Here is a 57,671-nt window from a genome sequence, read left to right on the forward strand (position 1 = left end):
TTATAGTTGATAAACATTCATGCTTTCACTTTATTTAGCAAATACATATATACATATTCACTACTAAGCATATAAATGTAATATAGCGAATAAGTATAGTAGTATCTATTGAGATACAACACTTTAAGTATCTATAATATTAACTATCGGGATATTTAAAGACATTGCCTTCATGTATGTGTAGAATGTTCCGCCTTTATGTTCTCCGTTATAATAGGCAATTACACCACATGAGTTATTAACCATATAATCGTTTCTACGAAGTAAACACCCCTTGTAATATTGTTCACTGAGTATAATAATCCGGTCTGCATGTGATAGTAGATAATTATACTTTGCTTTCTGCTTGTCACTCCACTTTTCAGATTGATTACGAAATGGAACGACAGCAGTCAGATGAATGTATGGCAAGCGTGATTTTAAGGAAAGAACCATGTCAGCCACCATCATATCAAAACCTAACGCCATTCCACAGATACAATTGTGAATGCCTCTTTTGTAATGCTCGATGATTGCAGCTTGCAATGACTGTTTCAATTCATTCTGTTTATCCATAGAGATAAAGCGATGTCCTGTAAAGGCTACTGAATGAGCCTTGTCGAATAATATTTTTTCCATTTCCAATTATAGTTTATATGTAGTTTTAGCCAATGCGAAGAAGCCTAAGAACTGCGCACCATATTGTTCAAGCTTATTTGATAGAGCGGCACCACTTGCTCCGGACGTAAGGAGGTCATCAAATAGACAAAACCTTGCCTTATTGAAAAAGTCCTTGTCTATCTCCAGACTTTCCACGTTATCAGCCGCATTCTTTCTTTGCTTACGATGCTTGTGTATTTCCGGACGTTCACTTACCACTCTTACATGGTCATAGGCATTTATAGCCCCACTGAGTTCACATACTCTCTTACTGAAATTCTTATACCTGATTTCGTTCTTCTCTTTTGACGATGCAGGAACACAAACGAACACAATACCGGAAATATCATCCCCATACTTGTTTATTAGTTCGTCAGCCGTTTTCTGTGCGACATATTCGGTATTCTCACCACTTTTGAAACTCCATACGAGCTTTCTTACATTCTCTCCATCCAACCCTACATTTTTAATTCTGCATGGATAGTAAGATGCGAAACAAGTAACGACCTTGCCCCAAAACCTTCTTCTGACTTCATCAACCTTTGCCATAACTTTGAAATATTTAGTTTCAATTCCCTATGTTTAATCAGCTTCTGCTGCAAGGGAAATTTTTCGGCCACGCAAAGGAAGTGCAGCCCATAAAGCAAATATGGAGATGTAAATACGCTCCCATTTCTGGGAGGAAGATTTGCAAACAATGAGGTCTCAAGATTTGCTGTTGGACGGCTGCACTTTATACCTTTGCAGAAAAATGTTCTTGGCGGCAGGATGAATTACAACGTAATTAGTATAAGTGGCAGACTAATCAGGTATAAAGACAATTATAAAAGTATTGGGCGGGTGTAGCGTTTAGCGGAATAGATAGTTCAAACAAAAAGCAATGTGGCAGTAATGCATACACATTGGAAACAAGCGAAGAGCGATACTATCGCCGTGAGCTTTCCAACGTGCATAAATGCAGGCCTTATTGCGTTTGAACTTTTGGCAACATTCTTCGAAAGAATTGAGATGTATATCGCCTAACTATTTCGCCATTAAGCTACAGGTGTGGGACGTGTCTATAAATAAAGGAGTTTATACAATTATAAGAGGAAATGGTTAAGACTTCCATACATAGAAGTCAATCTAAGATGAAGCATTTGGCTATATATAAGCAAGGGGCTTGATGTTATACCTACTTATTTAAAACAGAAATTCCCGACTGCTTTGTTGCAATCGGGAAATATGTGTTTGGGCAATCGATTTTACTAATGAAAATCAGTAACGTCACAAATATCGAGTTTTTGTTTCTGACTTTAACAAGTAAATCAAGTTCATAAATTCTCCAGATAGTTGAGCGTCAAGAAACAATGATATAGACTGTCCCTTCTGAATGATTTTGACATAAACAATAAACTAAACCTATTGGCAGACTTAAATATGCGCTTATTTAATTCCGCCAACGGGTGACAAGTGTGAGGTTAGAGAGTGCAGACGGAATACCCTAATTTTAGAGGCACGAGAAAATTTGTGGAAGGCTGCCGGCAAACCCTCCGACCGAAAACATAAGTGATACTTGACGTTCTTCCTGTTCGTAGTATTTTTGCACGAATAAAACGACTTCTACCAAGATGCTCAAACTGGTAACAAGAATGTTTTTCGCAATCTACTTTGGAAAAACGACACGTCTCTTGCATTTAAAATCATCAATTCAAGCTTAAACTTAGGAGTAAATTAATGCAAATTGATACATATCTAAGGATAATAGTGTATAACACAATTATTTGTATTATATTTGTATGTATTATACAAGAATAAATGTCAAGCATATTAACACTTAGACATGGAAGGATTCGATAAATTGACAGATAAAGAAATTGTTAATGGAATAATTCATAACAATCCAGAAATAATAGAGTACTTTTTCTTTGAGAAGTGCTCTGGTCTTTTACTATACATTGTCGATTCTGTTTTTGGCGGAAAGATTGATAAACGAGAAGTCCTTAATGAGTTGTTTTCGTATTTAGTAACTGACAATTGGAAAAAACTCAGAAGTTTTAATTTTCAAAGTACCCTTTTGACTTGGTTAAGCGTTGTCTCAATACGCTTTTTTATAAAGAAACGAGATTCTCTGATAGAAAACGAATCTTCTGAGGCTCTAATAAAAGAAAGCCGACCGGAGTTCATCTCTCAGTTTTCCTGTATTGATAGGTTGAATTTGGAATTAGCGTTGAACAAAATGCCAAATCCCCGATACCGTAAAGCAATTATTCTCCTTGATATGCAAGACAAAGAATATGAAGAAGTGGCAGTGGAATTAGGGGTAAATGTATCAAATTTGTACAACCTTCATAGGCGGGCTTTAGCACAACTAAAGGTCATTTTAACAAATTAGCGTATGGAAGATAATCTTTTAGCATCTTATTTCGATGAGAAACTTACACCTTTGGAGTCTATAGTGTATAAAGATAGGTTTCAATTGATAAAGAATAGTGAACTTGGCAACATAATGAATGATATAAAGGAAATAAGAACTTGTATAGAAACGGTGAAACCAATAGAAATTCCAGCTTGTCAAGAGTATTTATTAGATCTTCATAAATGGAGAGAACTTAAAGGAAATCCTGATGATAACCCATTAAAAATTGTATGATTGAAAGTCTTATCACATCATCCCTGATTTATAATAATCATCCTGTCAGTGATTTAAACAAAAAACATAAGGAGCAATATCTTCAAGGACTTGGGGACATGTTATCTCATTTGGCAAAACAAAATCAAACAGCAAGATTTTGTTATGATTATATGTGCGAAGCTCTTTTGGGAAATAAATTCCCCGAAGGTTGGGCATGCTCCAATAAAATGAGAAATGCTCGAAAAGCCCAATCATTATGTAGAGAAGGATTAAGTTTTTTCCGTATGAATGAACCATTTTGGTGGGATTTCTATCACATCGCCAATCTTACTGGTATACTCACAAATGATTCTGAGGAAATAATCAAGGAAGCCATAACTCCAGCATCAAAGAAGAAACATTATATCGCATGTGATTTCTTTTTAAATGGTATTATTCCAAACAATACTCAATCAGAGTTTATCAGAAATCAGATAATCGATCAGCAATTCAACTCTCAACCTAAAAAAAGAATTCTTATTGTTGGCACAATGAGTGCCGGAAAGTCGACTATTATCAACACTCTTGTTGGTCATCGAATTGCCAAAGTTAAATCCACGGCATGTACATCGACTTTATGGTATTTATATAATCGTCCCATAGATGATGGAGTGTATTACTCTGATGGAGTTTATATAGAAAAAACGCAAGAAGTAGATTTATCGCAAACTGATAAGCATTTAATCTCTATCAAATTCTCTGGAACTCTTTCCGAAAGTCCACTCGTTCTAATAGATACCCCCGGACTTAATTATGCATACGATGAGACACATCGAATAATTACAGAATCTGCAATCAAGAATGGTACTTATGATTCTATTATTTGTGTAATCAATGCGCCATATATAGAGAATGAAGATGAAGCCTTCATGATAAATAAGGTTTTATCAATACCTAAGAAAAAAAAGATATTTATTTTGAATCAGCTTGATAGATTCGACCCTGAAGACGACTCTATAGAAATGATTATGAAACGATTCAAAGCCTCTCTAAAAAAAAGAGAAACAGATGCATTGGTCGTTCCGATATCAGCAAAGATGGCATGGCTTCTCAAAAAAGAGTGTTTTGAAAGCCTTACTCCTTTAGAGAAGGTGGAGTTAAAACAGTTCAAAGCACAAATGTCTACTACCTTTTTTGATATGGGAATGTATGGTACTGGTGTCTGTTCTGCTGATGAGGATTTCTTTGCTCGTTCCGGTTTGTCTAATTTAGAATCAATAATTGTTAGTCAATGAAACAAATAAAAATAAAATACAATCCCTATCTACTGAGTACAGAAATTCTCATAGATGGTAAAAAGCCCAAAGCCAATAGCAAGTTGAATTTTGGGAAACTTAGGATACAAGAGTGGTCATCTCGTCTGCCCGAAATACTCATTGAAGAATGTAGTGACCGAAACTATGAAATTGAGTTTATTGGCACAGAGACTGATTATAATGATTTGAAGTGTTCAATTGAGTCTTTCGGTCAGATTTCTTGTAACTTACTTCCTAAGTTCCAACAAAGTGTAAGCGATGTTGAAATTGAGGTAGACAAATTGTTTGATGAAATAAAAAAAGGACCAGTTGAACAGCTTCGTGACAAATCAATTTTAAATGCTTTTGAAAAAGCTAAAAATCAAGAATTTGAAATTAACGTAGTTGCCACTATGAGTTCTGGCAAGTCTACATTAATTAATGCCCTTCTTGATAAAAAATTGATGCCTGTTGCAAATATGGCAACTACTGCTACTATTGTTCGCATAATTGATACTGACCAAGATAATTTTGCAGCTATCGCATACGATTCAAAAGGTAACAAACTTAAAGAAGATCCCAACATTGTGTACCGAACCATGCGCGAATGGAATACGGACACCTCTATTTCTGCAATAGACATATATGGAAGAATCCCTTGCGTAGATAGTGTAGGTATGAGACTTGTTCTTGTTGACACTCCGGGACCTAATAACTCTCAGGATGCAAATCACCGTCACATGACGTACAAAATGCTTGAGGACTCGGATAAATCTCTCGTTTTATTCGTAATGAACGGGCGTCAGCTTAATGTTGATGATCAAAAGAACTTTATGGATTACGTATGTGAATGTATGGATAAAGGAGGTAAACAGTCTCGCGAGAGATACATTTTTGCCATTAATCAAATGGACAGTTTCAATCCAGAAGATGAAAATCCGGAAGATGCTTTGAAATCAGCTCGTGAAGTTCTAGAAGACTACCACATTCTCTCCCCTAATCTTTTTCCTGTCTCTGCACTTGCTGCGCTTGAATGCAGAAATAAGCCAGCTATTCCCAAAGTACTTCCTGTTTTTGGTCCCCTTGTTCAGGAATATCCTGAAATGCGATTCGACACATACTATTCCTATAATAATCTTCCTGTGTCTGCTAAACATGATATAGACAGTATGCTTGAGAAACTTTCCCCAGAAGAAGCTGTAGAAATCCACAGCGGTATAGTCTCTATTGAAGCAGCGATTGGCCTTTACATTGACAAATATGCCCGTGCACTGAAAGTAAAAGACCTTGTAGACTCATTTAATAACCGTTTAAATGAACTCCGTACAGTGGCATCCCTGCAAGAAAATATTCGCAAAAACAAAGAACTCAAAGTTAAGCTTGACCAAAAGATTGCAGATATTCAAAATCGTATCGAATCAGGAAAGTCCGCTCAAACATTGTCTCGTCTTATTGACAAAGAAGATCTCTCTAGTAATGTCAAAGACGACATCGATGATTACGTTGATGTAACTAAAACAAAAATAGAAAAGATCATTTTCCGTTTTAACAACAGCGATAAAGTTAAGAAAACGGAAGCCTTGTATAAAATCAAAGATGTTGAAAAAGAAAGCCTAGAAATCCTTAATCAATTAGATTCAAGAATTTCTACTATACTTGAATGTGGTTTTAAGACACTTTATAAGACAATTCTTGATGAATATAAAGGTCATTTGACTGATTTAGGTATTACCGCAAGTAATCAAGAGCTGTTCCTTCATCCTTTGGATTTTGTCGCTGAAGAACTTGATGATCTAAATCGATTGATGGACCAAAATAGCACCACAGTTGATGAAGGGCATAACGAAGAAAGAACTCGTACCGTCCGTGGAAAAAGAAAAACTAACTGGCTTTTTGCCCCATGGACTTGGGGCTCTGAACGGTATGAAACCCGTGAAGAATCTTATACTGTTCACATACCAAACAATATTGAATATGTGAATATGTCTAAAGTCATAGCAGATTATCTAGAGCCTTTACAGGAGCAACTCAGAGATGCAAAATCCGCAGCATATTCTCATGCCCAGTCAGAATCAAATAGGATTAAAAAACATCTTAAAGACTATCTTATTGAGATAGACAATGTGCTCTGCAAAAAGCTTGAAGAACTCAAGCTAAGTACTGAATCCTCCAATAGAACTCAGGCTGAAATAAATCGCCAAGTTTCCAACCTTAAATGGATGGAGGAAATTATTGAACGAGTTAATAAATTAATTTATTTCTAAATTAGTAAGACATGAAAGAACATTTCATAAAAGCAGTTGAAGACGGTAACGTGGGTAAAGTACGCATAGCCCTGTCAAACGAGCTTCTTCTTGATCCTCGTGGAAAAACATTCGCTGAAATGCTGATTTATGCAAAAGAAAAATTACCCAATCTCTTTGAAGAGAATAAAGAAGCTAATTATAATGTTCCTCCAAAGGAAGACTGGAATGAAGCCTTTCTATTTAAGGTTAAGAATGATCTTGACTCAAATTTTTCTGTTGAAAAACTTGCATTTTATCAAGCTGTTATAGAAGTTGTTGGTAAAGAAAAAGCGGAAACGTTGGAAAAGGAAGAACAACAATCTTCATCTAAACCAGCATCTGATACTATGCTAGTAACACGAAAAAAAAGTAAAGTAAAACCTACCTCTATTACAGTAACTACTGGTGGCGCTATTTTGACAGCTGCTGGCATTTGCTTTGGGAAAACACTACTTACGATCTTCGGTGGTACTGTTCTAATTGGAGGTGTTCTTCTAATTCTTAATGATATACGCAAATGAGTACGATTCACGATAAATTCAAGAAACGCCCAAGCGAAACGGTATTCACTCCAACGTCCAATATATCTGAGGATTCAGTTTTCTCTCACGAAAATGTGGCAGAACCGATTTCTATTAATTCTACAAATCCAACGGAAGCTAGTGAATACCCCTCTAAACATGAACTTTATTCGTCAAATGTAGCGGAAATTGAAGAATACCTCAGAACTGCAGGTAATGCTATGGCTATGGTAGACGATGTTGTGCTTAAAGAATATCTAACGCAACTTACAAATCTAAAGGTTCTTCCTTTTTCTGAAAAAGAAATTGGTAAAGGCATTATTCTTTTTAAAATCAAGAAGATGGTATATGAAAAAGATGAATTTGTTACCGAAAAATTCATCAGTGCCATTAGTGCTATGACCTATGCTGATTGTTCTATTTTCTTAATAGTAGATGGTTTTGTAGATCACACTGATTTCTATCTTGGTGTTCGGAACAATGATGAAAAAAAAGGGGATCGTTCTGTCGCCGAAACTTTCCGCTCCTCATTACAGGGGCAATTTCCAGGAATTATGCTGGAGGATTGTTCTATCGTGGAACAAGGTGAGAATTTCTCTGACCAAGAACGTCTTCTTCATAAATTACATAAAGCTACTTCTGTTAGTTCTTGCGTTGGTGTGCCTTCTTTTAAAGACGAAAATGGCACATATAACAACTCAAATTATGTCCAAGGCATTGAGAAATTAGCAATGGCTATGCAGGGACGGAGATATACCTCTATTATCTTGGCGGCTAACCTTACATCGGCAACTATATCTGAAATGAGGACTCAATATGAAACACTCTATACACAACTTTCAGCAGTAGCCACACAGCAATTAACGTATAGTACCAACGAATCATTAGCAAACGCAATCAGCCGAAGTAAAGGCTATAGCAATGGTGTAACTGATACTCATACCGAAGGCTCTTCTCACACTAAGAGCACTAATCATTCCAATTCGACTAATGAAAGTGTTTCGAATAAAAGTACACTTGCTAAAGCGTCAAGTATTATTGGTGGTGCTTTAGCAGCGGCTGGAGGTTTTGCTTTAATAGCAACAGGTATAGGAATCCCAGCCGGATTAGCTTTTGCCGGCGTTGGTGTTGGCTCTGGATTAGCTGCTGCAGGAGCAGCAGGTAAGACCACTACAAAGGGGACCACTGATACATATGGAGATAGTAAAAGTGACTCGACCAATGTAAACGATGCTCATGCTATTTCTCATATTGAGAATTTTAATGAAACAAATGGACGTACCGCAACAATACAGAGTGGAAAGAATTTTACTTTGACACTTCATAATAAGCATGTTGAAGAGTTGCAAAAAAGAATAGATAAGCAACTTGATAGGATTGCAATGTCGGAAAGTACTGGCTTATGGTCAACCTCTGCTTATTTCTTCTCATTTGACAATGATGTTGCATCGGCTGAAACTGGAGCATCAATATTCAAATCCATTATGCAAGGAGAAGAATCAGGAGTAGAATCCTCAGCTGTAAATACATGGTGTGGAGATGACAACTGTGGCAATTCTTATGCACTCCAGCAGTTGGCAAATTCTATTTGCAGTTTTCGTCATCCGCTTTTTGAGTATTCCAAGGATGAAATTAATATAACTTTTCCTGTGGAAAATTCATCTCTTGTCAACAGCAAGGAACTATCGATGATGTTAAGTTTACCTCGCAAATCAGTTCCCGGATTACCAGTAGTAGAACATGTTTCACTTGCTAAAGAAGTTGTAAGACATTATGGCAAAGAGATAAAACGTATTCTTCCGTTAGGAATTATATTTGACCAAGGTATTGAACGAATCAAGAATGAAGTTAATCTTGATGCTAAAAGTTTGACTCAACATATCTTCGTAACAGGTTCAACTGGATGTGGCAAAAGTGAAACCGTTTATAAACTGATTCACGAAGCCAAAAGAGCTGGAGCCAAATTTCTTATTATAGAGCCAGCAAAGGGAGAATATAAAGATGTGTTTGGCAATGTCAACATATTAGGGACAAATCCTATGTTAACTCCACTCTTTCGCATCAATCCTTTCCGCTTTCCAGAAGGTATTCATGTCCTCGAACATATAGACCGACTTACCGAAATATTCAATGTTTGTTGGCCTATGTATGCAGCGATGCCTGCCGTTCTCAAAAAAGCGATACTAAAATCTTACGAAAATTGCGGCTGGGACTTGTATCATTCTACCAACAGGTATTCAGACAATAATGATTTATTCCCGTCATTCGATGACCTTCTTGTTGAACTAGAGAAAGCCATTAATTCATCGGCCTATTCCGAGGAGGTGAAGGGCAACTATATAGGTTCTTTGGTTACCCGAGTTGAATCGTTAACAAATGGTATCAATGGGGAAATTTTCTCAGTCAAAGAACTTTCAGATGCTTTTCTATTTGATGATAATACTATTATTGACTTAAGTCGGATAGGATCGCAGGAAACAAAAGCGCTGATTATGGGTATTCTCATTATGAGGCTAAATGAATACAGAATGGTGTCTGCGAAAGATGCAAACTCTAATCTCAAACATATTACTGTACTTGAAGAAGCCCACAATATCCTCAAAAGGACTTCCACAGAGCAATCTATGGAAGGCTCTAATGTAATGGGAAAATCTGTTGAAATGATAACTAATGCCATCGCTGAAATGCGAACTTACGGTGAAGGTTTCATTATTGTAGATCAATCTCCAACTTCGGTTGATCCTGCAGCGATTAAAAATACCAATACTAAAATTATCATGCGCCTTCCTGATGGTGATGACCGTAGAATTTCCGGTAAAGCTGCTGCTATGAAGGATTATCAGATTGATGAAATAGCTAAACTTCCCACAGGAGTGGCTGTAGTTTATCAAAATGATTGGGTAAGTCCAGTTTTGTGTAAAGTTAAGCAATATGACGGTGAAAGAATAAAGTATGTTCAAAAGGAAGATTCTACTGATTACTTTGATAATGAAAATGCTTTATCACAGGTAATAAACTTTTTAATAAGAGGAAGAGTTCTTGCTTCAGAAAGAATTGAATTGATTGATGATCTCAAGAGTGTTGTGAAGACAATGCGACTTTCTAATCAAATGCGACTTACTCTTATTAATCTCATAAGCGGATACCAGAAGACATCCTCAATTACGCTTTGGAAAGATGAAAAATTTCCAGAACTGGCAAAAATTATCACACAACTTCTCGGTCTTAAGTCTGATGTGGAAAAAGCCGCAGCAGAAGCAAAAGACTTCAATAATCTCAACAACCAGTTAGATGTTCTTATCAAAAGTAAGGTTGATACTACCGAAAGTATAAACTTCAATCTTAGGCAATGTCTTATGGAAGATTGGGGAGAAGGAAACCCAACTCGTCGCCATATTGCTAATGTTTGGGAAAATGAGTTTCGTTCAATTTTAAAAAAGTAATAGTATGTCGTTAACTCCTGGACATTTTTTCTCATCATTTAATTCTGATATTAGAAATTACTAGTGATGCAATAAATTGCACCTGATTACACTTAAGTTATTATATATAAATACATTACAAGCGTTCTTTGATTTTTTGATTTGAAATGAGTGGATAATTTTGTGGTCTTAAAACCATGAAATTATGAATTTAGGCAAGTATATATTCTCGCAGGTTGTTGAATTTATCCCTAAATATGAGTTTGACAAACTAGTCAAGCTGTATAACGGAGACTTCCATGCTAGAAATTTGAGTTGTTACAACCAACTACTTCATCTCTTATTTGGCCAATTAACCGTTTGCAATTCATTGCGCGATATTTGCTTGTGCCTGAAAGCACACGAAAAAAGCCTCTATCACCTTGGATTTCGTCAAACGGTAAATGAATCTTCACTATCTCGTGCAAATGAGAGACGCGACTATCGCATTTATGAGGGATTAGGACACGTGCTTATTGATATTGTGCGTCCAATGTATTCAAGAGAACCAGTCTTAGGACTGTTTCTACCTGATTACGATATATTCGCATTGGATTCTACTACAATATCTTGTAGTATAAAGTTACTCACATGGGCTTTAGGCAAGTATTCTAAAGGTGCAGTCAAGATGCATACGCTTCTTGATTTGCGAGGTAGCATTCCTACTTTCATTCATATTACCCATGGCAAATGGCATGACAGCAATGCACTTGACATTATGGAACCAATACCATTTGCTATTTATGCGATGGATAAAGCCTATGTTGATTTTGCTGCTCTATTCCGTATGGATCAATGCAATGCCTATTTTGTCACTAGAGCGAAAGATAATATGCAGTTTGATATTCTTGAGAAGAATTACAATTTGGACGAGACGATAGGGCTTAGAGGCGATTATCTCATCAAACTTACAGGTTATAAATCTAGTCGTTTATATCCTCAAAGTCTCAGAATGGTAGAATACTACGATTCTGAAAATGATGAAGAACTTAGGTTTATTACCAATCATGTTGAAATCAGCGCCTTGGAAGTCGCTAATATCTATCGAAATCGGTGGCAAATCGAGGTGTTCTTCAAATGGATAAAACAAAATCTAACAGTCAAGACTTTGTGGGGATATACAGAGAACGCGGTCAAAACTCACTTATGGATGGCAATATGTACCTATCTTGTAGTTGCAAGAATTAAGGCGACATATAAAAGCCCATATACGATTACCGAGTGCGCCACATTACTCAGCGTTTCCGCACTAGAAAAAACAGACATGAAGGAGTTGCTAACTCTTGCTGAACCACTCAATCAAAACAAAAATGTCAAAGAACTCAATTTATTTGATTTTTAATTAAAATATTAACGCATCAGTACTAATTAGAAATAAAGAATTATGGAGTGGTGATTTATTCTGTTTAAAAGAACAAGCCACCTCCCCAGAGACTCGGGATTTCGGTATATCAAATTGTGTGAAAGCCGCCAAAGAAGTCTTTTCTCCTGAAATAATTAGAGATTGGGATTCTCTTTCATCCAAATCAAAAACTATGATGATTCAAGAATATGCAAATCAAGTAGCTAAAGCTTTTGAATTAAAGATTTACGGAGGCGTATTCTTTGAGGAAATGCAATCTTGTATATTAGGATATAATAATGGTGACGGCAGTATATATTTGAATGACAATTATATCAAAGACAATAGGATTTCTCCTATCGAACTTATAGACACCATCACTCATGAATTACGTCATCAATATCAGTATGAAACTATAAAGGGATTACACAGAGTTCCTGAAGACGTGCAAAAAGAATGGCAAACAGGACATGAAGAGTATACTCTAGGTGCACCATATGTGTATGATCCATGGGGATATATCTATAATCCTCTTGAGATTGATGCTAATTATGCAGGAAGTACTGTAATTCGAGAAATTAACAAAGATATGATAAATGGGAATTGGGCATAATATGAATTATACAGAGATAAAAACAGCATTGCTCAACGATGGGTACAAGGATACTCCTGAATTGGATAAAACAATCAGAAGACTTCTCTTTCTCGATGGTGAAGCTAAAGAAATGCTCCATGCTTGGATTAGTTATGGAATTTTTCCTTCTTTTATTTATCAAGGGATTGATAGTAATACTCTCCATATTAGTCTCGGAATGAAAGCACCAGCTATTATCTTAGCTTTTTATATGCTCCAAATTTAGCCGAAATCAAAAGAGTTATACCTGAGGCTTTTGAAAAGAAATATAGAATATAAACTACAAATTAATAGATAAATATATGGTAGATTTTCTAAATCCTGAAAGTGCAAAGCAGATGGCTGATCAGCTTTCCAATTTATGGAAACAGGCTGAGAAAATAGCACCGTCAGATATTAAAACATCCTTTGCCCCAATTGATCAACCGATTAACTCACTTGGGGAAAATACATTTTGCAACAGACTCCCTCGTACTGGTGAATGGTCAGGAGAGACAGGAAATTCTGATTGGTATCCTGATAGAGTAGATATTCCAACTAAAGCTAATGAAGAAGGGCAAACTTGGGGCGATATTTTGGATAAGCATGGAATTGATGGTATTCCATTCAAAGATGGAGAACCAGATTTTTCAGAAGTATCAAAAGGTACTGTTGAAATAGATGATTTCTCAACTAGAAGATTTGGTGCAGGCGGAAACTTTGATCAAGCTGACCAAAAATTAGCAGAACAAAGGGGTTGTACAGTAGAAGAAGTACAACAATGGAGAGCAGACAATGACTACACATGGCATGAGAAACAAGACTGCAAAACGATGGAAAAGGTTCCTCGTGAAATACATCATAATGTTCCACATACAGGAGGTATTTCCGTATTAAAAAGTAAACAATCTGAAACAAAATAATCATGGAAGATAAAGTATTTGGTAATCTGACATTCAACCACGGTTGGATCAAAAAAGAAGCTATTTCTCTTTGGGGTAAAAATTATAATCTTGACATCAGAACTTCAAGTTATCCCAATCAGGAACCTAATGAAAAGCAAAGAGAAGCCTACAAATGTTTCAAGAGTTCCATTTCTGCTATCGACGAGGAAACTCAAGTAAAACTGGCACAGTTTATATCTGATGACCCAGATTCAGAAATTTCCGGAAGCCTTGAATGGGTAATGAACGAATTTCCCGAACATGTTCAACCAGAGGAAATTCTCTTTTTTCAAGACGGAAGTTATGCTATAGAATGCTGTACTGATTGGAATGAAGATGGGATTTCTATTCTTATCAATAATAAAGAGGTCATGATTGGATATAGTGACGAGTTACTTGACCGAAAGATTTAAGTTTATACGATGATATAATTAATTAGCAAGCTTATTTATTACTATTATTATGTATTCAAATGATTCAATCACATTATCTTGTTCATAAAGCGTTTGGCGGAAAGACAAAAGGTAATGTGATTGACCCATTATAACATTGGCATGCAGAAACTTCGTTGCATAATAGAACGTATCACGTACCAGAATTTCCAAAACGAGTACTCGGTCATAAAGGTCAAAGTAAAAGGTTACAATGACCTTTTGACACTTGCGGGAAACCTGTTGGAAGTACCTGCAGCCAGTGTTTTATTATGTGAAGGTGACTGGAAGGTGGATATTGTTTAATAAGTAGATTATGAAACACTCTGAATTTAAGGCTATAGCCAGACAGCATCAAATAGATTTCAAGGTCAATGACCCGGAGATTAACATTGCTGCTGATAGATTCCCAATCCGTACTATTCGGAAGAATGGCAAGGAATATAAGATTGAGGTAAGGAGTTCCTTAACTTGGAAGGACTGCCGTGATGAGAATAACCTCTATCGAATTTTCTTTAGCGGATTCCGAAAAGAGATAACAGAAGAAGTAAACAAAGAAGCCTCTTTGACAAAAGGGCAAATGGTTACAAATCTTTTGCGTAGCGAACACATCCCATACAACGTATTCTTTCCTTTGCGATATGACTTGGATGGAACAGCCCGACTGTTCAATTGTATTCTCGGAGAAGAGCGAATCGCTGCCATCAGCAAGATAAATATTGAGTATAACCCGAAAGGTCTTGTCGATGGCACATCCTTTGACGTTTATATCGAATACATTCCAAAGGGAGCAAATCTCAATGAAAAAGGCGGTATTGGCATTGAAGTAAAATATACGGAAAAGGAATATCCCATCAAACGTGGCACAAAGGAATGGGAAGAAACACACAACGCTTCCGGTATTCATCTTGCCGGCAATTACAGTAACCCAAGTAATGCTTGCGGCTGGTTCAAACCGGAGTTTATAGCAGATGTCCCCTTTGAAGACAAGGAGAGAATGGTGCCCCATGTAGTAGCCAACCGTTATCGCCAGATATGGCGCAACCATATTCTTGGCGCATCCATGGTACTTGGATTGAGTGAAAAACCAGATGATAAACTTTCTGAGTTTACAAGCCTCACGGTTTACCCAAGAGACAACGGGCATTTCTCGGAAGTCTGGAACGAATATGAATCCAAACTAACACCGGACGGATTGAAAACATTCAAGCACATCACATACGAAGAACTGTTCCCTTTGATGCAGAAGTGTCTGAGTGAAATCGAAATTCCCCATCTCAACGAGTGGATGGATTACCTTAACAGACGATATATCATAAGATGAAAATCTTGCATCTTTCAGATACTCATAGTTGCCATCATCGGCTATATGACCTTCCCGAAGCGGACATTCTGGTTCATTCGGGCGATTTCACCATGGCAGGAAGCGAGAATGAAGCCCTTGACTTCTTGAATTGGTTTTGCGACCTCCTATATCCGCACAAGATATTCATTTGTGGCAACCATGATGAATGTCTGTATGAAGCTAACATCAATGGTCTTGATAACAATGTCCATTACCTATGCAATTCCGGGATAGAAATTGAAGGTTTGAAGTTCTACGGTGTGCCTATGTTTATGAGTGACTGCATCAGTGACCGACAAAGCCGGAACTATGCCGGAATTCCGCTCGATACAGATGTATTGATAACACATAGCCCTGCATACGGTATATTGGATTTTGACGATAATATCAACTACGGTTCGGAAGAATTGTTGCAACGGATAAGACAGGTTCACCCACGGCTACACCTGTTTGGGCATATCCATATACAGCATGGAATTACCCATAATAACGCTATCACGTTTTCCAATGGTGCCATTATGAACGTAGATTATTCTCAACTCAATGATGCTAATCTGATAGAGATATAACTCCCAAAATACTCCAAGTAACTCCGACCTACGCCTCTCGGCGAAAGTCGGAGTGTGACAGATATAAAAGAAATTTATGCTGACGCCCTTGCCTCCAAGAAGCGGTGAGCATTATCATTGACTAATTTGACAATCCGGTCGTGGTATTCTGTATTGGAATTTATTGCTGTCCGATGAAACTTTTTAAGCTGAAATAATAAAGGGCTGTTTCCATTTTGTGGATTCAGCCCTTTATGGTTATTTTGTAAGTTACCACACCAACAACATAACCATGGGTAAAAGTACACATTTTAGCGGACAGCCGCTCTATAGTCAAGTCATAAATCTGCTTGATCGTAGTAAAATTCTTCAAATTAGCCAGCAGCATGATGGTGAGCGCTACGTCAAGAGCTTTAACTGCTGGTCTCACCTAGTAGTGATGCTCTATGCAGTCATTATGCGTTTTGACTCCTTACGAGAGATATCCACCTCTATGTTAGCCGAGGCTCGCAAACTAGTTCATTTGCGTCTAGTCACTATGCCCCGAAGAAGTACGCTGGCTGACGCCAATAAAAGACGTCCTGAAGCCATCTTTGAGGAGATATATCGCTCTTTATATACTACTTACCACTCTCGACTTTGCTCGGACAGCCGAAGCCGTAAGACCCCTAAGTGGATGAAGCGGCTACAGATTATAGATTCAACCACCATTTCCTTGTTCTCTAATCTGATATTCAAAGGTGTAGGTCGTCATCCTAAAATAGGCAAGAAGAAAGGGGGAATAAAGGTTCACACGGTCATACATGCCAACGAAGGCATACCTTCTGATATTAAATTTACATCTGCAGCAACAAACGACTCTTTTATGCTTCGTCCAGGCAGGCTATCTAAGGGTGATATTGTAGCCATGGATCGTGCCTATATCAATTATGAGAAGTTTGAAGAATTAACTCAAAGAGGTGTTATTTATTACTATGGATATAAATTACACGCTATTTGCGGTTTAAGTGGAGTTATCCATTCCTTTGACCTGACAAAAGCAAGTGTTCACGATATCAATTATCTTAAAAATATCAAATATGAATATCATGACTGCAGCATTCTCGGAGATAGAGGATATATTAGTAAGAATGTGCAACTGGATTTGTTTGAGACTGCAAATATAAGACTTGAAGTTCCATATAGACTGAACCAAAAGGACTGGAGTCCTACATTCATCCCATTTGCTAAAGCCAGGAAAAGAATCGAAACGGATTTCTCACAACTATGCGATCAGTTCATGATAGTGAGAAATTATGCTAAAGATACAGTAGGATTGTTTACCAGAATACTAGGGAAAATAAGTGCATTTACAATCCTTCAATATATAAACCACATTAACAACAAACCTATTGGCAGACTTAAATATGCGCTTATTTAATTCCGCCAACGGGTAGGTTGTTATATATATGTATGTTTCTAATCAGATAGGGAAACATATTCAATTTCGTAAACCATGATGCGTTCATCAAGCTCATGTTTGGAGATTATTCCTTGAATATCATCAAAGATATTTGGCTTTTCTCCTATCAAGTCGTTGATAACAGAAGCCAAATCGTCAAAACTGTCAAAATAGTCCATATCAAGTTCTGTATCATCCAATATATAGCGGTCTGTAAAGAAACGACCCTCTGTATCATTTCCTTCAAAAATTCCCATAGCCAGTTCTTCAGCGATATAGAAAACCTCTATACCAAATTTTTCTTCTATCAGCTTAAATACCCCGTTCATGGGAACCCAAGCCGTTTCTGTCTGAATTTGGAAAAAAGCAGTATCATCATCGCAGTTTCTTACCTTTTCGTCAATGTAAGATATTATACCTCGGCAGTAGATGTCATCCCTTTCCGGGTCTAACTCCAAAATCTCCTTTACTACATATCCCAACCAAGGCATAGGAAGATACGTACCTTTCCTATCGGCATGTTCACTTCTGTCAGCATGGAAAATCTTCTCAAACTTTGAGAATAATTGATTTATCATTCCCTTATTTCCATAGAGCTTATACTCTGAAATACACGCATTTGCCATCACATATAATTTAAAAGTTAATACTAATGAGGTTTATCTGATCCTCTTATTATGCTGCCGTATTTGGTTCGCCGAAAATTTCTTCAAGCCAAGGGTTCATGCATGTTTTTTTGACCAAAGGGAAATTAAAAAAACATACAAGGTTCATTGGTGGGAATTTGGCGGACATACCTTTGCGGCAGAAATAAGAGGCAGATAAAACCTGTATTGGCTACGTATTAGTGTGGCAATACTGTAGTTCTGTGCGGAGAACAATTATAAAAGTATAACTATAAAAGAGATGTGAGAATACACAAAAAGAGCGATCCGAAGACCGCTCCTTATGAGAGATAAGAAAGGTGTTTAGCCTTTCTTTCCCTGTTCAATCTCTTCGGCAGGATAGAACTTTGTTACTACCCAATTAATACGGTTACGTTCTTTACCATCTTCACCTGTCCAAGTTTCAGGTTTCAGATATCCTTGACAGGTAATGAGTGTCCCTTTCTTCAAAATGTCGAAGGAAGACTTGGCTTCGTTCTTGCGCCATGCCTCTAAGTTTACAAATGCAGAGGTGTACTGGACCTTACCCTCTTTATCCTTTTCACCATGGCTGACAGCTAAACTGAATCTGGCAACGCTGGCATTTTGAAACTCACGGATTGTAGCATCCTGACCAATAAATCCACTCACGCAAAAACTGTTCTCGATCTTTTTCATCTTCATTTATTTTTAGAAGTTCAACATATTTTTTTTAACGATGCCATCAAAGAGTGCAGAGAGAGGGATGCAACAAGAGAAGAAGCTCCTATACTCGTTTTTCTGTTGGCGGTCTGGAGAAAAAAGGAAGATAGAGCAAACAGAGCCTATTGTTCAAGATTGTAAAATCGACCCGTAGCAACCAGCGGTTGTGCTGTACTCTAATTTTGCATCAGGTAAAAACAATTGGGGCTTCGTCAAAAATATCATGATGAGAAAGTAGAAATCAAAACAATTCAGGAGTGGATAGATGCAGGATGCAATCTCGAAGTTCATACAGCATTGCTTCAATTTGGCATTAATGGTAGGAATACCAGATAAAGAGTGCTACACAGAATTATGGATTAAAACTATGCAGCAACAAGAACAAATGTATCTGTTTCGATAAAGAAAGAGCCAACAATTACAGCAGGTATCAAAATTGAAAATTAAGAAGATGGTAAGACAAACGATAATGGGAAGGAAGTTCCAGTCAAGAGAAAATCAGAACTAAAACAAAGACAACGTTACCTTTATGTTCGTAAGCAGTGGGCATCTGATTTACTGTAAAAAGCCACAAAAACACAGATTGTTCATAAATATATGAAAAACGTATTACGCATTTCAATAAAACAGTATAACTTTGCTGCCAGAAAAAACCATTCATCGTAATCTTATGGCTGAACAAGATAAAAAAGGGACTAGAGGAGGTCGTAGAGAAGGCTCCGGTCGTAAAAAAGGAACAAGCAGGCAATATAACTTCCGTGCCGATAAGGAAGTAGCTACCTATATAGATAGCCACTTAAATAAAACGGATTTCATTAAAGATTGCATTGTCAAACAAATGCAGTCAGATAAGTCTTTGCCTGATGAAGAGACCTTATCTTCATTGGGTCAAGTCACAGCAGCATCAAAAGTGAGACCTATGTCGCTTCCTTTCTTTGATGTAAAGATTGTAGCAGGATTCCCAATTCCATTGAATAACGATGAGATGGCACAAGATATTGAATTGCTGCGTATGCTTTGTCCGAACCCGGATTCTTCATATTTGATACGAGTTCAAGGTTTATCCATGATTGAAGCCGGTGTTCATGATGGTGATATTCTTATTGTCGATAAAAGCCAACGCAATCCGACAGAGAAACAGATAGCTGTATGCGAACTAAATGGAGAGTATACAGTAAAACTGGTTCAACAAAGAAATGGCAAACGATGGTTGGTACCTGCTAATTCAGATTTTCCAATGATGGAAATTAAAGAAGGTGATTCATTCAGTGTTTGGGGAGTGGTAACATTCATCATCCACAAGCCAAACATCTAATCCTAATTACAACATCTAAGTAGTAACATTTTCACATTATTACTATTGTTAGGATATACATAAATACGTATTATAGCAATAAAGTATTGTAGTATCAACTAATTATCAATATGATAGCTTTAATAGACGCAAATGCATTTTTCTGTTCTGTAGAAAAAGTTTTTCATCCAGGTCTGGATGGAAAGCCGGTTTGCGTCACCGGGTCAAATGATGGTATTATCGTTGCACTTACTCCTGAGGCAAAAGCTGTAGGTCTGCATCGAGGAGACCCTGTATTCAAGGTACGTGATATCGTTGAGCACAACAATGTGACTATATTTTCCACTAATATGTACCTATATGCTGCAATGTCAAGACGTATCAACAGTATATTGCGGTCATGTGTTCAAAGAGTAGATCAGTATTCCATTGACGAAGCCTTCACATACCTTGATGGTTATGAAAAGTACTATAATATTGAGGAGTACATGCGAGACGTTGTCAATAAAATAAAATTATGGACAGACGTGCCGGTAAGTGTGGGTATTGCCCAAAGCAAGACACTGGCAAAAATGAGCAGTAAGTTCGCCAAGAATTATAAAGGTTATAATGGTGTCTGTATGATTGACACGGAAGCCAAACGCCGTAAAGCGTTAGAGTTATTTAACCTTTCCGATGTATGGGGAATCGGTCGACAGACATTTCAAAAGCTGAATTACTATGGCATTCATAGTGCGTTGGAATTGGCTGATAAAAAAGAAAGCTGGATTCGCTCACACTTCAACAAGGCAATGGTTCAGACTTGGATGGAACTAAACGGCATTCCTTGCATTGACACATCAGAGGTCAAGCAAAAACAGACTATCTGCACCAGTCGTAGTTTTGGAGACATGGTAACAGAGTTGGATTCATTGAAATCATCAGTTGCCAGCTTTGCCGCCAGTTGTGCCAATAAACTTCGTGGTCAGGATTCAGTATCAGGTAGCATCACAGTATTCATTTGCAGCAACAATTTCAGGACTGACCTTGAGCAGTATAGCAATGGCAGTACCTACACTTTTCTTACTCCTACATCAGACACGATTGAGATAACTAAAGCAGCAATGTCGTTATTGGAGGCTATATATAGAATCGGTATTCACTATAAAAAAGCAGGTGTAATATTGGGAGATATATGTACAGCACTTCCTATTCAGCAAAATTTGTTTGATGAGATAAAGAATCGGCCACAACGTCGTAAACTGATGAGTGTAGTTGACAACATCAACCAACGCTATGGACTGAAAAGCCTTTGTCTTGGTGTAGAAGGCTTAGAAAAACAATCCTGGCATGTAAAGAGTGACCATAGAAGTGGAAACTATCTTTCTGATATAAATGAGATTCTGACGATTAAGATATAATCATATCCTAATAAATGACATCTTTAATAACACTACAGTTAATCCATAAGATAGCTCAGATATATAAATCTTATTGCTATAGCTGTAAGTCTCATAAAAATAGAGTAATAGGGATAATTGATTTCGGAAGAAGTGAATATCATCATATTTTGTTGGCGTGCGCCAGATGGCACACGTTCACTTTATTCTTTCTTAATCCGATATATCTGACCTATATGCATATCTGGATGTGTATCAAAATTCCAATCCACTTCTTCATCATCAAGATTGGTATGAATATTACCACCCATAACTAAACCGCAATTTTCACCGACTAATCTTTTTGCTTCATTTCTATTATCGGCTTCAATTTCGAAGTATCCCTCAAAAACGAATTTTGTATTTACCTTGTATCTCATAACTAATTTTTTTATGAGTATAACCAATCTCAAGACCGGCTATACTCAAAGTTATTATTAAATTTTCCCCTCGTCAGAATAGCTGTAATAATTATCTCCTGCAAATATTAAATGGTCAATCAAACGGACATTGCACACCTCGCATACCTGCTTAATCTTCATTGTTATGTTGTCATCATCAATCGATGGTCTTGTACTTCCAGATGGGTGAACATGACAAACAGCCATGCAAGTAGCTTGGCAAAGCAAAGCCTCACGAAGCACAACACGTGTATCAACCAACGTTGAAGTCAAACCTCCTATAGTGAATCTTTGAACCTTGATAGGCTTAGCCGCATTGGTCATAAATATAGCCCAAAACTCCTCAACCTTCACGCCATATAGATGAGGATACATAAGACGATATATGTCATTGGCACATGTTATTTTGCTTATAGCATCACTATTTACCTTATCCCGTTTGTAAAGCTCAATTAAAGAAAGAGCAAAACGTTTTTTTGCTGGGGTTAGCGATAAGACAAAGTCATCGAAAGATATATTTTCGTTCACTTCATCTCCATTTTTTTCTGAAACTCTGCACATAAGGTCTTTGCTTGAACACTCTCGTAAGTCTGCTGCGTATAATACTTTCATAATGATAGAAATTAATTTATTCTTGAACCATGAACTGCCGGGTGTTGAACCTTTATGAATTGAGGTTTCTCCCCACTTGCAGTTTTTTTTATTCCGTCACCTGTCGCCGTCGGTATGTTTTCACCTTTATACCGCCACAAAAGGTGTTGCAAGAAGAATAAGCAAAGGTTTGTGAGCCGAATACTACCTGTAAGGTGGAGATTCCGCATCACAACCACAGGTCTGACCTTTGTGCTCTGAGGGTAACATATACCTTTGCGGTGATGAAGGGAAAACAGACAGCGTCAGATGACATAAAGAATAATGCTGCATTTGGGAAGCAGAGAAAACTATTATAACCGGATTAATCTTTATAAATGGTAACTGCATTTGATTTCTAATGTCAAAGGCTGCAAATTCAACCATTTGCTTGTTGACATGATTAAAAGGTTTTATCTTTACAAGTGATTTAATAATAGTCTAAAAAAGAATGTTACTTGATAATATACAAGAGGAATGCGATTGTTCTTGTGGCAGCGAATGCCAGCATGATCACTGTTGCCACGAACATTGTTCCTGTGAAGAAATAAAATGTAATGCACCCATAAGTGGGGAGCAATCTGAAATTCCTGTAATGGAATGGAACCTTGAGAATCTCAATGATTGGGATTAGTATAGAAAAGCCTACCTGAGTCATCAGATAGGCTAAATTCTTAAATGAAACACAGAAATCTTATTGAGCTTTTCATATTAATGCGTCCTCAAGAGCCTGAAAAAGTTTCTGAATCATATCCTCTACAGATTCCATGTCAACGAGTATATCCTTTATGCAATATGGTGCGCCATTCTTCCCGTGTCCATCACTTCCTATCCATAAATAAGTCTCATAATCGACATCAAAGCCTTCATAGTAATCCTGGAGACTCTTTATAAAAGACTCTGCTTTCTCATCTTCCATCGTTATCTCAAATGAAAAGTCCTGACCAGCCGGAGAATATTGGGAAAATTCAAAAGTATGCTGATTGGTGGATGACTGATATGTATTTAAGCTCCACCCCAGACTTTCAGAAGCATTGCGAATTTTATTCTCTATGCCCCCTGCTTTGCTTTGAGTTTTTAATGTACTCATACTTATTTGCTTACAAAAGAATAGCACACATTGAAATACTCGTCTGAAACATACTCAGTATTGACAATGATATCCTTATCCTTATTGGTGAAAATTACCTGACCATCGCTTTCTGCTATCAGACTATATTGCTGACGTAGGTAGGCTGTAATGCTTTCTTTCCTTGCCATTGATTCCGTGTCTATGACTGAAAATAGTGCTCCATTATTCAGCCCAAAACTATATAGAATACCTTCTTGTCCTTTTCCATTTGAATAGGATAATTGGATGCATGACGAAGTAATCTCACGTTGCAGAGAATACGTTTTCATAGATACCGCCATATAGGATTTAACTTGGTCTACAGATGCTCCGATTGTATGATAAGGCTCTTGCCACTTAGCTGTTTCAGGTTGTGCATCTTCTATTTCCTCCAAAATACCATCGTTGGAATTACAAGAAGTGGAACACATAGTGCCGGCTATCAAGATAGACATAGTGGCGATTTTAAATATATTTCTCATTTTTAATTTGATTTATGCCGGGGCTATAGCCAAATGAAGGTGTTCAGCCCCGACGGTTAATAATTACTCGAATACGAAACGGTTGATGTAGAAATAAGTGTTTTCATCATCGTATTCAAAGCCGTTGATGTAGTCCAGCATTTCATCCTCAGTTCTGTTTCCTTGAGATATTCCCATGATAGATGACCAATGATTTATTGCATCGGCAACAGTATCAAAGCAATCCTCAAGACAATCTTCAAATGGGTTACCTGAAGATGAGACACAGGCTTCCTCTGGAAAGAATGAGTAAGTCGGGTCATGAACAATAAAGATGTCACATCCACATTCAATGGCTCGGTAATGTATATTAAACAATTCTCCAAGCTTGGAATCAATCTCCTCGAATAATTCGATGGTAGGCGACCATGCACTCTCTACATCAAATGATAGTTTGTAAAGGTCATCCTCTTCGTTGGCTTCGATATCAGCCCAATAAACGTGCCCTCTCACTGATATACATTTCTTCTCATAGTCTATGCCGTAGTGCTCGGCTAGTTGATGTAACGGCATGTAGCCTTTTTCCGCTCCCAGTTCTTTCATGGATTCCCAAAGGTTCATGATAGGTTCTTTTGAACCACAGGTAATAATAAATTGAGTATCACACAGATTTGCCATGATAGTATTTTTTTAATTGTTAGTTAATAATTTCATTAATCATAGATGATGACTTCATCTCTATAAGTCACAATCTCAGCAACGCTATTTCAATCTATATAAGTTCAACAATATGATTATCACTGCCTGATAAAATGCTTCTGAGCGATGTCTTGTCAAGAGCATAGTATTCTGATATCTGTCCGTACCTGGACTTCACCCAATACAAGTGACAAACATCACTGAAATCAAACTTCCAACCTTGAAGAGGAACTGCTCTTTTGAAATAGGTATTTTGGTTCATGGCTTCAGTGAGCCAGTTTTTCTCCTTCCTGTCCAACTTGCCACCTTGATTAAGGCGTTCACGCAACTGATAAACCTTGCTATCCTTGAGCGTCTCCAATGAAGGGACTGCCCATTGTACGAATCTGCTTGCTATCTGCATCATATTAATAATTTTTATTCCCTATGTTTAGCTTCCGCTTCTTACGGGATTGATTAAATTCTGATGCCTAACAAGGTGTGATGATAATGCGTGCAAGGTTTTATGTGTAAATACAACCTGTATAGGTGGAGATTTTCACAGAAAGCATGCGGCATTACCTTGCAAAGCAGAAAGCAGCACATATACCTTTGCATCACAATTGACATCAAAACCCGGAAAGACGAAGATTTAATTGAACGACATGTATAAGGGTGATAGATTTTATAAAAATGGTGTACCGGTGAAGAGAAAAAGTACAAGTATGGCCTTATATGTATATAAGAGGATGAATACCTATACTTATACTTACAAATTATACAATCAGATCTAAAGGCTTAATATTATAAATTCCAAGACTTTTTTTCTTGTCTGGAATTATTGAAGTACAAGTATTTCTTATGTATATATAAGGGTATAAATACTTATATCTATACTTAATACTACTTACAATAGATTGCTGAAAGTTATATTGAGATCTATAAAGAAAAGTAGAATAAGCAATAACGGATACACTTTGTAGCGGAATATATTTCAACTAATATATTACTATTGCATTATAAGTTAAGACTAAATCAGTGGTCTTTTATGTACAGATTAGATATAAAAACGTCAATTTTGCAGTTTTTAATTTTACAAACAACGAATTATAATTCTATCTCACTGTTTATTCGGATATTATGTGTATATTTGCATCGTTTTAATATGTTATTGAAATGATGCAAAATAGATATTATGAAGAATGTTATACTATTGGGAAGAACAATTCAACTAGCAGAAATTACTAAGGCACAACTAAAAGGTATCACCATAGGTGATGCGCTATCTTACACTTTTTATAGTGCCGTGGCTGGTGGTGTTTCTATGGTTTTTGTTGAGCCAAAGAAGAATCCTGGTACACCTCGTTCTTTAGCTATTACTTCTGATAGGTTGAATACACTTTTCAAAAAGCCTATAGTTTATATTCTTACTTCGTGTCCAGCTTTTGAACGACAGAGGCTGATTGATAAGAATGTATTTTTTATCGTATCTGAAAAATTTGCTTTCTTACCCAACCTGATGGCAAACGAAAGGATGAAGACAGCAAAGCCAGCAAAAATACTTACACCCGTAGCACAATATATTTTATTATATCACCTCCAAACAAAAGGAATAAACGGAGAATCGGCAAGAAGTTTGGAGAATATAATTCCATATTCATACACAAGCATAACTCTAGGCATAGCTTGCCTAGAAGAATTGGGATTGCTTTCAAGAACAACTATAAATGGCAAATCTAAGGTTATACAGTTTGAATTAAGTGGCAGAAAGCTATGGGATGCAGCTCAGAACTATTTAATCAATCCGGTTGATGAAACAGTCTATTGCGACCAACTTCATACTCAAGGTTTTTATCCCATCGGTGGTATAAATGCGCTATCACATTATACAATGCTGAATCCAGACTCTGAAAAGATGTTGGTGATGACCAAACAACAATGGCAAGGAATCAAAGAATCTGATGTTTTGGTGAATGCAAACAAATATGACGGCAACATCATAGTTGAGGTATGGAAATATCCTCCTGTTGGCTTGAAGGATGATAAGCATGAGTGGGTGGATAGACTCTCTCTCGCAATTTCACTTAAAGATGATGAAGACCCACGAGTAGAGGGAGAAGTTGAACGATTAATTAATGAAACAGAATGGAAGGATTAGAAATATTCAAAGAAGCTTTTGAAGCTTATTCAGATAATTATGTGATTATTGGAGGAACTGCATGTGATATAACCATGCAAGGTACAGTTGTCAGACCTCGTGCGACTCACGATATAGATATGACCGTGATAGTAGAGAATATGACACCTTCGTTTGCAAAAAGGTTTTGGGAGTTTGTAAAAGAAGCCGGTTATCGTCCGGAGAAGAGAAAGCAGATAGAGGGTGAACCTGCAAAATATGAATTATATCGTTTTGTAGATGGCAAAACAGGTTATCCGGAAATGATAGAATTGCTTTCACGTCATCCTGATATATTAGGAGAACCCAGCAACCTTGTAATTGAGCCGTTGCCGATAGATGGAGATGTTTCTAGTCTTAGTGCCATTATCATGGATGATGATTTCTATCATTTTACAATCAAGCACAGCAAGCTTACAGATGGTGTACGTCATGCAGACTCTGCGGCTTTGGTTTGCTTAAAGACTCGTGCCTACCTCAATCTTTTACAAGATAAAGCAGAGGGTAAGCATGTTAATAGTAAGGATATTAAAAAGCATCGTTCAGATGTATTGAAGAATGTAGTCATCATTACTGATGAATCTATATCGGCACCGATGGCAATAGTGGATTGTGTTAAGGATTTCGTTTCATCCATTCGTGCCGATTGGGATACATTATCTAATCCATTGGCTAAAGCTTTAGACCAAGACCAAGAGTTTGTAGATGCGTTACTTGAACAATTAAACAACTTATTCGTTCCTGAACAATGATTATACAATATGCATCAGACCTTCACCTAGAGTTTGCTGACAATTGGCGTTATCTGCGAGATAACCCATTGGAGGTTAAAGGTGATATCCTAATTTTAGCAGGTGATATCGGTTACTTGGGAGATGACAATTATTGCAAACATCCATTTTGGGATTGGGCATCTGAGAATTTCAAAGAGGTGATTGTATGCATGGGCAATCACGAGTTTTACAAGTACTACGATATTGCAAATCTTTACGACAACTATTGTCTTGAGATTAGAAAGAATGTACATAGTTATTACAACAGTGTAATTTCTATGAATGGTGTTGATATTATTGTTTCAACGCTATGGTCATCTGTTGCCTTGAAGGATTCGTACTACACCGAACAGGTTATAAGTGATTTTCGCAGGATTATGTACAAAGGGAATTTACTGACTTTTTCTGAGTTCAACATGGAACACAAACGATGTTTAGACTTCATCAAAAATGCCGTTTCAAGCAGTACTGCTCAAAAAAAGATTGTAGTGACCCACCATGTTCCTTCATTCCTTATGGAATGCCCTAAGTTTATTAATAGCAAGGCCAATGGAGCCTTCATAGTTGAGTTGAAGGACTACATCAAAGAAAGCGATATTGATTATTGGATTTATGGTCATTCACACTATAATGTAGATGTAAAAATTGGGAATACATGGTGTATATCAAATCAGTTAGGTTATGTTTTTCATAATGAACATATAGCTTTTGAATCCGGAAAAACTATAGCTATTAGTGGAACTGATACTATAGAATAAATCTATCTCCTTCCATCATTCGTTATTATCAGATTATGCATAGATTTTATTTCAAATAATTTGATGTGCTCATCGAAGATTTACATGTGACGAGGTTCTTTCCATAAAATATGGAATCTTGCTTATCAGCAATTGAAAATAGAAGTGGTGCGATACTGACAAAAAACCAACTTCACTTTCCAACAGCAAATGTCGATAATATTTTGAGTAGAAAGTGAAGCAGTAGAAAATAGATTGAAGTGAAACCAGAAAATTCACCTGATTTTATTCGGTCGCTCTTAATTCCACCTCAAATTGATGCAATTTACTGAATAAAAGTCCTTGGTTTTGATTATCTTTGTGGCTGATTTGTAAGGTTATAGGGCTGATTTCGTGTAAACGGAAGTTAAAGATGTTAAAGTCGAATATCAAGTGCCAAAAAGTATACAATTTGCCAAAATGCAAAATTTTTCTACCTTTTAAAGCTTAAATAACTGATAATAAACATGGTCTGCTTACTGCATCGGTAAGTAAATAGTTATACTACCAGCAGAATACATAAATAAAAGTTATGAAAAAATGTAAGATCACCGTTATAAGAATGGCTTGCTATCAAGATTTAATGGAGAAATATGAGAATCCGATGGAACATGCTTGCGATATGAAGGAAGGGCGAGTTTTTATTGCTAACGGTTGGAAGAAGCCTGAAGATATGTGTGATAGCGCGTGGGAGAGCATGTCTCCCTTTGTTATGACTTTGGCGCATGGAGGCAGTAATCTTTATAATGGATGGATGAAAAATGAGAAGTCAGCTATGATTTCATGCAATGATGGCTTCCGCCCCGTCAGTTTTTTGATAGAGGCATTGGAAGAGGAAGCAGAGTGAGAATTCACACCTGCTCACATACCGCCACCTTAACAACCCCATCCGATCGATTCTCAAAGATACGGTAAGCCTCCTCTATCTTATTCAGCGGAAACCGATGTGTGATAAGAGGAGTAGTATCTATCTTACCTTCTTCTATCAGGCAGAGAATCTCGGCACAATCGCAACCATCTACTCCACCTGTTTTAAAAGTCAGGTTCTTGCCATACATATCAGGTAAAGGAAGGAGCTGAGGTTTATCATAAAGAGCTACGATAGTGACGATGGCATTAGGACGGGCACATTCCCACGCCAAACGAAAAGTATCCGCACTCCCCGCGACTTCCAATACAACATCCGCTCCACCATGATCGCTGTTATTTAATACGAACTCTTTGCAGTGTTCCGGCTCCGTTATCAAAACCTCAGGATAATGCTCACGGACAAACCGGATTCTTTCAGGCGACTTCTCACAGACAATGATGCGTTTTGGCTTCTTCAGCATCACACAAAGCAAAGTACAGATTCCGGTAGGGCCGGCACCAATAATAAAGACAGTGTCATCCTCCGAAATTTCCGAGATACGTGCAGCCCAAAAACCTGTTGCAAGTACATCGCCGACAAACAATGCCTGCTCATCACTAACGGTATCAGGAATGCAATTCAAGCCCCTGTCAGCATAAGGAACCCGAACATATTCCGCCTGACCACCATCGATCCGGCATCCTAAAGCCCAACCTCCATTAGGATCGGTACAATTGTTGACATAACCCTTCCGACAAAAGAAGCACTCCCCACAAAATGTTTCGACATTCACAGTCACCCTGTCACCAGGCTTAACTGAAGTGACATCAGAACCGACCTCTTCCACAATACCAACCATCTCATGCCCTACCGTTATTCCCGGCACAGCACGTGGTACACTACCGTGTTTGATATGAAGGTCACTGGTACAGATACTGCCAAGCGTCACACGTACGATCGCGTCCCGTGAATCCTGGATTTCAGGCTTCGGCTTCTCCAGTAATTCGAATTTTCCGTGTTCTTTATATGTATATGCAAGCATAATATTCTCTTTTAAATTAATAGATCCATCCTATTGCAAAGATAATGATTTATCGGTTCAGAAATAAAAAACGTATCTTTGCCATACATATTATAAAAGTAAGTAGATCATGGCAGACAACTACCTGGAAAAGAAATATGAGGAATACCGATCCAGAAAAAATGCCGGGACAACAACCGGCTACGGTAAGAAAAAGGCAAATACACTCCATAAAACCAGAAGAGTTTTTGTTACGGAAGGAACCGGAGATCTCGGCAGAGTGATTGTGAAAGCATTCCGCATGGCTGGTCACCGGGTTGCATTCGGCGGTATGGATGAAGAGGCAGGAAAGCTCTTGGCCGAGAAGACCGGCACAACCTTTTATCACGCAAATATCAACGACAAGGTATCTTTGGGAAATTGCCTGCAACACATGCTGGAAGATTGGGGTGACCTGGATATACTGGTCAATAATACAAGTGACAGCAAAGTGACTCCAATCATAGAAACCAGCATAGAAGATTTCGAGCAAAACCTTTCTGCTAATCTGCTATCGACCTTCGTCACATCACGCCTGCTCGCCCTTCACCGCCGGTCGCAAAGCGAAGTAAACCCTTACGGAAGAATAATAAATCTATCGGCAAATAGCGTCCTGACCGGAAGTCTCCTCTCGCTGACATCCGCCCTTGCTGCTTCACTGGAAGAATGGCAGATAACAGTCAATTCAATCACTACCGGTCAAACACCGGCATTCGGAGAAGACATTGCCCGTATGTGTTTGTTCCTCTGTCAGGAAGAAAACGGATCGATCAATGGGGAAAACATCACAATTGGTGTAGGTATATCGAAAAGAATATATTGAATTGATTATCTTTATCCCCGAATAAAAGGTACCTTATCACCAAATAAAACAAAAAGAATATGAAAGCGAAGGCAATAATAGCGTTATCCCTGCTCATCGGAACTTTTTTCTTTAGTAGTTGCGGTAGTTACAAAACGACCAGAGACGCCATCCTGAAAATAGAAAAAGGGATGAGTAAGAGAGAGATAACCAATTTACTTGGTAATCCGGACTTCCGCCGCTTCGACCATGAATATGAACAATGGGAGTTTATCAAGGTGGATCCTCTCTATGGAACCCGGACAGTGATTTTAGTTGATTTCCTGGATGACAGGGTGACAAACATGGACTCGTTCAACGGAGATAATGCTCCCCAGACTCCGGTTCCTCCCGTAGCCGTTTACCCACCGAATGAGATCGAGTACGACAGGCCATTGCCTCCTCACAATAATCATGTACGTCCCGGCAGAGTGATCAGCAACAACGACTTCCAGCAACTCTATAACAGAGTCAAATCGAAGCCTTTCAAGGACGACCAACTGGAATTGTTAAGTATCGGAGTCGGCAACCGCTATTTTTCCTGCCAGCAATGCATACGGTTGATGTCTATCTATACATTCGATGATGACAAACTGAAAGTATTGGATATTGTAGCTCCCCGGATAGCCGACAGGGAAAACTATGAAGATATTGTCGATTCGCTCGATTTCCTGTCAAGTCAGGATAAAGTTCGTAAGATGTTTGCAGGATCACGCAGATAAAATGGATAAGTTTCATTCTTTCGGTCGTTCAGTTTCACATATTCCCCTGCCGGAACAATTCACTTATCCATTCCATTATACCCCTCACCCCCTCTCTGTAATTGCAGCAGAGGAAGTGCAGGCTTATCTTTTGTCCAGGAAGGATTGGGAGAATGATTTGGAACAGGGAAAAATGTTCGGTGTTCTGACCGTACAGACCGAAACAGGCGAACTTGGTTTCCTGGCCGCCTTCTCCGGCATTCTGGCCGGAAAGAACCTGCACAGCTATTTCGTTCCACCGATCTATGACCTGCAACAACCACAGGGTTTCTTTCGTATCGAAGAAGAACGGATATCTGCCATCAATGCCCGGATCAAACAACTTCAGGCGGATAAGGAATACACCGACTGCAAAAACAATTTGACAGAAACAATCCGGCAGGCAGAACAGTCCGTAAACGAAGCGAAAGAACAACTGAAAGCGGCACAAAAGGATCGTGAAAGTAAGCGGCAAACCAATCCCAGTGAAGTCGAATTAGCGAACATGATCCGCGAAAGTCAATTTCAGAAAGCGGAACTGAAGCGGTTAAAGCAACAATGGAACGACCGGATCGAAGCTTTACAATCTAAAGTAAAAGCGTTCGAGTCTGTTATAGAGAAATTGAAAACAGAACGCAAAAACCGTTCCGCCACTTTACAACAACAGCTTTTCGAACAGTTCCGTATATTGAATGCCCGGAAAGAAATCAGAGATCTATGTGATATATTCAGTGAAACGGAACAAAAGGTTCCACCTGCCGGTGCAGGAGAATGCGCAGCTCCCAAGCTATTACAATATGCTTACCTGCATCACCTGAAACCAATAGCGATGGCAGAGTTCTGGTGGGGAAATTCCCCGAAAACAGAGATCCGTCGACATGGCTATTACTACCCGGCATGCAAAGGAAAGTGTGAACCGATACTGAAGCACATGTTGCAGGGACTGGATGTAGAGACCAACCCGCTCTCCAAGAATATCCACAGTGATACTGAACTGGAAATCTTACTGGAAGACGAATACCTGTTGGTGATCAACAAGCCAGCCGGAATGCTCTCTGTTCCGGGGAAGATGGATCTCGACTCTGTCTACCAACGACTGGCCGCCCGTTACCCGGACGCAACCGGCCCCATGATCGTGCATCGGTTGGATATGGCTACATCCGGCTTGCTCCTTGTGGCCAAGACAAAGACCATTCATCAGAACTTACAGGCTCAATTCAAAAACCGGACAGTAAAGAAACGGTATATTGCCCTGCTCGACGGTTCAGTCCTCTCAGATGAAGGCACCATCGACTTGCCGCTATGTCCCGATCCGACAGACCGCCCCCGTCAAATAGTACATAAAGAATACGGAAAGCCGGCTTTGACCAACTACCGGGTACTCGAACGCAAGCCGGATCATACACGTATCGCATTTTACCCGCTTACCGGACGAACCCATCAGCTGCGTGTGCATGCCGCCCATCCCGAAGGTCTGAATACACCTATTATTGGAGATGAATTATATGGAAAAAAGGCTGACCGGTTGTATCTACATGCCGAAAGTCTGGAGTTCAAGCATCCGGTAACAGGAGAAATAGTTCATGTGGAGAAGAAAGCAGAATTTCACATAGGCAAGCAGAGGTAAGCCTGACCTAAAATAAAAAAAGTCACTCCTAAAAGGAATGACTTTCTTTGTTTTTACGGGTGGAAGACGGGATTCGAACCCGCGACACCCTGAACCACAATCAGGTGCTCTACCACTGAACTACAACCACCATGTATATCTTTTTTTCTAAGACGCTGCAAAGATAGCTGTATTTTTTTACTCTGCAAACTTTTCGAGCAAAAATATGCAGAATATTTATTTATAAATTGCTTTTTTGCCAGCCAACAGGGTATTACGCATCAATGAAATGATTGTCATGGGCCCTACTCCACCCGGTACAGGCGTAATATAAGAGCATTTCGGAGCCACTTCATCAAACTTCACGTCACCAGTCAGCTTATAACCGCTCTTGGTTACGCTGCTCGGCATACGGGTAGTACCAACGTCAACAATTACAGCACCTTCCTTCACCATATCCGCTTTCAGGAATTCTGGAACACCCAAAGCTACAATGATGATATCGGCACTCAGACACATTTCTTTCAGGTTATTGGAACGACTGTGACAAACCGTTACCGTACAGTTACCTGGATAGTTTTTCTGCATCATCAGCATAGCCATCGGCTTACCGACAATATTACTGCGCCCTAAGACCACGCAATGCTTACCGCTGGTTTCTATTTCATAGCGTTTCAACAATTCCAGAATACCTGCCGGTGTTGCAGAAACAAAACAAGGAAGACCGATCGACATACGTCCTACATTGATCGGATGGAATCCGTCGACGTCTTTACGGTAATCGATCGCCTCAATAATCTTTTGTTCGGAAATGTGTTTCGGGAGCGGAAGCTGTACGATAAAACCATCCACATCCGGATCGTTGTTCAGTTCGTCTACACGGCGAAGCAACTCTTCTTCAGTCACATCGTCTTCATAGCGAATCAAGGTCGATTTGAAACCGATCTCTTCACAAGTCTTTACTTTACTGGCCACATAGGTTTCACTACCCCCGTCATGACCCACCAGAATAGCAGCCAGGTGAGGGATCTTACCTCCTGCCGCTTTGATCTGGGCGACTTCTTCTGCCATTTCTTTTTTCATTTGTGCAGAAACAGCTTTTCCGTCCAGTAATTGATAATGATTGTCTTCCATAATATATATCTTTAATATTTATCTTTTAAACGAAGGGAATTTCTTGCTTCCCGGTTTAGCTGCTGTAAGCATACGCATCATCTTACGGGTTTCGTCAAACTGCTTGATCAGTTTGTTTACTTCCTGTATGGTTGTTCCGCTACCTTTAGCAATACGCTGGCGACGTGTTCCGTTCAGGATAGCCGGATTAGTTCGTTCATCCGGAGTCATCGAGTAGATGATCGCTTCGATACTCTTGAATGCATTATCATCGATATCTATATCCTTCAATGCCTTACCGACACCCGGAATCATAGAAGCCAATTCCTTCAGGTTACCCATCTTCTTAATCTGCTGGATCTGGGAAATGAAGTCGTTGAAGTCGAACTGGTTCTTGGCAATCTTCTTCTGCAAACGTTTTGCCTCTTCTTCGTCGTACTGTTCCTGAGCACGTTCTACCAACGAAACGATATCACCCATACCGAGGATACGGTCGGCCATACGTTCAGGGTGGAAGATATCGAGGGCATCCATCTTTTCACCGGTTCCGACAAACTTGATCGGCTTGTCTACTACCGTACGGATAGAAAGGGCGGCACCACCGCGGGTATCACCATCCAGCTTAGTCAGGACTACACCATCGAAATCAAGACGGTCGTTAAATTCCTTCGCCGTATTGACAGCATCCTGTCCGGTCATGGAGTCAACAACAAACAATGTTTCATCCGGTTGGATAGCGCTCTTGATAGCAGCGATCTCATTCATCATCTGCTCGTCGATAGCCAGACGACCGGCGGTATCGACAATCACGACGTCGTTGCCTTTCGCACGGGCTTCACGGATCGCATTCATTGCGATCTCTACCGGATTCTTATTTTCCAGTTCCATATAAACAGGTACACCTACCTGTTCACCTACCACACGCAACTGTTCGATAGCGGCCGGACGATAGACGTCACAAGCAGCCAATAACGGCTTCTTATTCTTTTTCGTTTTCAGCAGGTTAGCCAGTTTACCGGAGAAAGTAGTCTTACCGGAACCTTGCAGACCCGACATCAGGATAACAGCCGGCGATCCTTTCAGGTCGACATCGATGGCTGTTCCACCCATCAGACTGGCCAACTCGTCATGTACAATCTTGACCATCAACTGACTGGGCTTAACAGATGTAAGCACATTCTGTCCCAACGCCTTTTCCTTTACTGTATCGGTAAACGACTTGGCTACTTTATAGTTTACGTCGGCATCAAGCAAAGCTTTACGCACATCTTTCAGTGTTTCAGCCACATTGATCTCGGTGATCTTACCTTCACCTTTCAACAGTTTAAACGACCTGTCTAACCTTTCGCTTAAATTTTCAAACATAATTTGTATGTGTATTTATTTTTTTTCTTTCTAATTTCTAACGTAATAGGGTGCAAAGGTAAGAAAAAGGATGTAAACCTCTAAATCTTTTTATTCTGCCAGGCTGCTTTTTTCAAATAAATTACACTTGCCACCAACAGACCCGTATAATAAATTACTTCTGTCAGGAAACAAATGGCGACAGGCAACCCCAAACGCATTCCGGCCACATAAATGAACAGGGTATAAAAGACCAGCACAACGATCTCTATCGCAAAAGCCGAACGTGTATTACCCGTACCTGTCACCCCATTGAACACAATATTAGCAACGGCAGCGATCAGCAAAGCACCCGAAATCACATAAAGCGATGGTATAGAAGCTTGTATCAAAGATGTATCATTCGTATAGACAGACAGTATCGTCGAGGGGAAAAAGCATGCAATACACACAAACACCGCCATAATGCCCAGAGATATCTTTGAAATCTTCCGGATGATCGGGATCACTTGGTTTTTATAACCGGCACCGATACTGTTACTCACAAAAGTATTGGTCGCCGTCGACAAGGAGTTGACAGGGATCAGTAAAACGATATAGACACTCCTTACTATATTTGCAATAGCCAGCTCACGTTGTCCCTGATGTTCCACAGCGACAAAGAGCATGAAATAAGTACTGAGCGAAATAAAATACTGGAGCATGGTAAAAACAGAGATATCCAGTACACGCTTCAACAGCTTGACATCAAATGAACGGAACTGGTTCAAAGCGTACTTCTTTATATCCACCGTCAAATAAGTATAAATCAAAAAGAACAAAATAGAAACCGCTTCCGCAGCCACCGAAGCAATTGCAGCTCCTTTGATTCCCATCTCAGGGAAACCACCTTTCCCGAATATCAACAGGTAATCCAGCAGTACATTCGTCAGGGCCATCACTATGGCATTCAAAGTCAGCACCTTCGTCCGGGTGATACCGATAAACAAGGCACGGAACATTACATTTACGAAAGAGAAGAAAAATCCGAACACACGCCAGTTCAGAAACTCTTCCGTAGCATTCAGGATTGTATCCGACGAAATCATGAACCGCATAATATCCCCGGCAAAGAAACGGGACACTGCAAACATAACAGCCGCCAATGCCAGCAAAAAGAAGACGCCCTGTATCATGACCGGCCCTACATCACTGTATCGCCGTTCTCCATTCCTTCGTGCCATCACGATCTGCGAACCGGTACTGAACCCGAAAGCGATCGTAAACACACAGATATAATAGAGCCCACCCATCGCGGAGGCTCCCAACTCAACTTCTCCTACCCTACCCAGGAAAGCCGTATCGGTCACATTAATAATGTTCTGTGCCAACAAGCTTAAGAAAATAGGATAACTTACATTCCAGATTTGTTTATTAGTGTACATACTCTATAACTTTATTCTACAGAAAACACAAGGCCACAAAAAAAGCCCGCCGACGACCGGCGAGCTTCTTTATTATTGTTTAAAAACATTCTAAATTCTGCTACCGATGCTCTATATCAGTTTATTGGTTGCTGTATCCGGAAATACAACAGCCGGTTTAAATGTTTTGGCTTCTTCAAAGTCCATCAGGGCATACGACATGATGATAATGATATCGCCAGGCTGTGCCTTACGGGCTGCCGCACCGTTCAGACAAATCACACCGGATCCACGTTCGCCTTTAATAATATACGTTTCAAAACGTTCACCGTTATTGTTGTTCACAATAGCCACCTTTTCATTCGCAATCAGGTTAGCGGCATCCAGCAAATCTTCATCGACAGTAATACTACCGATATAATTCAGATTAGCTTCTGTTACCGTCACCCGGTGAATCTTTGATTTAACTACCTCTATAAACATCGTTTTTTATATAAATTGATTATCACTTATACCTCACGTTATCAATCAACCGGACTTCACCGCAATAAACCGTGATACAGCCTACTGCATACTCGGTATCCGACCAGTCTTTAATCGATTCCATCGTGATCCCGTCTACGATTTCGTAATATTCCACGCGCATAACAGGGTCGGCATTAATCGTATTCACAACATAATCAATCGTCTCCTGCACGCTTTTACCGGCTGCAAAGTTAGTACTTTCTTTTAACGTACGTGCTATTAACGGTGCTTTTTGACGTTGTTCAGGTGTCAATCGTACATTACGGCTGCTTAATGCCAGTCCGTCATCCTCACGCAGGATCGGGCAAGCGTTAATTTTTACCGGAATATTCAACTGTTTTACCATAGCACGGATAACAGCGATCTGCTGAAAGTCCTTTTCTCCGAAATAGGCATTGTCGGGTTCCACGGCGTAGAATAGTTTGCTTACGATCTGGGCAACCCCATTGAAGTGTCCCGGACGGCGCGCGCCTTCCATCACAGCCGATACTGTTCCAAAATCAAAAGTACGTGTATCCGGTTCGGGATACATCTCCGTTTCTGTCGGTGCAAATACATAATCGCAACCGACCGGTTCCAATAATGCACTGTCCTTATCCAATGTCCGGGGGTAAGTGGCAAGGTCATTTTTGTCGTTAAACTGAGTCGGATTTACGAATATGCTTACTACGCATACATCGTTTTCTTCCACGCAACGCTTCACCAGGCTCAGATGTCCGTTGTGTAATGCTCCCATAGTAGGAACAAAGCCTATTTGCTTGTTATGCTGCCGTTCTTCGGCTAGATAACGCTTTAATTCTTGAATGCTGTTTACTATTTTCATCATTTAGATGCTTATTGACGGTGCAAAGCAAATAAATAATTACCGTAAATGAAAGAAATTTATTATCTTTGTGCCGTCTTTATAAAACTAGTTTACAGAATGGATGCAAAAAAAATCTTGTTTATAGCTCAAGAAATAACACCCTACCTTCCCGAATCTGAGATTGCAACAATATGCAGAAACTTGCCGCAAGGCATTCAGGAGCGTGGTCGCGAAATCAGAACTTTCATGCCTAAATTCGGTAATATCAACGAGCGACGTAATCAGTTGCACGAGGTAATCCGACTGTCAGGTATGAACCTTATCATTGATGATACAGATCACCCTCTGATCATCAAGGTAGCATCTATTCAGGCCGCACGCATGCAGGTTTACTTCATTGATAATGAAGACTTCTTTCAGCGTAAACACACTGTCTGCGATGACAATGGGAATGAGTACGAAGATAACGACGACCGTTCAATCTTCTATGTGCGTGGCGTATTGGAAACCGTAAAGAAACTGCGCTGGATACCGGATGTGATCCATTGCCACGGATGGATCTCTGCACTGACTGCATTATACATAAAAAGAATGTATGCGGACGATCCATGTCTTAAAAATGCAAAAATAGTCTATTCTATTTATAATGATGACTTTAATACACCGTTTAGAAAAGAGTTTGCAAACAAACTAAAAACAGACGGGGCTAAAGACAGCGATCTGAAAGGCATAAAAGCCGATACCAGCTTCGCCGGCCTGACAAAACTGGCCATCGACTTTGCCGACGGTGTGATACAAGGTAGTGAAACGATCAACCAGGATGTTCTGGACTATATTGCAACCAAAAAGGATACTCCGTTCCTTCCTTATCAGTCGCCGGAAACTTATATGGATGCATTCAACGAATTTTACGATGTCGTATTAGATTCTAAATAAGTGAGAGAAAAAAATGATGAAGATCAAGCCTTTATTAATTGGCCTGGGCTTGGGAATAACAATCCTGAGTGGGTGTAGTGATGATTTGAATCTGGTTGGCTCGACTATTCAGCCTGGCGGAGACAAGATGCCCGTATATGTAGATACTTTTCAGATGCAGGCGACAACCTTGCTGATGGATTCAGTATATGCAAGAACGACTAATGGACTACTCGGTGAGTTTTATGATCCGTTGTACGGTAATGTGAAGTCTGATTATATCTGTCAGTTCTACTGCCCGGATGATTTTAAATTTCAACATGAACCTATCAACGGACAGATTGACTCTGTCGATTTTAAAATTATGTATCAGGATAAGGCATGGGTTGGTGACTCATTAACTCCTATGCGTGCCCAGATATATCCGGTAACCAAACAGCTGGAAAGAGATTTCTATACCAACTTCGATCCGACAGATTATTGCAATATGCAGGAATCGTTGGGGATGCAGACTTATACGGCTTATGATAATTCAGTGCCTGATAGTGTAAGAACAGCATTGGATGAAAGTGGATACTCCAAGTATATTCCGACCATCACAATCCGGATGCCTAAAACGTTCGGACAAAAGATTTATGATGAGACGGTTAATAATCGCGGTACATTCAGCAGCCAGGAGAATTTCAACGAATTTTTCCCGGGATTATATATAACTAATACATACGGTAGCGGAAATATTCTTCAGATCACCTATTCTTCTATTTCTATCTATTATAGATACAATGTTAAAGGAAGTCAGGATCAGGACTCGACTGTATACGGTCGTGAAACGCTGAACGTAACTAAAGAAGTATTACAGTTGAATCGATTTAAGAATACCGACCTGACTCCACTGTTGCAACCGAGTGATTCAATTACTTATCTGAAGACTCCGGCTGGTGTTTATACACAGTTGGTTATTCCGGCTAAAGATATTGCAGAAAGAATCAACGATCGTATAATCAACAATATACCTTTGACAATAAAGGCTTTGCCGCAAGAAAACTGGCAATGGGCATTGAGTGCTCCGGCTAATTTATTATTGTTACCCAAAGATTCTTTGGCTACTTTCTTTGTCAACAATAAGATAGAAGATAGTAAAACAGCTTTCCTTGCCAGCTATTCCAATAGTGGTCGTTCCTATAACTTTAGCAACATAGCCAATATGATGCAGGAGCATATAAAGAATAATCCGGAAAAAGATATGGTATTACTTCTTGTTCCCGTTGAACGTATTTTAACTGAAAAGGATTATTACGGTAACCAATATACAGCGGCTATAAACAATTACTTACTTCCGTCAGGTGTAAAATTGCTTAAGACACCGGAAGCAATGAAGATTATTGTTACAACAACAAGCTATAAGTAACATTCAAAAGAATACATACAAATAAAAAAGCGCTGATAATTTTAGTTTATCAGCGCTTTTTTATTATTGAAGAGGCTATTGTTTAGTTTTTGCTGCTTTCTTTTTTAACTTATCTACTTCTTTCTGAAGAGTCTCGATCTCAATACCCTGATTCTTAATTGTAGTCAACAATGAGTTTAATTCTTCATTATCCACATCAATTGGGTACAAGGCATTGACACGGCTAATGAAATCCCCAAGGATATTCATATAGTTCGTAAACGCATCATAAGGAGAATCATAGATACCGCGATTCAACCAAATCCCCGTATTCTTTGTAGTCATGAAACGGAAATTATTACTTGCTTGCAAATAATCCCAGTCCTGCTTGATACGACGGTCGTCAGACAGGTGAATACGTTCCGCTACACTATAAAGCTTATTGAATGCCTCACGCTGCATCACGTTACCCAACCAGCAACTGGTATCTCTTTCTTCATCTATCCATGACATTGGATAAGGAACATCAACCTGATCCACCGATTTCAATTTAGTAACAATTTCCGTCGGTGTAGAGAAAGTAATTCCTCTTTCTTTTGCACAAGCCGGCAATGCTTTGATGAAACTCAAGATATTAGAAGATAGCGGTTGTGCAATTCCTAAAGCCCCAAGTTCCATAAATATATTGATAACCTGCTCTTCTTCAGGAAATGCTGCAATCCAATCCATATACTTATCAGCAAACAATGGATATTCACTCCAATCTGAATTAGAGAAACGCAAACTGATATCATCCGATAATTTGAAATCACGAAGCAACAACTTCAGATTCGGGTTGTATGCGCAATGATATAAATAATGAGCGCTCTTCCAGCCTAAAACATGTTTAGCACCTTCCGTCAGCATACCCTTAAATCCCATGCTGGCAACCAAAGCACCGATTTCATTCGAATAGATCAAGCTTGAATTACGGAACACTTTCGGAGTTTGTCCAAATACCTGTTTGATCTTTTTCTTCATACGGTCTACTTCTTCCCGGAAACACTCCTCATTTGCCAATGAAGACAAACTGTGTGAATAAGGTTCACACAAGAATTCACAGCAACCGGTATCGTTCAACTGATGCAGCAGTTCGATCACTCTGGGTGCATACACTTCCAACTGCTCCATAGCCACACCTGAGATTGAAAATGCGACTTTAAATGCTCCTCCATTCTCTTTTGCCATTTCAAGCAATGTTGTTAGAGCAGGAATATACGAACGTTCTGCAATATCGCTGATACTGCGTTCATTTTCATAATCATCATAATAGTAATGATCGGTACCTATATCAAAGCAACGATAACGTTTCAGATGAATAATTTGATGTATTTCAAAATAAAGACAGATTGTTTTCATATCTAGTTATTGTTTTATTATTTACCGTAATTCTTTAAAACATCCTCATAAAGTGCCCGGATTCGCAAACCGACTTTTTCCCAGGTAATACTATCGACCTCCTTCTTTCCTTCTTCCTGAAGATATTTGAAAAGAGACTCGTTTGTACAAAGAGAATAAATAGCATCGGCCATTGCATTGATATCCCAATAATCCGTCTTAATGACTTTATCAAGAATTTCACCGCATCCAGACTGCTTTGAGATAATAGAAGGCGTTCCGCACTGCATAGCTTCCAACGGAGCAATACCGAATGGCTCGGAAACGGAAGGCATTACGAACACATCACTGTTTTTATATGCTTCATACACCTGGCGTCCACGTTGGAAACCCGGAAAATGAAAACGGTCGGCAATGCCACGTTCAGCTGCCATATTGATCATTGCGTTCAACATATCGCCCGAACCTGCCATCACAAAACGAATATTGCGTGAACGTTTCAACACCAATGCTGCTGCTTCCACAAAATATTCCGGTCCTTTCTGCATAGTGATACGCCCCAGGAACGTAACCACTTTTTCTTTCGGATGCTCCGGACGAGGTATATCCAGCAACTCCTGCGAAAGTGGATAAACGGCATTGTGCATAGCGAAACATTTACGAGGATCCTGATGATATTCACGGATAACCGTCTGACGAGTCAGTTCCGATACGCACATGATACAATCGGCATGATCCATACCGTTCTTCTCCATCCCATATACGGTTGGATTCACCTTTCCACGCGAACGGTCGAAATCGGTAGCATGAACATGGATACATAATGGTTTTCCACTTACCAGTTTCGCATGTACTCCTGCCGGATAAGTCAGCCAGTCGTGCGCATGAATTATATCAAACTGCTGCTGTCGGGCTATAACTCCGGCTATAATAGAAAAATTATTGATCTCATCATGAAGATTTCCCGGATAACCTCCGGCAAATTCCATACATCCCAGATCATTGACATGCATATGAGAAAAGTCGGCATAAATATGATCGCGAAAAGCATAATACTGTTCCGGAGTCATATAATGAGGTAACCGCGATTTAAGATAGTCATAATCTACATCACGCCACACAACAGGCACCTGGTTCATACCTATGATGTTTAAAAAACCTTCTTCTTCTCCGGTCGGTTTCGGAAGACAGAAAGTCGTTTCCACATCTCCCTGTAAACTCAATCCTTTAGTGATACCATAAGATGCTACAGCAAGACCACCATATATTTTGGGAGGAAATTCCCATCCAAACATTAATACTTTCATATTGGCTCCTCCTATTAATAATTGTATTTACTCAATAAATATAACACTCGCAATATTTCTGCCACATTCATAGCAAAAGAAACAGCACCGCGTCCTTTGAAAGGAGGATTACCATCAAACAGTTCAGAAATCGAACCGATACAGTGAGATGACATTTCATCTTCATAACCAATCAAATAGCGTTCTATAAAGCCTAAAGCACTCATTTTATAAATACGAAGATAAGCTTCGAAATAAAAACCGGCTAACCATGGCCATGCAGTGCCTTGATGATAAGCATAATCGCGCTGAATCTGAGCTCCTACATAATTCGGATTATAACCTCCACTTTTCGGGCTCAACGAACGAAGACCTTTTGGCGTAAGCAATTCCTTCGTTACAATATCAAGCACTCCTTTTTTCTGACTAGCATTCAAAGGAGAATAATCAAAAGCTACGGCAAATATCATATTAGGACGGACACTCCAGTCCATCATATTTCCATCCACATAGTCTAACAGATAACCATACTCGTTCAAAAATGTTTCAACAAACGACTTACCGCTTCTTTCTGCCAAAACAGATAATTCAGCACTTAATTGTTCATTTCCTGCCTCACCCAGCAATTCGCCAACAAAGCGTAAAGCGTTATACCATAAAGTATTAATTTCTACAACAAAACCAGTTCTAGGTATTACCGGTCGTCCGTTAACAGTAGAATTCATCCATGTAACAGCCTTCTCTGTTCCGCGAGTATACAGCAAACCGTTGTCAAGCAGAGACAGGTTAGGATGTTTGTTGCTGCAAAGAAATGCCATGATATCCTCTAACAATACACCATATTTCTCACGACATGCATCACGTGACACCATTTTGGCATACTGCTGGATACACCACACAGCCCAAAGCAAGATATCAGGATGGTCCATTTCATAAACTCGCAGGTCGTTTGTCTCATTATTCATGTATGCATACACCGCTTTACGGGCTGTTTCCATCACGACTTCAAATTTAGACTTTTCGTCAATAGCCAGCGTTAGTCCCGGCAAGGATATAAACATGTCGCGAGCACGACACTTAAACCAAGGATAACCTGCCAGAATATAAAACTCCTCTCCCTGCTTATTCAAAAATTGATGAGCCGCATTGATGAGACAATGTTTGAATGTATCACGTGGGGTGCGCTCTTCCATTTCATCTTCAAATGTCTTTTTTAGCGCACGTGTATTCGTCTCGGAAACACCTCCGGAGAAAACAACACTTTCACCTTTCTTTATATCTACTTCAAAATATCCGGGAACATAAAGGTCTTCATTAAAATCATATCCTCTCTCCTGCTCTTTCGGATATTCGATACCACGATACCAGTCCGGCTGAAAATGGAATTCATTTTTTTTGTTTAACTGCATGTACAATTCAGGATATCCCGGATACATACATGTCTTAATACCATTTGTGACAACCTGATATTCACGACTGGCCTGTGCATTCTCGTGCGTATACTGACGTACACTACGAAAAGCCAAAAACGGACGTAAACGCAACGTTGTAGCAGAATGTGCATCCAGCAATGTATAACGAATCAAAATTCGGTTTTCATGATGAACAAAAAGTTTTTCTTTTTTTAAAATAACTCCACCGACCCTGTAGATAGTTGTCGGAACTTTCTCACATTCAAACTCACGAATGTATTTATGTCCGTTCGGACTATAATTATCACCCTGATACTTATGAAGACCTAAATTAAATTCAGCCCCATGCTGTATAACTGTTTCATCCAACGAAGATAACAACACATGGTTTTCATCATCTAGTTCTGGCACCGGAATGACAAGTAATCCATGATACTTTCGCGTGTTACAATCCGCGATAGTGGTACAATGATAGGCTCCTGAACGATTCGTACGGAGAATCTCCCTGGGCAGGGACTCCTCCAGGTTTGTCATAAGAGTCTTGTCAAATTTAAGATAACTCATATTGTATTTGGTTTTAAGTTTATGCTCATATAATGAAAATGATATGATATACAGATCAAATGTATCACTTAAAAACAAAAAAAACAAATCAGCTTTCATATTTATTTAGAAACTGATTTTTTTTACAACTCCGAAATGATTGATAAATAAACCCTTAGAAAATAAAGAACTTCTATGAATGTGTTGTCAAACACATGAACAGTTGTTAAAAACTCAAAACAAGCTACTGTATGAATATCTTAGACTGACTAAAAAAAGCCTGATAAGTATACCATTTAGAAAAATGTACCCGTAAAGAAAACAACAAAAGCTCCCTTTCCGGAGTTATAAAACAAAAGCGGGAAGCTAAAGTATACCAATTGTTGGCAAATGCTGATGCTGGCAGACTTTTCCACCAACAAAATTACTGTCCGATAGTTATCGGCAAGCCTGCTTATAACTGTCGGCAAGCGATCCGTTTGGCAACAGAATTTAGAAATATAAAGGGAATTTATTCAGTAACACAGCTATTTTTTCCATCTTTGTGCCGGGAAATAAACAGGTTGTTTCCGGCAATATGGACTATAATAATATATAATGTATAAGAGATATGACACAAACAACTCATAATCCGTTTTTCTTCAGTTATAACACCCCATTCGATACACCTCCTTTCAACGAGATAAAAACCGAACATTACGAACCGGCTTTCGACGAGGGGATCAAGCAACTCGACAGCGAGGTGCAGGCCATCGCCAACGAAACACAGCCTGCAACCTTCGAAAATACAATCGTTGCCCTGGAGCGAAGCGGCAAACTGCTGAACAAAGTCAGTTCAGCCTTTTTCAATGTGCTGAATGCGGAAGCCAATGACGAAATGATGGAGATCTCACAAAGGATATCCCCCAAACTGTCGGAAAGTTCCAATAATATCTTTTTGAATGAAAAGCTATTTGCACGTGTCAAAAGCGTGTATGAACAAAAAGACAGGCTCAACCTTTCTACCGAAGACGCCAAATTGTTGGAAGAAACATTTGAATCGTTCTCTGTTCGTGGTGCCAACCTGAATCCGGAGGACAAAGAGAAGTACCGCAAGTTAAGTACAGACCTGAGTATCCTATCTCTGACATTCGACCAGAATGCATTGAAAGATAAAAACAGGTACGAGCTGCTTCTAACCGATGAGAAAGATTTGTCCGGCCTGCCCGAAAGCATTCATGAAGCCGCCGCTCACCGTGCCAAAGAAAAAGGGAAAGAGGGCTGGTTATTCAATCTGACTGCACCGAGTTACGTTCCATTCATGCGTTATGCCGATTCCCGCAAACTGCGTGAGGCGATGTACCGGGAATATATGAGCGTCGGAAATAAAGGAGATGAATATGACAATAAAGAGATCATCCGCCAGATCGTCAATATCCGGTTGGAGATAGCCCGGTTGATGGGTTACAACACGTATGCGGAATATTCGCTTAAGCATACGATGGCTAAAAATCCGGCAACCGTCTATAACCTGCTGGATCAATTGCTGGCTGCCTATAAGCCTGTCGCCATCAACGAATATAATGCCGTACAAGGATTCGCGATGGGAACGGAAAAAGAAAACATCACCGTCATGCCCTGGGACTGGAGCTATTATTCGGAAAAGCTGAAAGATATCCGTTTCGATGTAAACGATGAAATGACACGTCCATATTTTGAACTGAACAATGTCAAAAAGGGAGTTTTCGGACTTGCCACGCAACTATACGGTATAACATTCAAGGAGAACAAAGAGATATCGGTCTATCATCCGGAAGTCGATGCTTACGAAGTGTATGATGCCGATGGCAAATTTCTCTCCATCCTCTACACCGACTTCCATCCGCGCGACGGAAAGCAGTCGGGAGCCTGGATGAACAGCATCAAGGAACAACAGCACGAAGCTGACGGAAAAGACAGCCGCCCACAAATCATTATCGTGATGAACTTTACGCGGCCAACCGAAACGAAACCATCATTGCTGACTTTCGATGAAGTAAACACATTACTCCACGAGTTCGGACATGCACTGCACGGAATGTTTGCAGAAGAAAAATACGCCAGCCTTTCCGGAACGAACGTATACCGCGATTTTGTGGAACTTCCCTCGCAACTCATGGAAAACTGGCTGACGGAAAAAGAATTCCTGGATCAGATAGCCGTACATTACGAAACAGGGGAAAAGATCCCGCAGGAACTCGTCCGTAAACTGGTGGACGCATCTAATTTCAACACCGGTTATTTCTGTTGCCGCCAGTTAAGTTTCGGGTTGCTCGACATGGCCTGGCATACACAAACCGTCCCGTTCGAAGGGGATGTGATCACTTTTGAGAAACAGGCCTGGGCGCAGACCGTTATCGTGCCGGAGGTTCCCGGGACATTGATGAGCAGTAGCTTCGGACATATCTTCTCCGGCGGTTATGCAGCCGGATACTATGGATACAAATGGGCGGAAGTGCTGGATGCCGATGCATTCTCTGTATTCAAGGAAGCCGGGATATTCAACCGGGAAACAGCCCGTTCGTTCCGCGAAAACATATTATCCAAAGGAGGAACGGAAGACCCGGCCATATTGTATAAACGCTTCCGCGGACAGGAGCCGACGATCGATGCCCTGCTTATCAGAAACGGGATCAAACAGGCTGAACCGAAAGCAAATAGCAATTGATATAAAAATAGCTAAACATACAATAGTTAAATCAATTATATTTACCTTTGCTAGCTGAATAATTAAGGATAAAATCAGGTAAACAATGTGCGAAAAAACAGAAAAGCAATACGAACTGGATAAACGTTACCTGCGGATGGCCGCAGTCTGGGCAGAGAATTCGTATTGCAAACGACGTCAGGTCGGAGCACTGATAGTTAAAGACCAGATGATCATTTCCGATGGATACAACGGAACACCGGCCGGTTTTGAGAATATCTGTGAAGATGAGAACAATGTAACCAAACCTTATGTGTTACATGCCGAGGCGAATGCTATAACCAAGGTGGCTGCATCATCAAACAGCAGCAAGGGTGCTACGATCTATGTCACTTCGGCTCCTTGTATAGAGTGTGCCAAGCTGATCATCCAATCGGGCATCAAACGTGTTGTCTATTCTGAAAAATACCGGATGGAAGACGGGTGCAATTTATTGCATCGTGCCGGAATTAGTATAGAATACATTGATATAAACGAATAAATATACGTTTTTATGAACAAGAACAGAAGGCTGACCATCTGGTTGCCTGTAATTATTGCAGCAAGTATTGCTCTCGGTATCTTTATCGGGAACCATTATCTTTCTCTTACACAAAACGGCAAACGCCGGATGTTTTCCAGCGGAAATAAAATAAATGCGATACTCGACATCATTGACGAACAATATGTCGATACTGTAAATATGAAATCGTTGGTGGAAGGGACTATTCCTAAAATATTCAGCGAACTCGATCCGCACTCCGTTTATATTTCTGCCGAAGATGCCTCCATCGTGAACGAAGATCTGGAAGGTTCATTCAGCGGTATCGGGGTCTCTTTCAATATGCAGACTGATACGATCCTCGTGATCAGCGTTATATCCGGAGGCCCGGCAGAAAAAGCTGGACTGCTTCCGTTCGACCGTATCATTACGATTAACGACTCGATCTATTCCGGCAACAATACCAGCCAGGCTAAGATCATGCGCACATTACGTGGTGCAAAGAACAGTACCGTCAAGCTGGGTGTGAAACGTGGAGACACACCGGATCTGCTTTACTTCGATGTAACGCGCGGAGACGTACCGGTCAACTCGGTCGATGTATCTTACGAAGTGAGCAAAGGGATCGGCTACATCAAAGTCAGCAAGTTCGGACGAACAACCTATAACGAGTTTATCACGGCCATTGCCAAACTGAAAGAATTGGGATGTGACTCATTCGTTATCGACCTGCGTGGAAACACCGGTGGATATATGGATGCGGCTATCAATATGGTAAACGAATTTATGCCGGAGGGACGATTGATCGTTTACACGGAAGGGAAAGCTTTCCCGCGTAACGATGTTTATACTAACGGAACAGGGACTTGTAAGGAAACTCCCATTGTTGTCCTGACTGACGAATTTTCGGCTTCCGCCAGTGAGATTTTCTCGGGTGCTATCCAGGATAACGACCGCGGAATGATCGTTGGCCGTCGTACTTATGGCAAAGGACTGGTTCAATCGCCTATTAAACTGAGCGACGGTTCGGAAATACGCCTGACGATTGCCCGTTATTACACTCCTTCGGGACGAAGCATTCAGAAAGATTACAAACTGGGAGACTCGGCCGATTATGACCAGGATCTGTACAACCGCTTCATTCATGGTGAGTTCGACTCGGCCGACAGTATCAAGAATACGCATACGGAGAAATATCATACCATGATCGGCAGAACAGTATATGGCGGCGGCGGCATCATGCCGGATATCTTTATTCCGCGCGACACCAGTGGCATCACAACTTATTTCACAAGTATTGTAAACAGCGGAACACTTTATCTGTATGCACTTGAATATTCGGACAGAAATCGTGAGAAGTTATCCTCTTTCGCTACTTATCAGGATCTGTACAAGTACCTGCAGTCGCAACCTTTGCTTTATGACTTTACAAACTTCGCAGCAACCAAAGGCATCAAGAAACGCCCGAACCTGATCAATATATCAGGTAAGCTGATCGAGAACCAGTTGCAGGCATACATCGTACGTAACTTCTTCGATGAAGCCGGATTTTATCCGATCTTCCTGAAGGACGACCCTACTTTATTGCGTGCGATCAAAATCATAAACGAAGGGAAATCAGTTCCTACAATCGAGAAAGAAAATGCAGACAAAGGAATTGCAGACAGCCAAGCAACAACTCCGAAAAGATATAGCCTCGCTAAAGAAATCATACGGGAAGACTATACTGCTTGACTTCTCTGAAAAGATATGGAAGCGGCTGGAAGAGACTGAACTCTTCCGGCAGGCTTCTTGTATTGCTTTATATTACTCCATACCCGGAGAAGTCCAGACAGCCGGATTACTCGAAAAATGGTTCGATAAAAAGCAACTCCTTCTTCCTCTGGTAGTCGGCGACGATCTCCGTCTTTTACCTTATAAAGGCTACAACTGCTTAACTCCGGGAGCTTTCGGCATTCCTGAGCCGAAGGACACAGAAACAACAATCCCCGAATCAGATGTTGATTTAATAATCGTACCCGGTGTCGCTTTCGATCGCCAACTGAACCGTATGGGACGGGGAAAAGGATATTACGACCGGCTGTTATCGACTTTACAGGCACCCAAGATCGGTATTTGTTTCGATTTTCAGTTACAGGAAAGTGTTCCGGTCGAACCGTTCGACAAGAAAATGGATATGGTCATTACGGAAAATGAGATTATCACCGGATAATAATATCCCGGATAACGGTTGCTCCGGCATATTCATTCAAACTCTTCACCAATCTTTCGCGGCACAAGGTTAATTCACTTCTCAGCACCGAAGAAGTAAGCGATACATATAATATATGATCGCGTACATATATATTACGGGTATATTGCATAACCATTGGCCCCAACACTTCCTTCCAGGCACGTTCGATACGGATCTCCAGAATCTTTTCGTATAATTCCGTATTGTCCTCGAAAAAATCTCTCAGGACTTCGCCGATAGCTTGTGTATTTTTACGCTTCATGCCGGATCCTCCATTGGTTGAACTTCTCCCTGCTCCACTTTGAACAAGGCATAATCATGCTCCATAGCCAAAAGGATCTCATCCAGATATTTCCGGTTGGTATCGGTTATGAATATCTGACCGAAGCTATCATCACTCACCAGCTTGATGATCTCCGCTACACGTGCCGCATCCAGTTTATCGAAGATATCATCCAGAAGCAAGATCGGGATAGTCTGCCCCTTTCTTGCCAAGAAAGCAAACTGAGCCAACTTCAAAGCAATCAGGTATGTTTTATTCTGTCCCTGCGATCCGACCCTGCGGATCAGATGTTCGTTCAGAGTCATTTCAAGTTCATCTTTATGAATGCCGTTGGACGTATAGCCTAAAATACGGTCGCGCTCCCTGTTGGCTGCCAGTAAATCGGGCAGGTCATTCCCTGCCAGTTGGGAGATATAACGCAAGCCGACCACTTCCGAAGAGCGGCAGATCGTCTGATAATACTCATTGAAGATCGGAATAAAGCTTTCCACCAGCAACTGGCGCTTTTCAAAGACCATCCGCCCATACATCCCCAATTGCATCTCCAATACTTCATAGAGCGAAGCATCCATGCTTTGATTTTTCAGTAGCATATTCCGTTGAAGCAACGCTTTATTATATTGGATCAAGGCATGCAGGTACTGTTTATCCTGCTGCGAAATAATCAAATCCAGAAAACGACGGCGCTCGTCACTCCCCCCTTGGATCAAATCCGAATCCGCCGGAGAAACCATTACCAAAGGCAACAGGCCGATATGCTCCGACAGCTTATCGTATTCCTTCTTATTCCGTTTGAACTGTTTCCGCTGACGGCGGCGGATGGCGCAGAAGATCTCCTCCCCTCTCCCTTCATAATCATACTCACCCTGGATCACGCACATATCCTGATCATTGTTTATAATCTGACTGTCAGGAGTATTTACATGACTCTTGCAAAACGAAAGATAATGAATCACATCCAACAGATTCGTCTTCCCCATCCCGTTATTTCCAAAGAAACAATTCATTTTGGGTGAGAAAGATACTTCCGACTGAAGAATATTTTTGTAATTAAGAATAGAAAGCTTTTTGAGTATCATCTGTACCATATTAATCGTACAAAATTAAAAAATATACTTCTAAGTATAGATTATATCAGTAAAAAAAACTACTTTTGCGCTTTGAATTGCCATTGGCATAAATCAGGATAAAATAATAAATAACTATAACACATTATGGCTACTAAGGAAAAAAACACCAACACGGAGTTAGAAGTAGAAGAAATTGTTTCGAAATCGGAGCAGTTTATTGAAAACAATTCAAAAAAGATCATTTACGGAATTATAGCTATCGCACTCGTTGTTGGAGCTGTTTTAGGAATTAAACACGGTTACATGATTCCTCAGCAAAAGAAAGCAGCCGCTGCTATATTTAAAGGAGAACAATATTTCGCTAAGGACTCTTTCGCTTTGGCATTGAACGGTAATGGTGCCGACTACGAAGGTTTTGAAGGAATCATCGACCAATATGGTAGCACAGCTTCCGGAAATCTGGCTAAAGCTTATGCCGGTATCTGCTACTTCAAAATGGGAGAAACTGAAAAAGCTTTAGATAAGTTGAAATCATTCAGCGGAGACGACAACATGATATCTCCGGCTATTATCGGCTTGATCGGTGACTGCTACGTGAATATGGGTAACATCAAAGAAGGTATCAGCTATTTCGAAAAAGCAGCAAAAAGTGCTGACAATGAAGTAATCAGCCCTGTTTATCTGAAGAAAGCCGGTATCGCTTACGAAAACCAGAAACAATACAGCGATGCTGTTAAAGCATACACTACGATCAAAGAAAAATATTTCAACTCAATGGAAGCTGCTGATATCGATAAATATATCGCCCGTGCTTCTGCTGCTAAATAATATGAATCGTACGATATAAACTATACAAGAGGATGTCTCATCAAAAAAGGCATCCTTTTATTTTTTAAATACAAAGTTATGGCTACAGCTTATCAAAATTTATCAGACTACGACTTCAACAGTGTACCCGACGGTTCAGAAATGACATTCGGTATTGTAGTCGCAGAGTGGAATAAGCACATCACAGAGAAATTACTGGAAGGTGCATGCAATACACTGGAGAAACATGGTGTGAAACCGGAAAACATTTATGTAAAACGTGTTCCGGGCAGCTTCGAACTGACTTTCGGTGCTAAACGTATGGCAGAAACAAAAGATGTGAATGCTGTAATCGTTTTAGGATGCGTTGTAAGAGGTGATACTCCACATTTTGATTACGTTTGTTCAGGCGTTACACAGGGTATTACCGAACTGAACCTGATGTATGATATCCCGTTCATTTTCGGATTGTTAACTACCGACAACATGCAACAATCAGAGGATCGTGCCGGCGGTAAGTACGGAAATAAAGGGGATGAAGCTGCTGTGACTGCACTAAAAATGATACATTTTTCTGAGTAAACACTTGCAGGTTTCAAAAATAATCGTACCTTTGCACTGCAATTGAAAATAATAGGGGCAGTTACCAGAGTGGCCAAATGGGGCTGACTGTAACTCAGCTGTCTTTCGACTTCGGTGGTTCGAATCCATCACTGCCCACTAACTTTTCAAAAGCCAATAAAATTGCGGAAGTAGCTCAGTTGATAGAGCATTAGCCTTCCAAGCTGAGGGTCGCGGGTTTGAGCCCCGTCTTCCGCTCTCAGGAAAAGGATAATCGAAAGGTTATCCTTTTTTTGTATACAAAAGTCCCGACTTTCACAAGCCGGGACTTTTTCGATTTAACCAAAATTCAACTATTATGAGAAAATTACAAAAAACAGTTGATCAACTAACATCAAACGTAAACCTTTTCATAGGCACAACTTTCTTAGAAAAGGTAGTCTGACAAACGTCTCTACCAGACTACCTGAAAGAAGAATCCCTTCTTCTTTCTTTCTTCATAGATTAAGGTATGCCTAGTCATTTCAATATGCGTTATAACACTTTTTACTTTTATCTCTTTCTCTGATGCAAATAAACGACAAAAAAAGACACCGACCAAAGAAATACAAGGCATACAGAAGACACTCTCAACCCACCATAGGACAAAATCGTTTTTGTCCTATCGACGAACTGTTTATAAGTAAAATCAGCACTTCTTTAATCCATAACGGTTCCGATATTCGCTTGGAGTCATATTATATACAGCTTTGAAATTACGCACGAATGTCCGGGAATTATTAAAACTGGCTTCTTCTGCTACTACTTCAATCAACTTGTTAGAAGGATCCAGCAATATATTAGTTGCATAAATAACACGCTGCTTGTTTATGTAGCCATGAAAAGCCAGGTTTTCTTTTAACCGAAGAATTTTATTCAATGACTTTTTCTTAACATCACATTGATGAACAATTATATTTACAGATATATCTTTATCCAAAAAATGCTTTTCAGTTACAACATATTGGTGGATCTTATTATATATTTCTACATATTCTGTGTTGTCAGAAGACTCAGCTATTTCAAAACAAGGTATATGCCAATTCAATATTAATACAAAAACACAGAAGTCCGGGTGCTTATTTTCAAAAAAATGAAATTCAATCTTTTCATTCATACGTTTACTATATTAATCTTACAATTTCAAGGGCAAACTCAATAAAGCTTATAGTAAAAACCATACTTCGACATATTAGATTTAAGTTTAGCGATAACAAATTCAAGCCCCATACTTAAACAAATATAAGATTTAACATTTTCATTTCCAAAGAAAATATCTAAATAACATTCTATTCGACATTTTCTTAGTCATTTTGCTTTTTATTTATAACTTTGGGGCAACATAAATATAATAATAATCCACGGAGATGAACGAACAGATAAAACAAATAGCAGAACGCCTGGCAGGACTTCGGGATGCACTGGAAATCAGCCCCGAAGAAATGGCTAAGGTATGCAACCTGACCACCGAGCAATATTTGCAGATGGAAAGTGGCACAGTTGATATATCAGTTAGCATATTGCATCAGATATCACAAGCCTACGGAGTGGAACTCACCACCCTGATGTTTGGCGACGAGCCCAAGATGAGCTCCTATTTCATCACACGCAAAGGCAAAGGTATCGCTGTTGAGCGTACAAAAGCCTACAAGTATCAATCGTTGGCAGCTGGTTTTGCCGGACGTAAAGCCGATCCATTTATGGTCACCGTTCATCCCAAACCCGAAGAAGAGCCCATCTATCTGAACTCGCACCCGGGACAGGAATACAACCTCGTATTAAAAGGCCGCATGCTCCTGCAGATCAATAATAAAGAATTGATCCTCGAAGAAGGCGACAGTATATATTTCAACTCCGAGTTGCCACACGGCATGAAAGCTCTGGACGGAGAAAAGGTCAGTTTTCTGGCTATAATACTTTAAAAAGAACAATTTAATTATGTTAGAAAGATTCTTAGATCAGACGACTTTCGCGTCGCAGGAAGATTTTATCAATAACTTCAAAATAAAAGTACCGGAGAATTTCAACTTCGGATACGATGTTGTAGATGCATGGGCCACAGAAGAGCCGGATAAAAAAGCATTATGCTGGACAAATGACAAGGGTGAACATATCGACTTCACATTTGCTGACCTGAAAAAATATACCGATCAGACCGCTTCTTACTTCCAGTCGCTGGGTATCGGTCGGGGTGATATGGTGATGCTGATTTTGAAACGTCGCTATGAGTTCTGGTTCTCGATCATTGCATTACATAAACTGGGAGCGGTTGTTATTCCGGCTACTCACCTGTTAACAAAGAAAGATATTATTTACCGTAATAATGCCGCCGATATCAAGATGATCGTTTGTGCCGGGGAAGAGGTTATCACCAAACATATTGTTGATGCCCTACCGGAATCACCGAGTATCAAGACATTGGTTTCCGTTGGCCCGGAGATACCGGAAGGATTCGAAGATTTCCACAAGGGAATAGCGGATGCGTCTCCGTTCGTTCGTCCGTCCCATCCGAATAGCAACGATGATATTTCACTGATGTATTTTACCTCAGGAACGACCGGTAACCCCAAAATGGTTGCACACGATTTCACTTATCCTTTAGGACATATCGTAACAGGTAGTTTCTGGCATAACTTGCATCGCGACAGTCTGCATCTGACCATTGCCGATACAGGTTGGGGAAAAGCTGTCTGGGGAAAATTGTACGGACAATGGATTGCGGGAGCTACCGTATTCGTTTACGACCACGAGAAGTTCACGCCGGCCGACATGTTGCAGATGATCCAGGATTACCGCATCACCTCTTTATGTGCACCTCCAACGATCTTCCGCTTTCTGATCCGCGAAGACATGACAAAGTACGATCTGTCTTCCCTGCAATATTGTACGATTGCCGGCGAAGCGCTGAACCCTGCTGTGTTCGATGCATTCTATAAACTAACCGGTATCAAGCTGATGGAAGGATTCGGACAGACGGAAACAACACTTACAGTTGCCACCTTCCCCTGGATGGAACCGAAGCCCGGCTCTATGGGTGTTCCCAACCCGCAATATGATGTAGACCTGATCCGTCCTGACGGAAGCCGTGCAGAAGACGGTGAACAAGGACAGATCGTAATCCATACAACCAACAAGAAACCGATAGGCCTGTTCAAGGAATACTACCGTGATGCCGAACTGACTCACGAAGCCTGGCACGACGGCATGTATTATACCGGTGACGTAGCCTGGCGTGATGAAGACGGCTACTTGTGGTTTGTGGGACGTGCCGACGATGTGATCAAGAGTTCCGGTTACCGTATCGGCCCGTTCGAGGTGGAAAGTGCCCTGATGACACACCCCGCCGTTGTAGAATGCGCTATTACCGGTGTGCCTGACGAGATACGCGGTCAGGTAGTCAAAGCTACGATCGTGCTGGCAAAAGATTATAAAGACAGGGCAGGCGAAGCTCTTATCAAAGAGTTGCAGGATCATGTAAAACGTGTCACTGCCCCCTATAAATATCCCCGCGTGGTAGAATTCGTAGATGAACTACCCAAGACAATCAGCGGAAAAATCCGCCGTGTGGAAATACGCGACAAGGATAATAAATAAGATAATATCATTCCTTTATACAAGCTGCGTTTCCCTGTTATACAAAGAGACGCAGCTTTTTATTCTTAAAGAACATGAAAATGGCATATCAGTTTACACGAATAGCTGTAAAGATCGGCAGCAACGTCTTAACAAGAAAAGACGGTTCA

57 protein-coding genes and 3 tRNA genes (1 of these 60 running past the window's edge) are annotated in these 57,671 nt (G+C 39.9%); 37 read left to right on the plus strand and 23 right to left on the minus strand.

Annotated features, from left to right (window positions below; translation table 11 throughout):
* Positions 1-123: 123 nt before the first annotated feature.
* Positions 124-618 carry an SLOG family protein gene (locus HMPREF1212_RS22935; RefSeq protein ID WP_046151451.1) on the minus strand — a complete coding sequence of 165 codons (495 nt, stop codon included), beginning with the start codon at positions 616-618 and terminating at the stop codon, positions 124-126.
* Between the two features lie 6 nt (positions 619-624).
* Positions 625-1,188 carry a hypothetical protein gene (locus HMPREF1212_RS22940; protein ID WP_046151321.1) on the minus strand — a complete coding sequence of 188 codons (564 nt, stop codon included), beginning with the start codon at positions 1,186-1,188 and terminating at the stop codon, positions 625-627.
* 1,273 nt (positions 1,189-2,461) lie between these two features.
* On the opposite strand from HMPREF1212_RS22940, the gene HMPREF1212_RS22945 reads away from it, so the two are divergent.
* The 15 genes from HMPREF1212_RS22945 to HMPREF1212_RS27440 all read left to right on the plus strand — a co-directional run bounded on the left by HMPREF1212_RS22945 (position 2,462) and on the right by HMPREF1212_RS27440 (position 17,437).
* Positions 2,462-3,013, plus strand: a complete 552-nt coding sequence (locus HMPREF1212_RS22945) for an RNA polymerase sigma factor (protein WP_046151322.1) — start codon at positions 2,462-2,464, stop codon at positions 3,011-3,013.
* Between the two features lie 3 nt (positions 3,014-3,016).
* On the plus strand, positions 3,017-3,271 hold the full coding sequence (locus tag HMPREF1212_RS22950; protein ID WP_046151323.1) for a hypothetical protein: 255 nt from the start codon (positions 3,017-3,019) through the stop codon (positions 3,269-3,271).
* On the plus strand, positions 3,268-4,527 hold the full coding sequence (locus HMPREF1212_RS22955; RefSeq protein WP_046151324.1) for a dynamin family protein: 1,260 nt from the start codon (positions 3,268-3,270) through the stop codon (positions 4,525-4,527). The genes HMPREF1212_RS22950 and HMPREF1212_RS22955 overlap by 4 nt, the downstream gene beginning before the upstream one ends.
* Positions 4,524-6,791: a dynamin family protein gene (locus tag HMPREF1212_RS22960; RefSeq protein WP_046151325.1), complete on the plus strand. Its 2,268-nt coding sequence runs from the start codon at positions 4,524-4,526 to the stop codon at positions 6,789-6,791. The genes HMPREF1212_RS22955 and HMPREF1212_RS22960 overlap by 4 nt, the downstream gene beginning before the upstream one ends.
* Before the next feature lie 11 nt (positions 6,792-6,802).
* Positions 6,803-7,333 carry a hypothetical protein gene (locus tag HMPREF1212_RS22965; protein ID WP_046151326.1) on the plus strand — a complete coding sequence of 177 codons (531 nt, stop codon included), beginning with the start codon at positions 6,803-6,805 and terminating at the stop codon, positions 7,331-7,333.
* Entirely contained in the window at positions 7,330-10,776 is a 3,447-nt protein-coding gene (locus HMPREF1212_RS22970) for an ATP-binding protein (protein WP_052725099.1), read from the plus strand. The genes HMPREF1212_RS22965 and HMPREF1212_RS22970 overlap by 4 nt, the downstream gene beginning before the upstream one ends.
* Before the next feature lie 184 nt (positions 10,777-10,960).
* A complete protein-coding gene (locus tag HMPREF1212_RS22975) occupies positions 10,961-12,136 on the plus strand; it encodes an IS4 family transposase (protein ID WP_046151327.1) in 1,176 nt (391 codons plus the stop codon).
* Between the two features lie 118 nt (positions 12,137-12,254).
* Positions 12,255-12,749 carry a hypothetical protein gene (locus HMPREF1212_RS22980; RefSeq protein ID WP_157317119.1) on the plus strand — a complete coding sequence of 165 codons (495 nt, stop codon included), beginning with the start codon at positions 12,255-12,257 and terminating at the stop codon, positions 12,747-12,749.
* A 1-nt stretch (position 12,750) separates the two neighbouring features.
* On the plus strand, positions 12,751-12,996 hold the full coding sequence (locus HMPREF1212_RS22985) for a hypothetical protein (protein WP_157317121.1): 246 nt from the start codon (positions 12,751-12,753) through the stop codon (positions 12,994-12,996).
* 76 nt (positions 12,997-13,072) lie between these two features.
* A complete protein-coding gene (locus tag HMPREF1212_RS22990; protein ID WP_052725100.1) occupies positions 13,073-13,672 on the plus strand; it encodes an HNH endonuclease in 600 nt (199 codons plus the stop codon).
* A 2-nt stretch (positions 13,673-13,674) separates the two neighbouring features.
* Positions 13,675-14,106, plus strand: a complete 432-nt coding sequence (locus HMPREF1212_RS22995; protein WP_046151330.1) for a DUF6985 domain-containing protein — start codon at positions 13,675-13,677, stop codon at positions 14,104-14,106.
* Between the two features lie 141 nt (positions 14,107-14,247).
* The gene (locus tag HMPREF1212_RS23000) at positions 14,248-14,430 is read left to right on the plus strand and encodes a YrrC family ATP-dependent DNA helicase (RefSeq protein ID WP_046151331.1); all 183 of its coding nucleotides are present in this window, start codon (positions 14,248-14,250) and stop codon (positions 14,428-14,430) included.
* Positions 14,431-14,440: 10 nt separating this feature from the next.
* Positions 14,441-15,448, plus strand: a complete 1,008-nt coding sequence (locus HMPREF1212_RS23005) for a PGN_0703 family putative restriction endonuclease (protein WP_046151332.1) — start codon at positions 14,441-14,443, stop codon at positions 15,446-15,448.
* Entirely contained in the window at positions 15,445-16,038 is a 594-nt protein-coding gene (locus tag HMPREF1212_RS23010; protein WP_046151333.1) for a metallophosphatase domain-containing protein, read from the plus strand. The genes HMPREF1212_RS23005 and HMPREF1212_RS23010 overlap by 4 nt, the downstream gene beginning before the upstream one ends.
* A 271-nt stretch (positions 16,039-16,309) precedes the next feature.
* A complete protein-coding gene (locus tag HMPREF1212_RS27440; protein ID WP_046151334.1) occupies positions 16,310-17,437 on the plus strand; it encodes an IS982 family transposase in 1,128 nt (375 codons plus the stop codon).
* Between the two features lie 38 nt (positions 17,438-17,475).
* On the opposite strand, the gene HMPREF1212_RS23020 is transcribed toward HMPREF1212_RS27440, so the two are convergent.
* Positions 17,476-18,084 carry a hypothetical protein gene (locus tag HMPREF1212_RS23020; protein WP_157317123.1) on the minus strand — a complete coding sequence of 203 codons (609 nt, stop codon included), beginning with the start codon at positions 18,082-18,084 and terminating at the stop codon, positions 17,476-17,478.
* 342 nt (positions 18,085-18,426) lie between these two features.
* A complete protein-coding gene (locus HMPREF1212_RS23025) occupies positions 18,427-18,780 on the minus strand; it encodes a single-stranded DNA-binding protein (RefSeq protein ID WP_046151454.1) in 354 nt (117 codons plus the stop codon).
* A 694-nt stretch (positions 18,781-19,474) separates the two neighbouring features.
* On the opposite strand from HMPREF1212_RS23025, the gene HMPREF1212_RS23030 reads away from it, so the two are divergent.
* Together HMPREF1212_RS23030 and HMPREF1212_RS23035 are read left to right on the plus strand one after the other, a co-directional pair.
* Positions 19,475-20,119, plus strand: a complete 645-nt coding sequence (locus HMPREF1212_RS23030; RefSeq protein WP_046151336.1) for a LexA family protein — start codon at positions 19,475-19,477, stop codon at positions 20,117-20,119.
* Between the two features lie 110 nt (positions 20,120-20,229).
* Positions 20,230-21,498, plus strand: a complete 1,269-nt coding sequence (locus HMPREF1212_RS23035; RefSeq protein WP_046151337.1) for a Y-family DNA polymerase — start codon at positions 20,230-20,232, stop codon at positions 21,496-21,498.
* A gap of 182 nt (positions 21,499-21,680) precedes the next feature.
* Here HMPREF1212_RS23035 and HMPREF1212_RS23040 read toward each other — a convergent pair whose 3' ends face one another.
* From HMPREF1212_RS23040 to HMPREF1212_RS23070, 6 genes are all read right to left on the minus strand, one after another.
* The gene (locus HMPREF1212_RS23040; RefSeq protein WP_082099978.1) at positions 21,681-21,896 is read right to left on the minus strand and encodes a hypothetical protein; all 216 of its coding nucleotides are present in this window, start codon (positions 21,894-21,896) and stop codon (positions 21,681-21,683) included.
* A gap of 57 nt (positions 21,897-21,953) precedes the next feature.
* A complete protein-coding gene (locus tag HMPREF1212_RS23045; protein WP_052725101.1) occupies positions 21,954-22,529 on the minus strand; it encodes a JAB domain-containing protein in 576 nt (191 codons plus the stop codon).
* A gap of 724 nt (positions 22,530-23,253) precedes the next feature.
* Complete coding sequence (locus HMPREF1212_RS23055; RefSeq protein WP_232430206.1) at positions 23,254-23,637, minus strand: hypothetical protein; 384 nt, start codon at positions 23,635-23,637, stop codon at positions 23,254-23,256.
* 2 nt (positions 23,638-23,639) lie between these two features.
* Positions 23,640-24,140 carry a hypothetical protein gene (locus HMPREF1212_RS23060; RefSeq protein WP_046151340.1) on the minus strand — a complete coding sequence of 167 codons (501 nt, stop codon included), beginning with the start codon at positions 24,138-24,140 and terminating at the stop codon, positions 23,640-23,642.
* A gap of 63 nt (positions 24,141-24,203) precedes the next feature.
* On the minus strand, positions 24,204-24,797 hold the full coding sequence (locus HMPREF1212_RS23065) for a hypothetical protein (RefSeq protein WP_046151341.1): 594 nt from the start codon (positions 24,795-24,797) through the stop codon (positions 24,204-24,206).
* Positions 24,798-24,891: 94 nt separating this feature from the next.
* Positions 24,892-25,224, minus strand: coding sequence for a hypothetical protein (locus HMPREF1212_RS23070; RefSeq protein WP_046151342.1), 333 nt, complete (start codon positions 25,222-25,224; stop codon positions 24,892-24,894).
* A gap of 768 nt (positions 25,225-25,992) precedes the next feature.
* On the opposite strand from HMPREF1212_RS23070, the gene HMPREF1212_RS23075 reads away from it, so the two are divergent.
* From HMPREF1212_RS23075 to HMPREF1212_RS23090, 4 genes are all read left to right on the plus strand, one after another.
* Entirely contained in the window at positions 25,993-26,955 is a 963-nt protein-coding gene (locus tag HMPREF1212_RS23075) for a hypothetical protein (protein ID WP_232430207.1), read from the plus strand.
* Positions 26,943-27,725, plus strand: a complete 783-nt coding sequence (locus HMPREF1212_RS23080; RefSeq protein WP_046151344.1) for a hypothetical protein — start codon at positions 26,943-26,945, stop codon at positions 27,723-27,725. Before HMPREF1212_RS23075 ends, HMPREF1212_RS23080 begins: the two co-directional genes overlap by 13 nt.
* The gene (locus HMPREF1212_RS23085; protein ID WP_046151345.1) at positions 27,722-28,504 is read left to right on the plus strand and encodes a metallophosphoesterase; all 783 of its coding nucleotides are present in this window, start codon (positions 27,722-27,724) and stop codon (positions 28,502-28,504) included. Before HMPREF1212_RS23080 ends, HMPREF1212_RS23085 begins: the two co-directional genes overlap by 4 nt.
* 550 nt (positions 28,505-29,054) lie before the next feature.
* Positions 29,055-29,369 (plus strand): TIGR04076 family protein, encoded by a 315-nt coding sequence (locus HMPREF1212_RS23090; RefSeq protein ID WP_046151346.1) that lies wholly within the window; start codon positions 29,055-29,057, stop codon positions 29,367-29,369.
* Positions 29,370-29,373: 4 nt separating this feature from the next.
* On the opposite strand, the gene HMPREF1212_RS23095 is transcribed toward HMPREF1212_RS23090, so the two are convergent.
* Positions 29,374-30,414 (minus strand): alcohol dehydrogenase, encoded by a 1,041-nt coding sequence (locus HMPREF1212_RS23095; protein ID WP_046151347.1) that lies wholly within the window; start codon positions 30,412-30,414, stop codon positions 29,374-29,376.
* Between the two features lie 109 nt (positions 30,415-30,523).
* Between HMPREF1212_RS23095 and HMPREF1212_RS23100 the strand changes: the two genes are divergently transcribed.
* The 3 genes from HMPREF1212_RS23100 to HMPREF1212_RS23110 are packed head-to-tail and all read left to right on the plus strand — an operon-like array spanning position 30,524 to position 33,640.
* Positions 30,524-31,255, plus strand: a complete 732-nt coding sequence (locus HMPREF1212_RS23100; protein ID WP_046151348.1) for an SDR family NAD(P)-dependent oxidoreductase — start codon at positions 30,524-30,526, stop codon at positions 31,253-31,255.
* Positions 31,256-31,314: 59 nt separating this feature from the next.
* A complete protein-coding gene (locus HMPREF1212_RS23105; protein ID WP_046151349.1) occupies positions 31,315-31,995 on the plus strand; it encodes a DUF4476 domain-containing protein in 681 nt (226 codons plus the stop codon).
* 1 nt (position 31,996) lies between these two features.
* The gene (locus HMPREF1212_RS23110; RefSeq protein WP_046151350.1) at positions 31,997-33,640 is read left to right on the plus strand and encodes an RluA family pseudouridine synthase; all 1,644 of its coding nucleotides are present in this window, start codon (positions 31,997-31,999) and stop codon (positions 33,638-33,640) included.
* A gap of 57 nt (positions 33,641-33,697) precedes the next feature.
* On the opposite strand, the gene HMPREF1212_RS23115 is transcribed toward HMPREF1212_RS23110, so the two are convergent.
* The 6 genes from HMPREF1212_RS23115 to panC all read right to left on the minus strand — a co-directional run bounded on the left by HMPREF1212_RS23115 (position 33,698) and on the right by panC (position 38,827).
* A tRNA-His gene (locus HMPREF1212_RS23115) sits at positions 33,698-33,771 on the minus strand.
* A gap of 85 nt (positions 33,772-33,856) precedes the next feature.
* The gene (gene folD / locus HMPREF1212_RS23120; RefSeq protein WP_046151351.1) at positions 33,857-34,753 is read right to left on the minus strand and encodes a bifunctional methylenetetrahydrofolate dehydrogenase/methenyltetrahydrofolate cyclohydrolase FolD; all 897 of its coding nucleotides are present in this window, start codon (positions 34,751-34,753) and stop codon (positions 33,857-33,859) included.
* An 18-nt stretch (positions 34,754-34,771) separates the two neighbouring features.
* Positions 34,772-36,097: a signal recognition particle protein gene (ffh, locus tag HMPREF1212_RS23125; protein WP_046151352.1), complete on the minus strand. Its 1,326-nt coding sequence runs from the start codon at positions 36,095-36,097 to the stop codon at positions 34,772-34,774.
* A gap of 80 nt (positions 36,098-36,177) precedes the next feature.
* Complete coding sequence (locus tag HMPREF1212_RS23130) at positions 36,178-37,500, minus strand: MATE family efflux transporter (RefSeq protein ID WP_046151353.1); 1,323 nt, start codon at positions 37,498-37,500, stop codon at positions 36,178-36,180.
* 111 nt (positions 37,501-37,611) lie between these two features.
* Entirely contained in the window at positions 37,612-37,962 is a 351-nt protein-coding gene (gene panD / locus HMPREF1212_RS23135) for an aspartate 1-decarboxylase (protein WP_028726999.1), read from the minus strand.
* Positions 37,963-37,984: 22 nt separating this feature from the next.
* Entirely contained in the window at positions 37,985-38,827 is an 843-nt protein-coding gene (panC, locus tag HMPREF1212_RS23140; protein WP_028726998.1) for a pantoate--beta-alanine ligase, read from the minus strand.
* 99 nt (positions 38,828-38,926) lie between these two features.
* Here panC and HMPREF1212_RS23145 point away from each other — a divergent pair, with 99 nt between their 5' ends.
* Positions 38,927-39,745: a glycogen/starch synthase gene (locus tag HMPREF1212_RS23145; RefSeq protein WP_028726997.1), complete on the plus strand. Its 819-nt coding sequence runs from the start codon at positions 38,927-38,929 to the stop codon at positions 39,743-39,745.
* A 16-nt stretch (positions 39,746-39,761) separates the two neighbouring features.
* Positions 39,762-41,132 carry a DUF4270 domain-containing protein gene (locus HMPREF1212_RS23150; protein WP_046151457.1) on the plus strand — a complete coding sequence of 457 codons (1,371 nt, stop codon included), beginning with the start codon at positions 39,762-39,764 and terminating at the stop codon, positions 41,130-41,132.
* Between the two features lie 75 nt (positions 41,133-41,207).
* On the opposite strand, the gene HMPREF1212_RS23155 is transcribed toward HMPREF1212_RS23150, so the two are convergent.
* Genes HMPREF1212_RS23155 through HMPREF1212_RS23165 form a run of 3 tightly spaced genes read right to left on the minus strand, consistent with a single transcriptional unit; the run spans position 41,208 to position 45,750 of the window.
* Complete coding sequence (locus HMPREF1212_RS23155; protein ID WP_028726995.1) at positions 41,208-42,509, minus strand: glycoside hydrolase family 57 protein; 1,302 nt, start codon at positions 42,507-42,509, stop codon at positions 41,208-41,210.
* A 17-nt stretch (positions 42,510-42,526) separates the two neighbouring features.
* Complete coding sequence (locus tag HMPREF1212_RS23160; protein WP_028726994.1) at positions 42,527-43,795, minus strand: glycosyltransferase family 4 protein; 1,269 nt, start codon at positions 43,793-43,795, stop codon at positions 42,527-42,529.
* Positions 43,796-43,809: 14 nt separating this feature from the next.
* The gene (locus HMPREF1212_RS23165; RefSeq protein WP_028726993.1) at positions 43,810-45,750 is read right to left on the minus strand and encodes a glycogen debranching enzyme N-terminal domain-containing protein; all 1,941 of its coding nucleotides are present in this window, start codon (positions 45,748-45,750) and stop codon (positions 43,810-43,812) included.
* Positions 45,751-46,339: 589 nt separating this feature from the next.
* Here HMPREF1212_RS23165 and HMPREF1212_RS23170 point away from each other — a divergent pair.
* From HMPREF1212_RS23170 to HMPREF1212_RS23185, 4 genes are all read left to right on the plus strand, one after another.
* Positions 46,340-48,415: a M3 family metallopeptidase gene (locus tag HMPREF1212_RS23170; protein WP_046151354.1), complete on the plus strand. Its 2,076-nt coding sequence runs from the start codon at positions 46,340-46,342 to the stop codon at positions 48,413-48,415.
* 85 nt (positions 48,416-48,500) lie between these two features.
* Complete coding sequence (locus tag HMPREF1212_RS23175) at positions 48,501-48,935, plus strand: dCMP deaminase family protein (protein WP_028726991.1); 435 nt, start codon at positions 48,501-48,503, stop codon at positions 48,933-48,935.
* 12 nt (positions 48,936-48,947) lie between these two features.
* Entirely contained in the window at positions 48,948-50,669 is a 1,722-nt protein-coding gene (locus HMPREF1212_RS23180; protein ID WP_046151355.1) for a S41 family peptidase, read from the plus strand.
* Positions 50,578-51,147, plus strand: a complete 570-nt coding sequence (locus HMPREF1212_RS23185) for a 5-formyltetrahydrofolate cyclo-ligase (RefSeq protein ID WP_082099979.1) — start codon at positions 50,578-50,580, stop codon at positions 51,145-51,147. Before HMPREF1212_RS23180 ends, HMPREF1212_RS23185 begins: the two co-directional genes overlap by 92 nt.
* Here the strand turns inward: HMPREF1212_RS23185 and HMPREF1212_RS23190 are convergent.
* Positions 51,137-51,430, minus strand: a complete 294-nt coding sequence (locus HMPREF1212_RS23190) for a DciA family protein (RefSeq protein ID WP_046151356.1) — start codon at positions 51,428-51,430, stop codon at positions 51,137-51,139. The two genes, HMPREF1212_RS23185 and HMPREF1212_RS23190, sit on opposite strands and share 11 nt — an antisense overlap.
* Positions 51,427-52,530: a DNA replication/repair protein RecF gene (locus tag HMPREF1212_RS23195; protein WP_028726987.1), complete on the minus strand. Its 1,104-nt coding sequence runs from the start codon at positions 52,528-52,530 to the stop codon at positions 51,427-51,429. The genes HMPREF1212_RS23190 and HMPREF1212_RS23195 overlap by 4 nt, the downstream gene beginning before the upstream one ends.
* A 135-nt stretch (positions 52,531-52,665) precedes the next feature.
* Between HMPREF1212_RS23195 and HMPREF1212_RS23200 the strand changes: the two genes are divergently transcribed.
* The 4 genes from HMPREF1212_RS23200 (at position 52,666) to HMPREF1212_RS23215 (ending at position 54,147) form a co-directional block, all read left to right on the plus strand.
* A complete protein-coding gene (locus HMPREF1212_RS23200; RefSeq protein ID WP_028726986.1) occupies positions 52,666-53,349 on the plus strand; it encodes a tetratricopeptide repeat protein in 684 nt (227 codons plus the stop codon).
* A gap of 78 nt (positions 53,350-53,427) precedes the next feature.
* Positions 53,428-53,910: a 6,7-dimethyl-8-ribityllumazine synthase gene (gene ribH, locus HMPREF1212_RS23205; RefSeq protein WP_028726985.1), complete on the plus strand. Its 483-nt coding sequence runs from the start codon at positions 53,428-53,430 to the stop codon at positions 53,908-53,910.
* Positions 53,911-53,965: 55 nt separating this feature from the next.
* A tRNA-Tyr gene (locus tag HMPREF1212_RS23210) sits at positions 53,966-54,048 on the plus strand.
* 26 nt (positions 54,049-54,074) lie between these two features.
* Positions 54,075-54,147 (plus strand) — tRNA-Gly (locus tag HMPREF1212_RS23215).
* Positions 54,148-54,577: 430 nt separating this feature from the next.
* Here HMPREF1212_RS23215 and HMPREF1212_RS23220 read toward each other — a convergent pair.
* The gene (locus HMPREF1212_RS23220; protein WP_046151357.1) at positions 54,578-55,045 is read right to left on the minus strand and encodes a helix-turn-helix domain-containing protein; all 468 of its coding nucleotides are present in this window, start codon (positions 55,043-55,045) and stop codon (positions 54,578-54,580) included.
* Positions 55,046-55,295: 250 nt separating this feature from the next.
* Here HMPREF1212_RS23220 and HMPREF1212_RS23225 point away from each other — a divergent pair, with 250 nt between their 5' ends.
* The 3 genes from HMPREF1212_RS23225 to proB form a co-directional block, all read left to right on the plus strand.
* The gene (locus HMPREF1212_RS23225) at positions 55,296-55,850 is read left to right on the plus strand and encodes a helix-turn-helix domain-containing protein (protein ID WP_046151358.1); all 555 of its coding nucleotides are present in this window, start codon (positions 55,296-55,298) and stop codon (positions 55,848-55,850) included.
* Positions 55,851-55,866: 16 nt separating this feature from the next.
* Positions 55,867-57,522, plus strand: a complete 1,656-nt coding sequence (locus HMPREF1212_RS23230) for an AMP-binding protein (protein ID WP_046151359.1) — start codon at positions 55,867-55,869, stop codon at positions 57,520-57,522.
* Positions 57,523-57,602: 80 nt separating this feature from the next.
* On the plus strand, positions 57,603-57,671 hold the 5' portion of the coding sequence (proB, locus tag HMPREF1212_RS23235) for a glutamate 5-kinase (protein WP_028726981.1). It continues 1,017 nt past the right edge of the window; 69 of the gene's 1,086 nt are visible here — the first part of the coding sequence; it begins with the start codon at positions 57,603-57,605; its stop codon lies off the right edge, out of view.

Source organism: Parabacteroides sp. HGS0025 (genome assembly GCF_000969845.1).
In the GTDB taxonomy this organism is placed as follows: Bacteria; Bacteroidota; Bacteroidia; order Bacteroidales; family Tannerellaceae; genus Parabacteroides; species Parabacteroides gordonii.

Excerpts from the sequence above, each read along its gene's own strand:
- HMPREF1212_RS22935 (WP_046151451.1), bottom strand. The coding sequence starts at position 618 with ATGGAAAAAATATTATTCGACAAGGCTCATTCAGTAGCCTTTACAGGA.
- HMPREF1212_RS22940 (WP_046151321.1), bottom strand. The coding sequence starts at position 1,188 with ATGGCAAAGGTTGATGAAGTCAGAAGAAGGTTTTGGGGCAAGGTCGTT.
- HMPREF1212_RS22945 (WP_046151322.1), top strand. The coding sequence starts at position 2,462 with ATGGAAGGATTCGATAAATTGACAGATAAAGAAATTGTTAATGGAATA.
- HMPREF1212_RS22950 (WP_046151323.1), top strand. The coding sequence starts at position 3,017 with ATGGAAGATAATCTTTTAGCATCTTATTTCGATGAGAAACTTACACCT.
- HMPREF1212_RS22955 (WP_046151324.1), top strand. The coding sequence starts at position 3,268 with ATGATTGAAAGTCTTATCACATCATCCCTGATTTATAATAATCATCCT.
- HMPREF1212_RS22960 (WP_046151325.1), top strand. The coding sequence starts at position 4,524 with ATGAAACAAATAAAAATAAAATACAATCCCTATCTACTGAGTACAGAA.
- HMPREF1212_RS22965 (WP_046151326.1), top strand. The coding sequence starts at position 6,803 with ATGAAAGAACATTTCATAAAAGCAGTTGAAGACGGTAACGTGGGTAAA.
- HMPREF1212_RS22970 (WP_052725099.1), top strand. The coding sequence starts at position 7,330 with ATGAGTACGATTCACGATAAATTCAAGAAACGCCCAAGCGAAACGGTA.
- HMPREF1212_RS22975 (WP_046151327.1), top strand. The coding sequence starts at position 10,961 with ATGAATTTAGGCAAGTATATATTCTCGCAGGTTGTTGAATTTATCCCT.
- HMPREF1212_RS22985 (WP_157317121.1), top strand. The coding sequence starts at position 12,751 with ATGAATTATACAGAGATAAAAACAGCATTGCTCAACGATGGGTACAAG.
- HMPREF1212_RS22990 (WP_052725100.1), top strand. The coding sequence starts at position 13,073 with ATGGTAGATTTTCTAAATCCTGAAAGTGCAAAGCAGATGGCTGATCAG.
- HMPREF1212_RS22995 (WP_046151330.1), top strand. The coding sequence starts at position 13,675 with ATGGAAGATAAAGTATTTGGTAATCTGACATTCAACCACGGTTGGATC.
- HMPREF1212_RS23000 (WP_046151331.1), top strand. The coding sequence starts at position 14,248 with ATGCAGAAACTTCGTTGCATAATAGAACGTATCACGTACCAGAATTTC.
- HMPREF1212_RS23005 (WP_046151332.1), top strand. The coding sequence starts at position 14,441 with ATGAAACACTCTGAATTTAAGGCTATAGCCAGACAGCATCAAATAGAT.
- HMPREF1212_RS23010 (WP_046151333.1), top strand. The coding sequence starts at position 15,445 with ATGAAAATCTTGCATCTTTCAGATACTCATAGTTGCCATCATCGGCTA.
- HMPREF1212_RS27440 (WP_046151334.1), top strand. The coding sequence starts at position 16,310 with ATGGGTAAAAGTACACATTTTAGCGGACAGCCGCTCTATAGTCAAGTC.
- HMPREF1212_RS23020 (WP_157317123.1), bottom strand. The coding sequence starts at position 18,084 with ATGGCAAATGCGTGTATTTCAGAGTATAAGCTCTATGGAAATAAGGGA.
- HMPREF1212_RS23025 (WP_046151454.1), bottom strand. The coding sequence starts at position 18,780 with ATGAAAAAGATCGAGAACAGTTTTTGCGTGAGTGGATTTATTGGTCAG.
- HMPREF1212_RS23030 (WP_046151336.1), top strand. The coding sequence starts at position 19,475 with ATGGCTGAACAAGATAAAAAAGGGACTAGAGGAGGTCGTAGAGAAGGC.
- HMPREF1212_RS23035 (WP_046151337.1), top strand. The coding sequence starts at position 20,230 with ATGATAGCTTTAATAGACGCAAATGCATTTTTCTGTTCTGTAGAAAAA.
- HMPREF1212_RS23040 (WP_082099978.1), bottom strand. The coding sequence starts at position 21,896 with ATGAGATACAAGGTAAATACAAAATTCGTTTTTGAGGGATACTTCGAA.
- HMPREF1212_RS23045 (WP_052725101.1), bottom strand. The coding sequence starts at position 22,529 with ATGAAAGTATTATACGCAGCAGACTTACGAGAGTGTTCAAGCAAAGAC.
- HMPREF1212_RS23055 (WP_232430206.1), bottom strand. The coding sequence starts at position 23,637 with ATGAGTACATTAAAAACTCAAAGCAAAGCAGGGGGCATAGAGAATAAA.
- HMPREF1212_RS23060 (WP_046151340.1), bottom strand. The coding sequence starts at position 24,140 with ATGAGAAATATATTTAAAATCGCCACTATGTCTATCTTGATAGCCGGC.
- HMPREF1212_RS23065 (WP_046151341.1), bottom strand. The coding sequence starts at position 24,797 with ATGGCAAATCTGTGTGATACTCAATTTATTATTACCTGTGGTTCAAAA.
- HMPREF1212_RS23070 (WP_046151342.1), bottom strand. The coding sequence starts at position 25,224 with ATGATGCAGATAGCAAGCAGATTCGTACAATGGGCAGTCCCTTCATTG.
- HMPREF1212_RS23075 (WP_232430207.1), top strand. The coding sequence starts at position 25,993 with ATGAAGAATGTTATACTATTGGGAAGAACAATTCAACTAGCAGAAATT.
- HMPREF1212_RS23080 (WP_046151344.1), top strand. The coding sequence starts at position 26,943 with ATGGAAGGATTAGAAATATTCAAAGAAGCTTTTGAAGCTTATTCAGAT.
- HMPREF1212_RS23085 (WP_046151345.1), top strand. The coding sequence starts at position 27,722 with ATGATTATACAATATGCATCAGACCTTCACCTAGAGTTTGCTGACAAT.
- HMPREF1212_RS23090 (WP_046151346.1), top strand. The coding sequence starts at position 29,055 with ATGAAAAAATGTAAGATCACCGTTATAAGAATGGCTTGCTATCAAGAT.
- HMPREF1212_RS23095 (WP_046151347.1), bottom strand. The coding sequence starts at position 30,414 with ATGCTTGCATATACATATAAAGAACACGGAAAATTCGAATTACTGGAG.
- HMPREF1212_RS23100 (WP_046151348.1), top strand. The coding sequence starts at position 30,524 with ATGGCAGACAACTACCTGGAAAAGAAATATGAGGAATACCGATCCAGA.
- HMPREF1212_RS23105 (WP_046151349.1), top strand. The coding sequence starts at position 31,315 with ATGAAAGCGAAGGCAATAATAGCGTTATCCCTGCTCATCGGAACTTTT.
- HMPREF1212_RS23110 (WP_046151350.1), top strand. The coding sequence starts at position 31,997 with ATGGATAAGTTTCATTCTTTCGGTCGTTCAGTTTCACATATTCCCCTG.
- folD (WP_046151351.1), bottom strand. The coding sequence starts at position 34,753 with ATGGAAGACAATCATTATCAATTACTGGACGGAAAAGCTGTTTCTGCA.
- ffh (WP_046151352.1), bottom strand. The coding sequence starts at position 36,097 with ATGTTTGAAAATTTAAGCGAAAGGTTAGACAGGTCGTTTAAACTGTTG.
- HMPREF1212_RS23130 (WP_046151353.1), bottom strand. The coding sequence starts at position 37,500 with ATGTACACTAATAAACAAATCTGGAATGTAAGTTATCCTATTTTCTTA.
- panD (WP_028726999.1), bottom strand. The coding sequence starts at position 37,962 with ATGTTTATAGAGGTAGTTAAATCAAAGATTCACCGGGTGACGGTAACA.
- panC (WP_028726998.1), bottom strand. The coding sequence starts at position 38,827 with ATGAAAATAGTAAACAGCATTCAAGAATTAAAGCGTTATCTAGCCGAA.
- HMPREF1212_RS23145 (WP_028726997.1), top strand. The coding sequence starts at position 38,927 with ATGGATGCAAAAAAAATCTTGTTTATAGCTCAAGAAATAACACCCTAC.
- HMPREF1212_RS23150 (WP_046151457.1), top strand. The coding sequence starts at position 39,762 with ATGAAGATCAAGCCTTTATTAATTGGCCTGGGCTTGGGAATAACAATC.
- HMPREF1212_RS23155 (WP_028726995.1), bottom strand. The coding sequence starts at position 42,509 with ATGAAAACAATCTGTCTTTATTTTGAAATACATCAAATTATTCATCTG.
- HMPREF1212_RS23160 (WP_028726994.1), bottom strand. The coding sequence starts at position 43,795 with ATGAAAGTATTAATGTTTGGATGGGAATTTCCTCCCAAAATATATGGT.
- HMPREF1212_RS23165 (WP_028726993.1), bottom strand. The coding sequence starts at position 45,750 with ATGAGTTATCTTAAATTTGACAAGACTCTTATGACAAACCTGGAGGAG.
- HMPREF1212_RS23170 (WP_046151354.1), top strand. The coding sequence starts at position 46,340 with ATGACACAAACAACTCATAATCCGTTTTTCTTCAGTTATAACACCCCA.
- HMPREF1212_RS23175 (WP_028726991.1), top strand. The coding sequence starts at position 48,501 with ATGTGCGAAAAAACAGAAAAGCAATACGAACTGGATAAACGTTACCTG.
- HMPREF1212_RS23180 (WP_046151355.1), top strand. The coding sequence starts at position 48,948 with ATGAACAAGAACAGAAGGCTGACCATCTGGTTGCCTGTAATTATTGCA.
- HMPREF1212_RS23185 (WP_082099979.1), top strand. The coding sequence starts at position 50,578 with ATGCAGACAAAGGAATTGCAGACAGCCAAGCAACAACTCCGAAAAGAT.
- HMPREF1212_RS23190 (WP_046151356.1), bottom strand. The coding sequence starts at position 51,430 with ATGAAGCGTAAAAATACACAAGCTATCGGCGAAGTCCTGAGAGATTTT.
- HMPREF1212_RS23195 (WP_028726987.1), bottom strand. The coding sequence starts at position 52,530 with ATGATACTCAAAAAGCTTTCTATTCTTAATTACAAAAATATTCTTCAG.
- HMPREF1212_RS23200 (WP_028726986.1), top strand. The coding sequence starts at position 52,666 with ATGGCTACTAAGGAAAAAAACACCAACACGGAGTTAGAAGTAGAAGAA.
- ribH (WP_028726985.1), top strand. The coding sequence starts at position 53,428 with ATGGCTACAGCTTATCAAAATTTATCAGACTACGACTTCAACAGTGTA.
- HMPREF1212_RS23220 (WP_046151357.1), bottom strand. The coding sequence starts at position 55,045 with ATGAATGAAAAGATTGAATTTCATTTTTTTGAAAATAAGCACCCGGAC.
- HMPREF1212_RS23225 (WP_046151358.1), top strand. The coding sequence starts at position 55,296 with ATGAACGAACAGATAAAACAAATAGCAGAACGCCTGGCAGGACTTCGG.
- HMPREF1212_RS23230 (WP_046151359.1), top strand. The coding sequence starts at position 55,867 with ATGTTAGAAAGATTCTTAGATCAGACGACTTTCGCGTCGCAGGAAGAT.